This is a genomic window from Enterococcus sp. AZ078 (genome assembly GCF_051714985.1).
Taxonomy (GTDB): domain Bacteria; phylum Bacillota; class Bacilli; order Lactobacillales; family Enterococcaceae; genus Enterococcus_B; species Enterococcus_B hirae.
Genome location: NZ_JBIOSW010000001.1, coordinates 2,552,501 through 2,610,171 on the forward strand (window position 1 = coordinate 2,552,501; position 57,671 = coordinate 2,610,171).

47 protein-coding genes and 2 rRNA genes (2 of these 49 running past the window's edge) are annotated in these 57,671 nt (G+C 38.3%); 9 read left to right on the plus strand and 40 right to left on the minus strand.

All coding sequences use genetic code 11. From position 1 onward, the window contains the following. The 5 genes from IGJ18_RS11920 to IGJ18_RS11940 form a co-directional block, all read right to left on the minus strand. Positions 1-502, minus strand: a 23S ribosomal RNA gene (locus IGJ18_RS11920) (it extends 2,412 nt beyond the left edge of the window). Positions 503-734: 232 nt separating this feature from the next. Then, positions 735-2,294, minus strand: a 16S ribosomal RNA gene (locus IGJ18_RS11925). Together the 16S and 23S rRNA genes form the textbook arrangement of a ribosomal RNA operon. Positions 2,295-2,932: 638 nt before the next feature. Next, positions 2,933-3,145 carry a hypothetical protein gene (locus tag IGJ18_RS11930; protein ID WP_010720912.1) on the minus strand — a complete coding sequence of 71 codons (213 nt, stop codon included), beginning with the start codon at positions 3,143-3,145 and terminating at the stop codon, positions 2,933-2,935. 246 nt (positions 3,146-3,391) lie between these two features. Next, complete coding sequence (locus tag IGJ18_RS11935; protein ID WP_010720913.1) at positions 3,392-3,733, minus strand: YlbF family regulator; 342 nt, start codon at positions 3,731-3,733, stop codon at positions 3,392-3,394. Between the two features lie 65 nt (positions 3,734-3,798). Further along, positions 3,799-5,970: a PBP1A family penicillin-binding protein gene (locus tag IGJ18_RS11940; RefSeq protein ID WP_034867921.1), complete on the minus strand. Its 2,172-nt coding sequence runs from the start codon at positions 5,968-5,970 to the stop codon at positions 3,799-3,801. Positions 5,971-6,177: 207 nt separating this feature from the next. Here IGJ18_RS11940 and IGJ18_RS11945 point away from each other — a divergent pair, with 207 nt between their 5' ends. Next, positions 6,178-7,032, plus strand: coding sequence for an RluA family pseudouridine synthase (locus tag IGJ18_RS11945; RefSeq protein ID WP_053766248.1), 855 nt, complete (start codon positions 6,178-6,180; stop codon positions 7,030-7,032). A 102-nt stretch (positions 7,033-7,134) separates the two neighbouring features. On the opposite strand, the gene IGJ18_RS11950 is transcribed toward IGJ18_RS11945, so the two are convergent. The 3 genes from IGJ18_RS11950 to IGJ18_RS11960 are packed head-to-tail and all read right to left on the minus strand — an operon-like array spanning position 7,135 to position 11,992. Continuing rightward, positions 7,135-7,995 carry an ROK family protein gene (locus IGJ18_RS11950; protein WP_034700407.1) on the minus strand — a complete coding sequence of 287 codons (861 nt, stop codon included), beginning with the start codon at positions 7,993-7,995 and terminating at the stop codon, positions 7,135-7,137. Positions 7,996-7,998: 3 nt separating this feature from the next. Next, entirely contained in the window at positions 7,999-10,680 is a 2,682-nt protein-coding gene (locus IGJ18_RS11955; RefSeq protein WP_438843361.1) for an alpha-mannosidase, read from the minus strand. 10 nt (positions 10,681-10,690) lie between these two features. Then, entirely contained in the window at positions 10,691-11,992 is a 1,302-nt protein-coding gene (locus IGJ18_RS11960; RefSeq protein ID WP_438843362.1) for a glycoside hydrolase family 125 protein, read from the minus strand. A gap of 154 nt (positions 11,993-12,146) precedes the next feature. Between IGJ18_RS11960 and IGJ18_RS11965 the strand changes: the two genes are divergently transcribed. Together IGJ18_RS11965 and IGJ18_RS11970 are read left to right on the plus strand one after the other, a co-directional pair. After that, positions 12,147-13,193 (plus strand): GntR family transcriptional regulator, encoded by a 1,047-nt coding sequence (locus IGJ18_RS11965; protein WP_010720919.1) that lies wholly within the window; start codon positions 12,147-12,149, stop codon positions 13,191-13,193. Beyond that, on the plus strand, positions 13,141-15,345 hold the full coding sequence (locus IGJ18_RS11970) for a GH92 family glycosyl hydrolase (protein ID WP_438843463.1): 2,205 nt from the start codon (positions 13,141-13,143) through the stop codon (positions 15,343-15,345). Before IGJ18_RS11965 ends, IGJ18_RS11970 begins: the two co-directional genes overlap by 53 nt. Before the next feature lie 105 nt (positions 15,346-15,450). Here IGJ18_RS11970 and IGJ18_RS11975 read toward each other — a convergent pair whose 3' ends face one another. The 17 genes from IGJ18_RS11975 to rlmH all read right to left on the minus strand — a co-directional run bounded on the left by IGJ18_RS11975 (position 15,451) and on the right by rlmH (position 35,016). Next, a complete protein-coding gene (locus IGJ18_RS11975) occupies positions 15,451-15,774 on the minus strand; it encodes a hypothetical protein (RefSeq protein ID WP_010737055.1) in 324 nt (107 codons plus the stop codon). A gap of 13 nt (positions 15,775-15,787) precedes the next feature. Continuing rightward, positions 15,788-16,705: a hypothetical protein gene (locus IGJ18_RS11980; protein ID WP_438843363.1), complete on the minus strand. Its 918-nt coding sequence runs from the start codon at positions 16,703-16,705 to the stop codon at positions 15,788-15,790. A 261-nt stretch (positions 16,706-16,966) separates the two neighbouring features. Beyond that, on the minus strand, positions 16,967-18,019 hold the full coding sequence (locus IGJ18_RS11985; RefSeq protein WP_010720927.1) for a PTS sugar transporter subunit IIC: 1,053 nt from the start codon (positions 18,017-18,019) through the stop codon (positions 16,967-16,969). Between the two features lie 13 nt (positions 18,020-18,032). Beyond that, positions 18,033-18,971, minus strand: coding sequence for a 2-dehydropantoate 2-reductase (locus IGJ18_RS11990; RefSeq protein WP_034700421.1), 939 nt, complete (start codon positions 18,969-18,971; stop codon positions 18,033-18,035). Between the two features lie 333 nt (positions 18,972-19,304). Next, complete coding sequence (locus tag IGJ18_RS11995; RefSeq protein WP_178306369.1) at positions 19,305-21,203, minus strand: BglG family transcription antiterminator; 1,899 nt, start codon at positions 21,201-21,203, stop codon at positions 19,305-19,307. 114 nt (positions 21,204-21,317) lie between these two features. Beyond that, positions 21,318-22,763 carry a glycoside hydrolase family 1 protein gene (locus tag IGJ18_RS12000; protein ID WP_034700425.1) on the minus strand — a complete coding sequence of 482 codons (1,446 nt, stop codon included), beginning with the start codon at positions 22,761-22,763 and terminating at the stop codon, positions 21,318-21,320. 10 nt (positions 22,764-22,773) lie between these two features. Next, positions 22,774-23,121: a PTS lactose/cellobiose transporter subunit IIA gene (locus IGJ18_RS12005; RefSeq protein WP_010720932.1), complete on the minus strand. Its 348-nt coding sequence runs from the start codon at positions 23,119-23,121 to the stop codon at positions 22,774-22,776. 14 nt (positions 23,122-23,135) lie between these two features. Continuing rightward, on the minus strand, positions 23,136-24,419 hold the full coding sequence (locus tag IGJ18_RS12010) for a PTS sugar transporter subunit IIC (protein ID WP_218619969.1): 1,284 nt from the start codon (positions 24,417-24,419) through the stop codon (positions 23,136-23,138). A gap of 6 nt (positions 24,420-24,425) precedes the next feature. Next, a complete protein-coding gene (locus IGJ18_RS12015) occupies positions 24,426-24,743 on the minus strand; it encodes a PTS sugar transporter subunit IIB (protein ID WP_196763502.1) in 318 nt (105 codons plus the stop codon). Between the two features lie 359 nt (positions 24,744-25,102). Further along, entirely contained in the window at positions 25,103-25,846 is a 744-nt protein-coding gene (locus IGJ18_RS12020) for a hypothetical protein (protein ID WP_178306368.1), read from the minus strand. 729 nt (positions 25,847-26,575) lie between these two features. Beyond that, on the minus strand, positions 26,576-27,394 hold the full coding sequence (locus IGJ18_RS12025; RefSeq protein WP_010720936.1) for a toll/interleukin-1 receptor domain-containing protein: 819 nt from the start codon (positions 27,392-27,394) through the stop codon (positions 26,576-26,578). Positions 27,395-27,782: 388 nt separating this feature from the next. Continuing rightward, positions 27,783-29,423 carry a hypothetical protein gene (locus IGJ18_RS12030; protein ID WP_438843364.1) on the minus strand — a complete coding sequence of 547 codons (1,641 nt, stop codon included), beginning with the start codon at positions 29,421-29,423 and terminating at the stop codon, positions 27,783-27,785. Between the two features lie 155 nt (positions 29,424-29,578). Beyond that, positions 29,579-29,707, minus strand: coding sequence for a hypothetical protein (locus tag IGJ18_RS12035; protein WP_438843365.1), 129 nt, complete (start codon positions 29,705-29,707; stop codon positions 29,579-29,581). 143 nt (positions 29,708-29,850) lie between these two features. After that, positions 29,851-30,546 carry a DUF4767 domain-containing protein gene (locus tag IGJ18_RS12040; protein ID WP_438843366.1) on the minus strand — a complete coding sequence of 232 codons (696 nt, stop codon included), beginning with the start codon at positions 30,544-30,546 and terminating at the stop codon, positions 29,851-29,853. Between the two features lie 564 nt (positions 30,547-31,110). After that, on the minus strand, positions 31,111-32,760 hold the full coding sequence (locus IGJ18_RS12045) for a hypothetical protein (RefSeq protein ID WP_438843464.1): 1,650 nt from the start codon (positions 32,758-32,760) through the stop codon (positions 31,111-31,113). Positions 32,761-33,638: 878 nt separating this feature from the next. Next, positions 33,639-34,487 (minus strand): LEM-3-like GIY-YIG domain-containing protein, encoded by an 849-nt coding sequence (locus tag IGJ18_RS12050; RefSeq protein ID WP_438843367.1) that lies wholly within the window; start codon positions 34,485-34,487, stop codon positions 33,639-33,641. Between the two features lie 49 nt (positions 34,488-34,536). Next, positions 34,537-35,016, minus strand: coding sequence for a 23S rRNA (pseudouridine(1915)-N(3))-methyltransferase RlmH (rlmH, locus tag IGJ18_RS12055; protein ID WP_438843368.1), 480 nt, complete (start codon positions 35,014-35,016; stop codon positions 34,537-34,539). 452 nt (positions 35,017-35,468) lie between these two features. Here rlmH and IGJ18_RS12060 point away from each other — a divergent pair, with 452 nt between their 5' ends. Further along, entirely contained in the window at positions 35,469-36,755 is a 1,287-nt protein-coding gene (locus tag IGJ18_RS12060; RefSeq protein ID WP_010737045.1) for a S1C family serine protease, read from the plus strand. Between the two features lie 57 nt (positions 36,756-36,812). Here IGJ18_RS12060 and ytpR read toward each other — a convergent pair whose 3' ends face one another. The 4 genes from ytpR to pepA form a co-directional block, all read right to left on the minus strand. After that, a complete protein-coding gene (ytpR, locus tag IGJ18_RS12065; RefSeq protein ID WP_010737044.1) occupies positions 36,813-37,418 on the minus strand; it encodes a YtpR family tRNA-binding protein in 606 nt (201 codons plus the stop codon). A gap of 309 nt (positions 37,419-37,727) precedes the next feature. Beyond that, positions 37,728-38,195: a universal stress protein gene (locus IGJ18_RS12070; RefSeq protein WP_002317107.1), complete on the minus strand. Its 468-nt coding sequence runs from the start codon at positions 38,193-38,195 to the stop codon at positions 37,728-37,730. A 29-nt stretch (positions 38,196-38,224) separates the two neighbouring features. Then, positions 38,225-38,545, minus strand: coding sequence for a thioredoxin family protein (locus IGJ18_RS12075; protein ID WP_002317106.1), 321 nt, complete (start codon positions 38,543-38,545; stop codon positions 38,225-38,227). Positions 38,546-38,836: 291 nt separating this feature from the next. Next, positions 38,837-39,916 carry a glutamyl aminopeptidase gene (pepA, locus tag IGJ18_RS12080; RefSeq protein ID WP_010720947.1) on the minus strand — a complete coding sequence of 360 codons (1,080 nt, stop codon included), beginning with the start codon at positions 39,914-39,916 and terminating at the stop codon, positions 38,837-38,839. 198 nt (positions 39,917-40,114) lie between these two features. Between pepA and IGJ18_RS12085 the strand changes: the two genes are divergently transcribed. Together IGJ18_RS12085 and IGJ18_RS12090 are read left to right on the plus strand one after the other, a co-directional pair. Beyond that, positions 40,115-40,468 (plus strand): PepSY domain-containing protein, encoded by a 354-nt coding sequence (locus IGJ18_RS12085; protein WP_002317104.1) that lies wholly within the window; start codon positions 40,115-40,117, stop codon positions 40,466-40,468. A 171-nt stretch (positions 40,469-40,639) separates the two neighbouring features. After that, positions 40,640-41,596: a glycosyltransferase family 2 protein gene (locus IGJ18_RS12090; RefSeq protein WP_002317103.1), complete on the plus strand. Its 957-nt coding sequence runs from the start codon at positions 40,640-40,642 to the stop codon at positions 41,594-41,596. Between the two features lie 75 nt (positions 41,597-41,671). Here the strand turns inward: IGJ18_RS12090 and IGJ18_RS12095 are convergent, their stop codons facing one another. Beyond that, a complete protein-coding gene (locus IGJ18_RS12095; RefSeq protein ID WP_438843369.1) occupies positions 41,672-43,129 on the minus strand; it encodes an NAD-dependent succinate-semialdehyde dehydrogenase in 1,458 nt (485 codons plus the stop codon). A gap of 294 nt (positions 43,130-43,423) precedes the next feature. Here IGJ18_RS12095 and IGJ18_RS12100 point away from each other — a divergent pair, with 294 nt between their 5' ends. After that, positions 43,424-44,302 (plus strand): cation diffusion facilitator family transporter, encoded by an 879-nt coding sequence (locus IGJ18_RS12100; RefSeq protein ID WP_438843370.1) that lies wholly within the window; start codon positions 43,424-43,426, stop codon positions 44,300-44,302. Positions 44,303-44,536: 234 nt separating this feature from the next. On the opposite strand, the gene IGJ18_RS12105 is transcribed toward IGJ18_RS12100, so the two are convergent. The 6 genes from IGJ18_RS12105 to IGJ18_RS12130 all read right to left on the minus strand — a co-directional run bounded on the left by IGJ18_RS12105 (position 44,537) and on the right by IGJ18_RS12130 (position 52,887). Further along, complete coding sequence (locus tag IGJ18_RS12105) at positions 44,537-46,408, minus strand: glycosyltransferase (protein WP_034700444.1); 1,872 nt, start codon at positions 46,406-46,408, stop codon at positions 44,537-44,539. A gap of 193 nt (positions 46,409-46,601) precedes the next feature. After that, the gene (locus tag IGJ18_RS12110) at positions 46,602-47,906 is read right to left on the minus strand and encodes a glycosyltransferase family 2 protein (RefSeq protein ID WP_438843371.1); all 1,305 of its coding nucleotides are present in this window, start codon (positions 47,904-47,906) and stop codon (positions 46,602-46,604) included. Further along, the gene (locus IGJ18_RS12115) at positions 47,906-48,415 is read right to left on the minus strand and encodes a hypothetical protein (protein WP_053766223.1); all 510 of its coding nucleotides are present in this window, start codon (positions 48,413-48,415) and stop codon (positions 47,906-47,908) included. The genes IGJ18_RS12110 and IGJ18_RS12115 overlap by 1 nt, the downstream gene beginning before the upstream one ends. A gap of 293 nt (positions 48,416-48,708) precedes the next feature. Beyond that, positions 48,709-50,844 carry a HelD family protein gene (locus IGJ18_RS12120; protein WP_438843372.1) on the minus strand — a complete coding sequence of 712 codons (2,136 nt, stop codon included), beginning with the start codon at positions 50,842-50,844 and terminating at the stop codon, positions 48,709-48,711. A 75-nt stretch (positions 50,845-50,919) separates the two neighbouring features. Further along, positions 50,920-52,575 (minus strand): FAD-dependent oxidoreductase, encoded by a 1,656-nt coding sequence (locus tag IGJ18_RS12125; RefSeq protein WP_438843373.1) that lies wholly within the window; start codon positions 52,573-52,575, stop codon positions 50,920-50,922. Then, on the minus strand, positions 52,576-52,887 hold the full coding sequence (locus IGJ18_RS12130) for a rhodanese-like domain-containing protein (protein ID WP_010720955.1): 312 nt from the start codon (positions 52,885-52,887) through the stop codon (positions 52,576-52,578). Positions 52,888-53,057: 170 nt separating this feature from the next. Between IGJ18_RS12130 and IGJ18_RS12135 the strand changes: the two genes are divergently transcribed. Beyond that, positions 53,058-53,318: a metal-sensitive transcriptional regulator gene (locus IGJ18_RS12135; RefSeq protein WP_010737033.1), complete on the plus strand. Its 261-nt coding sequence runs from the start codon at positions 53,058-53,060 to the stop codon at positions 53,316-53,318. 12 nt (positions 53,319-53,330) lie between these two features. Continuing rightward, on the plus strand, positions 53,331-53,642 hold the full coding sequence (locus tag IGJ18_RS12140; protein ID WP_010720957.1) for a DsrE family protein: 312 nt from the start codon (positions 53,331-53,333) through the stop codon (positions 53,640-53,642). A gap of 141 nt (positions 53,643-53,783) precedes the next feature. Here IGJ18_RS12140 and IGJ18_RS12145 read toward each other — a convergent pair whose 3' ends face one another. The 4 genes from IGJ18_RS12145 to glpO all read right to left on the minus strand — a co-directional run. Further along, a complete protein-coding gene (locus IGJ18_RS12145) occupies positions 53,784-54,332 on the minus strand; it encodes a CDP-alcohol phosphatidyltransferase family protein (protein WP_096709889.1) in 549 nt (182 codons plus the stop codon). A gap of 203 nt (positions 54,333-54,535) precedes the next feature. Beyond that, positions 54,536-56,434, minus strand: a complete 1,899-nt coding sequence (locus IGJ18_RS12150) for an endonuclease MutS2 (protein WP_438843374.1) — start codon at positions 56,432-56,434, stop codon at positions 54,536-54,538. A 510-nt stretch (positions 56,435-56,944) separates the two neighbouring features. Then, positions 56,945-57,661: an MIP/aquaporin family protein gene (locus IGJ18_RS12155; RefSeq protein ID WP_438843375.1), complete on the minus strand. Its 717-nt coding sequence runs from the start codon at positions 57,659-57,661 to the stop codon at positions 56,945-56,947. After that, on the minus strand, positions 57,662-57,671 hold the 3' portion of the coding sequence (gene glpO, locus IGJ18_RS12160) for a type 1 glycerol-3-phosphate oxidase (RefSeq protein ID WP_438843376.1). 1,814 nt of this gene lie beyond the right edge of the window; the window shows 10 of its 1,824 coding nt (coding positions 1,815-1,824); its start codon lies off the right edge, out of view; its stop codon occupies positions 57,662-57,664.

Consider the following 57,671-nt stretch of genomic DNA (forward strand, 5'->3'; position numbering starts at 1 on the left):
CGGTACTGGTTCACTATCGGTCACTAGGGAGTATTTAGCCTTGGGAGATGGTCCTCCCGGATTCCGACGGAATTCCTCGTGTTCCGCCGTACTCAGGATCCTCCTAGGTGCCTTCCAAATTTCATCTACGGGGTTTTTACCCTCTTTGACTGACTTTTCCAAGTCATTCGACTATCTGAAAGAACTACCATATTGGAGTCCTACAACCCCAATGAGCAAGCTCATTGGTTTGGGCTTTTCCCGTTTCGCTCGCCGCTACTCAGGGAATCGAATTTTCTTTCTCTTCCTGCAGGTACTTAGATGTTTCAGTTCTCTGCGTCTACCTCGAATGCGCTATGTATTCACGCAAACGTAACATCCTATAAAAGATGCTGGGTTCCCCCATTCGGAAATCTCTGGATCATAGCTTACGTACAGCTCCCCAAAGCATATCGGTGTTAGTCCCGTCCTTCATCGGCTCCTAGTGCCAAGGCATCCACCGTGCGCCCTTATTCACTTAACCTTATCAACCTTGCGGTTGGGTTTTGATCTTTCTTCTAGCGATAGAAGTCCGATCAAGAAAATAAGCAATTGAACTTATTAAAAAACTCATTCAACACGGTGTTCTCGGTTTGTATTACTAATTTACTTCAAATATCCAGTTTTCAATGAACAAAAATATCTCTTTGAGAGTAAACCTCTCAAAACTGAACAAAGTGAAAAACAAACAGTGTAGTCTCCGTAATATTCCTTAGAAAGGAGGTGATCCAGCCGCACCTTCCGATACGGCTACCTTGTTACGACTTCACCCCAATCATCTATCCCACCTTAGGCGGCTGGCTCCAAAAGGTTACCTCACCGACTTCGGGTGTTACAAACTCTCGTGGTGTGACGGGCGGTGTGTACAAGGCCCGGGAACGTATTCACCGCGGCGTGCTGATCCGCGATTACTAGCGATTCCGGCTTCATGTAGGCGAGTTGCAGCCTACAATCCGAACTGAGAGAAGCTTTAAGAGATTAGCTTAGCCTCGCGACTTTGCGACTCGTTGTACTTCCCATTGTAGCACGTGTGTAGCCCAGGTCATAAGGGGCATGATGATTTGACGTCATCCCCACCTTCCTCCGGTTTGTCACCGGCAGTCTTGCTAGAGTGCCCAACTAAATGATGGCAACTAACAATAAGGGTTGCGCTCGTTGCGGGACTTAACCCAACATCTCACGACACGAGCTGACGACAACCATGCACCACCTGTCACTTTGCCCCCGAAGGGGAAGCTCTATCTCTAGAGTGGTCAAAGGATGTCAAGACCTGGTAAGGTTCTTCGCGTTGCTTCGAATTAAACCACATGCTCCACCGCTTGTGCGGGCCCCCGTCAATTCCTTTGAGTTTCAACCTTGCGGTCGTACTCCCCAGGCGGAGTGCTTAATGCGTTAGCTGCAGCACTGAAGGGCGGAAACCCTCCAACACTTAGCACTCATCGTTTACGGCGTGGACTACCAGGGTATCTAATCCTGTTTGCTCCCCACGCTTTCGAGCCTCAGCGTCAGTTACAGACCAGAGAGCCGCCTTCGCCACTGGTGTTCCTCCATATATCTACGCATTTCACCGCTACACATGGAATTCCACTCTCCTCTTCTGCACTCAAGTCTCCCAGTTTCCAATGACCCTCCCCGGTTGAGCCGGGGGCTTTCACATCAGACTTAAGAAACCGCCTGCGCTCGCTTTACGCCCAATAAATCCGGACAACGCTTGCCACCTACGTATTACCGCGGCTGCTGGCACGTAGTTAGCCGTGGCTTTCTGGTTAGATACCGTCAAGGGATGAACAGTTACTCTCATCCTTGTTCTTCTCTAACAACAGAGTTTTACGATCCGAAAACCTTCTTCACTCACGCGGCGTTGCTCGGTCAGACTTTCGTCCATTGCCGAAGATTCCCTACTGCTGCCTCCCGTAGGAGTTTGGGCCGTGTCTCAGTCCCAATGTGGCCGATCACCCTCTCAGGTCGGCTATGCATCGTCGCCTTGGTGAGCCGTTACCTCACCAACTAGCTAATGCACCGCGGGTCCATCCATCAGCGACACCCGAAAGCGCCTTTCAAATCAAAACCATGCGGTTTCGATTGTTATACGGTATTAGCACCTGTTTCCAAGTGTTATCCCCTTCTGATGGGCAGGTTACCCACGTGTTACTCACCCGTTCGCCACTCCTCTTTTTCCGGTGGAGCAAGCTCCGGTGGAAAAAGAAGCGTTCGACTTGCATGTATTAGGCACGCCGCCAGCGTTCGTCCTGAGCCAGGATCAAACTCTCATAAAAAGTTCGAACAATCTTGCGATTGTTAAGCTCAATTGTTTGCTAGCATATTGCTTGCTTGTTAAAAATGTTTGTTGTCTTGAATCAATCAAGACGCCCTACACATTTGGTTTGTCTTTGCTTTGTTCAGTTTTCAAAGGTCTACTTGATTAAAAGCTAATCAGTTGAGATTGCCGTAGCAACTTTTATATCATATCAGAGCGACGTTTGTTTGTCAACTCTTTTTTTAAAAGTTTTTTTAACTTCGTTTTTCAGAAGTGTTTCAGCAACTCATTTATCATAACTCGTCGTTTGTTATTTGTCAACAACTTTTTTAAAGTTTTTTTCGATGAAATCAAGCTTCGCAAGCTATTGATTTTTTACGACTTAGTTATCTTATCACCTTAAAAAGTAAATGTCAATGAATTTTTCTAAATAAATTTCACGATCTTTTTCTCTTTTTCAGCAACGTCAATTACTTTACCATTAAAAAAAAGAATGGTCAAGCTAAAAATTAATTTTAGCAGTACCTTACTTTATTTCTCTCTATTGGTCTAACCTACTTTAGTTGCCTATCTTCTTATTTAGACTCATCGGTACTTCAGACGATTACTGCAATGACTAACTATTTTCATGCTCAAACATCAAATATCTCTCATATCTTACTTTCGATACCGCACACCTTTATAAATAGCTAATGGCAAGATCACAAAAAGAAACAAGAGAAGAATATCGATCAGATATTGGTCGCTAAAAACATTTGTTAATGGCTGATTTGTAGTTAAAGAATAAAATGCGGGTAGCAAAATAATCGTGAAAAGATACGAGCCACTGATTTCCCAAAAATCTTTCCAAGAAAATTTTTTGTGTTTCATCGCTCCACCTCCTTGCTTTATATGAGAGAAATTCACTACTTGAATAGACATTTCTACGCTTCTATAATAGACAAAATCAGCTATTATAGCTAGGTTAACAATAATTATTTATTAAACAATGAAAAATAAGCTAATTTTCTATGAGTTATCCCCGTCTGATTTCTTCATACTAAAAAAGCAACGCAAAACAATTTTGTTTTACGTTGCTTTTGCTTGTTCTGGCTAAATTATTTTCTACAACGTTAATTATTCGCTGTATAAATCTCTAACTGGTGTCATGATGATGCGATTCAAGTCATTGATGATCGTGCTGAATTGTTGTTCTTTTTGCATCAAATCATTGATCACTTCTTCTGATTGAATTTTCATTGCCATTTCTTGCGCTTTCATTGCATCTTCATCGCTAAATTCTTGCCCGCTCATTTGTTTTTCCTGCAATTCGATTTGCATCGCTTGGAAATCTTTGAATAGACGATGTGCTTCTTCATTTGCTTTAACTTTTGCATAGGCTTCTTCTAAAGCTTTGAATTCTTGCAATTCGCGAATCTCGCGTTCGATTTGATTTGCGCTATCATAAATATTTGACATAGTTAGCCTCTTTTCTATAGATCGTTTAGTTTTATTGTACCATTTGTTTATCGTTTTTCATAGGATTACTGTCCTTGATATTTCCGCCAGAGATCTTTCGCAGCTTCACCTAAACCTCTTACGCCTTCTTTTACCATATCACCGATATTTTTCAGCCCATCTTTAGCTTGTTCCCCGTATTTATTCAGATTTTCTTTCCATTGTTCTGAGTTCTCATTGGTTTGCGTATTATTATTGACTTGATCAGCAGGGACTACTTTTCCGCCAGTAGCATATGCATCTGCTACAGGGAAAGGCTCTTGCTCGGTATAAGGAAGAATGCCTTCTGCGGCCGATTTGAAGACTTTACCAACCACATTCCCACTTGTTCCTGCTAAATAATGCAATTCACTAGATTCTTCATATCCCATCCAAGTTGAAATCACGACATTAGGCGTATAGCCAACAATCCATTGGTCGTTAGCTTTGGTAGGATCAAAATTGGTTTCAGTCGTTCCTGTTTTCCCTGCGACTGTGTAACCAGCCGGTTTAGCTGCAACGGCTGTCCCATTAGAAAAAGTCCCAAGCAGCATTGAAGTCATTTGATTAGCCGTTTCTTCTGAAATGACTTGTTTAGGTTTTTCATTGGTCTTATCAACAATTACTGCACCCGTTGAATCCACGATTTTAGTAATCAGATGTGGTTTGTACATTTTACCAGCGTTAGCAAATGCACTGTAAGCTCCAGCCATCGTTAACGGCGAAACTCCCTTAGCTAAACCACCTAATGCTAAACCATAATACTTATCTGATTTCGATAGAGGCAATCCAAATTCTTCTGCTTTATCATAACCTTTTTGAAGACCGATTTCATGAAGCAACCATACAGCAGGAAGATTCAAACTTTCAGCAACCGCCTGATACATCGGTACTTCACCACGGTACGTCCCGTCGTAATTATGAGCTTTATAATAAGATAATGGTTCATCTTTCAAAATACTTGCTGGGGTGTATCCCGCTTCTAACGCTGGTGCATACACACTCAATGGTTTGATCGTTGAGCCAGGAGAACGTTTCATTTGTGTTGCAAAACTGAATCCTCGGAAAACATGTTCGCCACGTCGCCCTACCAGCGCCTCAACTCCACCAGTTTTAGGATCTAATGCGACTGATGCGGATTGAACCATTGCCCCATCCGCAGCATTTGCCGGAAACAGTGCATTGTTTTGATACGTTGTTTCTAATTGTTTTTGATAATTTTGATCAAGTGATGTATAGATTTTGTATCCTTTGTTCATCACATCTTCTTCATCTAAACCATAATCATTGACTGCTTCATCAATCACGGCATCAAAGTAATAAGGATAGCGATAGCCTGATTCCGAATTATCATACGTATCTTTCACGTATTGTTTGATATCCACTTTGCTTTCCGTTTGGTATTGTTGTTTCGTGATCTTGCCGTTTTCTTCCATGACACTCAATACGGTGTTTTTTCGATTGTTTGCATTTTCTGGGTGATCGATCGGATTATAGATACCCGGACCTTTAAGCATCCCAGCTAACGTTGCCGCTTCTGCTAAATTAACCTGATTAGCATCTACCCCAAAGTATTTCCTTGAAGCATCTTGTACGCCCCATACCCCATTTCCAAAATAAGCATTGTTGAGATACATGGTCAAAATCTCTTCTTTGCTGTATTTCTTTTCAATTTCAATGGCTAAAAATAATTCTTTTGCTTTACGGTCAAAAGTTTGATCAAGTGTCAAATAAGCATTTTTAGCTAATTGTTGGGTAATTGTACTCCCACCTCCACCAGAAGTGCCACCTGAAAGGACCATCCGAACTGCTGCCCGAGCGATCCCTTTGATATCAAATCCATGATGCTGATAAAAATTACGATCTTCGGTTGAGATAACCGCATTTTGGATATCTGGAGAGATTGCATTCAATTCCACATAAGTCCCTTTTTGAGCATACAGGGTGCCTGCTTCTTCATTCTTTTTATCATAGATAACGGTAGACTGACTTAGCCCCGATTTTAATGTGGAGACATTTGCCTGTTTTGCTAAAATAAAAAGATAGATACTGACGATCAATACACAGATCAAGCCAATCAATAGGATCAGTTTATTGATATGATACTTTTTCCATATACGTTTTCGCCATCGATGGAATCGCCCTAAATAAGGTTTAATCCAATGCCAAAAACTGATCAAAGCAGCTTTTATTTTACTTAAAATGCTTTGAAAATCCATTTATTCTTCTCCTGTCTATTTGATTGAATCGCCTTATTCTACCACAGGTACGTTCTTCATTCTTCCTGCTTGAGATGTAGGCAAACTGTTTTTTTAAGTTTTGACGATAGTTTAGCATAAGAAGTATCAGAAATTAGTCACTTTTTTCTTAAATAAGTTTTAAAAATGGTACAATAGAGCTGCATTTTTGCTAAAAGGAGTATTTTTATGGAAATCACGATTACGTTACCTGACACCCAGCCAACAACCACCATTCGAGAATTATTAGAACAAGAATGGCTCGTTCCAAGAAAAGTCCGCCACTTTTTACGTATAAGAAAAAATGTGTGGATCAATCAAGAACCTGCCTTATTTCATTTTGAAGTCCACGCTGGTGACCATATTACGTTACGTTTTGAAGAAACTGATTATCAATACCAAGAAGTCCAATTGGGTAAAGCTTCCTTCGTCCAACCATTATATGAAGACGATCATTTACTCATTGTCAATAAACCCGCCGGCATGAAAACTCATCCGAATGAACCAACCGAAAATGATACTTTATTGAATCATTTAGCTGCGTATTTAAAGAAAAAAGAGCAACGCCCTTATGTCGTGCATCGATTGGACAAAGAAACAAGTGGTGCAATTTTATTTGCTAAAAATCCCTTTGTTTTACCTATCCTAGGCAGAATGTTGGAACAAAAGAAGATTTATCGACGATACCAAGCACTTGTCTGGGGAACAATCAAAGAGGATTTGATTTTAAAAGATAAAATCGGTCGTGATCGGCACGATCGCAGAAAACGGGTGGTAGATCCTCATAAAGGTCAAACGGCTCTCACACATGTTTCCGTTGATCAAGTAGTAAATGGTCAGACTCAGGTTTACTGTGTCTTGGAAACCGGACGTACTCATCAAATCAGGGTCCATCTCTCTCACATTGGTCATCCCATTGTCGGTGATCCACTTTACCAAACACGGCCTGCGAACCGTCTCATGCTCCATGCGTTAGAATTACACATGTCTCATCCTTTCACGCAAGAAACCATTGTCGCAAAAGCCCTCCCTGGTTTATGGTAAAGACACTATTGTAAGGAGCGATCCACTACTGATCACAATCAAAAAACGGCTAGGGATACACCTCTAGCCGTTTTTTATTACTATATATAGAATATATACACCTTATTGTTTACCATGTTCTTTTTCTGCTAAAAGCAAACTGCCAATAATTCCACTCTCATTCGGCAGCCCCCAGCGTACAATGTACTCATCTACTTGTGGCGTTTCCATGTACCCACCCATTAACTCAACGAATTGTTGTCGAATTTTATGCAACAAGTGGTCTTGATTCATCACTCCGCCACCTAAAATGATTTTTTCAGGAGCTAACGTCAACGTATAATTGATCAATGCTTGAGCAATATAATAGGCTTGGATGTCCCATATTGGATGATCTTGAGGAAGTTCTTGGCCTTTGATTCCAGTTCGTGCCTCAATTGAAGGTCCAGCCGCTAACCCCTCCAAACAATCTTTGTGGTAAGGACATGTTCCTTCATAGGTATCCTCTGGATGACGTTTTACCCATATATGCCCCATTTCTGGGTGGGCAAGTCCAGAAAAAATATCTCCTTCAAGGACCACACCGGCACCGATCCCTGTACCGACAGTCAAATAAATACAACTCTTTTTCCCTTGTGCGGCTCCTTTTAGCAATTCGCCGTAAGCTGCTGCATTCACATCTGTCGTCCAAGCCATCGGAATCCCGTAACGTTCTTGGATGCTGCCTAAAAAATTGTAGTTTCCCCATCCAGGTTTAGGTGTTGCCAAAACATACCCATAATTATCGGCATTTTTATCAATACCGATCGGACCAAACGAACCGATCCCTAACGCCTCTAGTTCATATTGATCAAAAAAATCAAATACTTGCTTTAGTGTTTCTTCAGGTGTAGTTGTAGGAATACTTACTCTTTCTACGATAACGCCTTCATTTGAAACGGCACAGATGAATTTTGTTCCCCCTGCTTCTATTCCACCATACATTGCTTATTCCTCCTCGAATCCGATTGTCCGAATTTCATAAGGTCTAACGGTCGGAGCAATCGTTTGCTCAACTGTTTCTTCTAGCAGATTCAATAATTCCCCTTGTTTCCCATTTTTAGTGATTTGTAATGGTGAATCAAGACCGGACAGATTAAACCCACGCACCACTACTTTATCACTAAATTTACTTCGTTTCAAAGCAGTAATTGCAAACGTTTCCCCTTCGCAAGTTAAATAGCTGTTTTCAGCTGGCAAGGTTCCTGTTTGAATCGCCATTTGCGTGGTAGAAAAAGGAATCTGTGCGCTATAAGCATGATGGTAACTAGCAAATTTTTCTTCTGGCTGATGCACTTCGATACTGTAGTTAAAGCAATGTACCCCATGACATTGGGCTTCTGGTGTTGGAAAATATCCCCAATCGCCTAATTCCCCTACACAACGTAGTAAAGTCACCGCAATCACACTGTCATCGATTACTTCATATTCATTTAATCCATAATTGCCAACTGTTACGCCATAATCGTTTCCTTCTAAATGAACGAACGCCTGTTGATGCTGTGGATTTGTTGGATTTTCCCAACTACTTGATACATCATTGGGACGGGTAACCACTTCAAAAATACTATCAGCTTGATGTTGTTTCACATGTAACTTTGTTGGGAACAACACACGTAAGCGATGATCATCCATTTGATTATTCACTTTTGTTTCAAAGTCGATTTTTTTGCTGTCTTTTCTTAAAGTGATAACAGTTGTTACTTCTAACACACGCTTTTCTTTTGAACGACCTGCTTTACGGTGACGAAACTCAATGACCATCTGTTGTTCTTTTGCTAAACGTTCATCAGCAGCTACTGGGATCAATAATTCCTGGGTAACTTTTACTTGTGCTAATTCACTCGTATCAGTTACGACTTCTACGGTACTTTGATCATTTTCCTTTGATAAAATAGGTTGGTCATTTTCAGGCTGTTTGAAGATATATTCATTTCCAATATCCCCAACATCTTCGAATGTCAATAATTCATCTAGTTGTTTGCCCGTTGATTTGTCTTTCAACGTCAAGGTGCCATTCGGTTTGATCTCTAGCCGAACTTGTTGATTTTCTAATACTCGTCCATCGTTTTGGATCATCGTCTCTTTTTCTTCTTTAGCTTTTCCTTCTATTAATACGTACGTGTTCCAAGAAAAAGCTGGCATTTCGCTCACTGGTAAAGTGACCGTGATTTTTCTCGCCATGTAAGGAATCCTAAACCGATCTTTGGGCAGATCATAATCAAACGTCACAAATGTTTCTGATAGTGATGCAGGGACTTCTTCACCATTGGATGTTTCTACATGATAGCTTTTTGGTGGTTGCTTTTCTAGTTCTTCATATAATTTTTCAGGTATTCCTTCTGCAAAACATTTTCTTTCTAACTCAATCGTTATTTCTGCTTCACCAGTCTTTGCTGATCCAGCCGTGTTCATAACTAAGAAAGGATAGCTTTTTGCTGGTAAGCTGCTAGTGTCGATCGCTTGGGCAAGTTGTTTGATCGCTTCTTCTGCTAAATACTTCCCTACTTCATCTGCTTTTTCAAAACGTGTCATCATTTCTCGATGGACAGAATCAACCGAACACCCGCAAATACTGTCATGTGGATGATTTTGCATCAACGTTTTCCACGCATAATCTAATTGATCATGGGGATATTTACCTGTGACTTCATAAGCCATCGTTGCTAATGGCTCAGCAATATTTTCAATTTGTCTTTGAACTTTGGTATTCCATTGTTTTAAATAGACACGTGCTGAAGCAGTATTCGCTAACGTATACCAGCCATCTGTTTCCTGACTGGTCAACTCTCCCTCAACGGAACCAAGTTCTTCTGGCAAGTCCTTTTGCACCGTTGCAAGATAATCGACAAAATTGGAATGGATAAATTCATACTCTGGATATAATTCATTCGCTAATTTGATTGCTGCTGTTACATCCTTTTGAACCGGTTGATGATCCACTCCATTCATCATCAACAGATGATCGGTTGATGCATATTGCTCTGCATCTGCCAGCTTTTGGTCCCAAAAGGCTCTTGCTTTCTCTTTTTCAGCCGGGATCTCATTTCCATTACTGTACCAATTGGCAAACAGTAACCCAAAGATTTCTGTGCTATCTGGTCCTTTCCACCACATTTCAGAATATTGAGAAGAATAATTTTCTGCTTCCAAGACTTGATTATCAAAGCCAATTGGTTTTACGCCTCGTCCAAAAGCAGCAGCTGAAAGTCCTGCTTGTTTCATCATTTGTGGTGTTTGCCCCATATTTCCAAAAGTATCCGGGAAATAACCGAGCATCACAGGCGTTCCCCACTTCTTACTTTCTTCCATTCCAATCAACATATTACGGACATTCGCTTCTGAACTGATCAAGAAATCATCTTGTAAAATATAAAAAGGACCGATCCTTAATTTACCCGCATCAATAGCTCGTTGCACCGCTTCTTTCTTTTCTGGACGTACTTGTAAATAATCATCTAAAATAATCGTTTGTCCATCTAAATGGAAACTATTGAAATCTGGATCGGTTTCAAATAATTCCAAAAGATCATCCATCAATTCGACTAAACGCATATGATGCTGTTCATAAGCCATGTACCATTCACGATCCCAATGACTGTGTGAAATGATATATACTTTCTTTTTCATTTTATTCCTCCTATTTCGCTACTCGAATATCAAAGTAATCCATCACTAATTCACAAAACATCATGTTCGCCCAAGAGAACCATTCTCTGGTGTAGTTGTTTGGATCATCGACATCAAACCCCTCGTGCATCAAATGTGTACCAGCATCTGTCGCAACTAATAAGTCTAAAATCCGCTTTTTCTCTTCTTTATCTTCAGTGGTCATCCCTTCCATCGCTAATGCAATCGGCCAGATGTAATTTTCTGGAGTGTGAGATGATCCGATCCCTTTTGCATATTTCCCTTCATAGAAGTAAGGGTTCTCTTTACTTAGTAACGTTTTTCTCGTTGCCAAATATTGTTCATCTGTGGTAGAACAGTAACCTAAATACGGAGCAGCAATCAAATTAGGTACATTACTGTCATCCATAATAGAAGCGTTTCCTAATCCATCAACTTCATAAGCATAGATAGTTTCTCCTTGTTGGTTTTTAGTCAGCGCATAGTCTTCGATTCCTTTTTGGATATCTTCTTTTAAACGTTTGGCTTCTTCAAGGATTGCTTTACTACTTGTTTCTTCCGTGAGAATGTTCGTAAAGATTTCTTCAATATAACCCAGCACTACTACAGCAAACATATTTGAAGGAACGAGGTAGCCATATTGACACGCATCATCGCTTGGACGAAAACCAGACCAAGTCATTCCAGTTGGTGCAACTGCACTTCCACGCCCGTCGTTGACTAAGGTATCTTCTTTCCTCGTCGTATCTCTTTCGAAAGTATAAGGAGATTGATTGTGATCTTGTTCGGTTTTGAAGACATGTAAGGCTTTTTTGATTCCTTCAACAAACGAATCATTCAATTGGTCCGTTCGACCAGTGTTCTTATATAATAAGTAAGCTAATTGGATAGGATAACATAAGGAATCGATTTCATATTTACGCTCCCAGATCCAATCATTCATTTCAGTATGGTCACTTTGATGCCCCGCTCCATTTGCTTCTTCATTGAATGCGTTTGCGTATGGATCGATGTTGATATATTCAAATTGTTTTTTGACAAGCCCACTAATCATCGAAGCTAAGTCTTCATCTTCTTTTGCAATGACTAAATATGGACGGACTTGAGCGGTGGAGTCACGCAACCACATCGCTGGAATATCACCAGTTAATAAGAAAGTCGTCCCGTCTTCATGTCTTTTGACTGTCGTTAACAATGTATTGGCAAAGGCAGCAGAGAAATTCGCTGCCCAGTCTGCATGCTCTTCCCCACATTTTGCAGTAATTTCATCCATAAACTGTCGAACTGACTTTGGTATATCTTTATATGCCATTTATTTTCCTCTTTTCTTTATTGATATATCATAAGAGGATTATACCTCGTCACTTTACAATTGTCTACGCTTTCAAAATGAGATTTTTCTTATTTACTTTTAGTGGTTTTATGCTATGATCTTTATATGATATATCTTATAAGAAGGTGCTTTTATGAATCAACCACTATACCAACAAATCTTTCATGACTTACAACAAGCAATTGCTGATGGATCGTTACCTGTTGACAGCCAGGTACCTACCGAAAAGGAATTGTCCACCAAGTATCAAGTGAGTCGAATCACTTCTAAACGTGCATTAACTGAATTAGAACAATTAGGTCTGATTTATCGTGTCAGAGGAAAAGGCAGTTTTGTCAAAGCAACGACTAGTGATCTTAATAGAAACGATGTGATTAAAAATAGTCGCATCCTGTTCCTACTTCCCTTTTTATCTGACCTTTCTGTCGGAGATTTTACAAAAGGACTAAATCCAGTGATGCAAGAAAATCAGTTAGAGGTCATGATGACGACTGTTGATTTTCTGGCAAACAAAACGGCGAAGGAAATCATGCAAGAATTTGACGGAATGATTTATTATGCGTTTGCGACCGATCAACATCTGGATCTGCTCTTTGAATTATCATTGAAACAATTCCCAGTTGTTGTTTTAGATAAAAAAATCTATGAACTTCCTTTTCCAACTGTCCTTTCAGATAATTTCCAAGGTGGTTCTTTGGCTACGGCTCATTTGATTTCAAAAGGGCATAAAAAGATTGCCTATCTTTTTGGTGAACAGGCGCATCCACAATCTGTCCGACAACGATACTTGGGTTACCTGGAAGCTTTGGACAAAGCCAATTTGCCGTTTCATACAACTTTAGATGCAAAAGGCACTACGATTGAAACGTTACTGACCTACATCAATGAACATCAGGTCACTGCGTTTGTCTGCGAAAACGATCTGGTAGCTATTCAAACGATGAATCATTTAAAACAACAAGGCTATCGTATCCCAGATGATTTTTCGATCGTTGGATTCGATGATATCCAAGCAGCCGCTTTAGTTGATCCACCATTAACAACGATTGCTCAAGATTTCCACCAACTAGGAGAACTTGCAGGAAATGCTTTGATCACTTGGCTCAAAACAAATAACATTCCCGAAGATACGAGCCAACCAGTCTCATTTATTAAACGACACTCAACAAAGGAGATTTAACATGAACATTCAACATATTGATACTCGTCACGGTACAGCCAATCAAGCGAACTTCTCAAATGGGAACTGCCAGCCTTATACTGGTGTTCCTTTTGGGATGAATTACTTTGCCCCACAGACAACTGATCAAAAAGGTAGCTGGTGGTTCCATCCTGACGATCACACCTTCCAAGGCTACCGTTTGACTCATCAGCCAAGTCCATGGATGGGTGACTTCAGCTATTTTGTCTTCACTCCGATCAATGGGTTATTACCTGAGAATACCCTGTTCCATGCACAAAGTTCGTATCGTCCAGAAGAAAGCACATTCTGTCCAACTCATTTAACGATCAACCAATTACGTGATGGTATTCGCTCCACGTTGATCCCTAGCATGTACGGTGGTGTCCTAACCATTGATTACCACAAAAATGATAGCGGTTTACTTTTGTCATTTCCTGGTAAACATCAATTAGTTCTAAAAGATCCCTATACGATTGAAGGACAAGTCACTCATTTTGCAGGCGCCGAAGATCCTGATTTTACGTTCTATTTTGTCTTACATTTTGAACAGCCAATCCAATCAAAGGAATTGTCACAGTTAGCAGCCGATGACGCTGGGTCGATTCCGATTTATTTTGGCGACGTAAAAAAACAAGTCATTCGTTTCGGTACTTCCTTCATCAGTTCTGAACAAGCTTCATTTAATCTAGAACAAGAGTTACATCAAACGCCTGATGACTATTTGCTGAATAGTTCACAACAATGGCAAAACTATTTTGACCGAATCAAAGTCGAGCATCATGATCCGCAACAGTTACGGACGTTTTACCACAATCTCTACCGTGTATTTTTATTCCCACAAACGTTCTATGAAATCGACTCGACCGGACAAAAAATCCATTATGATACCACTAGTCGAAGTGTAAAACCAGGTGTACTTTATACCAATAATGGTTTTTGGGATACTTATAAAACAGTGTATCCACTTTACTCTTTGATTGCTGTCGAAAAATATGAAGAGATGCTTGAAGGCTTTTTGAACAGCTATCGTGAAACTGGCTTTTTACCAAAATGGCTTTCGCCAGATGAGCGTGGACTCATGCCAGGAACATTGATTGATGCAGTGATCGCTGATGCCTCGGTTAAGGGAATCCGTAAAGATTTAATGGCTGAATTTCTCGAAGCAATGAAAAAAGGCGCTACGGTCCAAAGTGAAAAACAAAATTACGGACGTCAAGGAACGAATGATTATCTAAAATATGGTTATGTACCAAATACTTACCACGAATCAATCAACCACACCCTTGATTACGCTTATAGTGACTTTTGTATCAGCCAAGTAGCCACCGGCTTGAATGAAGCAGCAACCGCACAACACTATCAAAAGCAATCTTTCAATTATCAAAATGTCTTTGATCCGGAAACCGGCTTCATGCGTTCCAAAGATCCCGAAGGAAGATTCCGTACTCCGTTTTCTTCCACACGTTGGGGTCAGGATTATGCAGAAGGTAGCGCTTGGCAAAGTAGCTTTGCTGTTTACCATGATTTTGCTGGTTTGATCAATGCTCACGGTGGACCAGATCAATTTGAAGAAAAACTGATTGAATTATGTAACCAAGCACCGACTTTTGAAGTTGGCGGTTATGGTTTTGAGATCCATGAAATGAGTGAAATGGCAGCGATCGAGTTTGGACAAGTTGCCATCTCCAATCAACCAAGCTTCCACTATCCTTATTTATTCAGTTATATTGGTAAACCCGAAATGGCACAACCATTGATCAAACAATTGCTGACACAAACATTCGATGATACCCCGACCGGTTATCCAGGAGATGAAGACAATGGGAGCATGGCAGGTTGGTATATCTTTAATAGTTTAGGCTTTTATCCTGTCACGCCAGGAACAGGTGAATATGTCATCGGGATGCCTTTAGTCGACAAAGCTGTGCTTACGTTGTCTAATGGTGAACATTTAACAATCGAAACAAGCCCTAATCACCCACAACAACAATTTATCCATGAGATCACAAGAAACGAAACTAGCTATCGCAAACTCTTCTTTACACATGAAGACTTGTTGACTGGTGGCACGATTGCTTATCAGTTGGGGATTGTTCCTAATCCTACAAAACACGACGCTGAAGACTTCCCTTTTTCTTTGACCAAATAAACAAGCTGACTTATTTGGTTATTCTATAAGACAAAACACCTTCTTTGAATTTCTTAGTCTCAAAGAAGGTGTTTTGATAGATTTAGAATGAATTTTTCGATAAGATTATTTTTTATTTTTTTTCTTTTGACTATTTCCTTTTTTTACTAGTTGTTCAGTAACTTTGGCTAGTGTATCCGTGACCTCTGTTTTGACTTTAGTACCTGTTTCTTTCATGCTTGTATTTATTTTTATTGATGACTTCAATTGTTTTATTTTCAAAGAAGAGAACTTGTTGCCGATTACTTCTGTCTTTTCATTCGTAAATTCTACTGTCTTTTTTAACGCTCGTTTACTCACGTTCGTTATCCTATTTTTTTCTTTTTTACAATATGCACATAGTTTTTTAGGTTCAGATATTTCTCGTCCACAATTTGTACATTTATACATTGCTTTCCCCCCATTAGTCCGTTACATATCCACTTAAAATATACTCAGGATCCGCTTCGATCATATCAGAGATAGTATGAATCAACGTATGAATATCATCAATTGCTTCTGTTATTGGATTGGTTGATTTTTGAAAATACTCATCTAATTTTAACGCCATTTCTCTAGTCAAAATGCTTTCCAAATCTTTTTTATGGAGATTTAAGCTATAGTTCAAAGCAACATATTCATCTAAATCTGAAAGGCAATTTACTTGGATATTAAAACTCTCATTTATAAATAAAATATTTTGCAATATATCATTTGCTGACTTTTCTTTATCACCAAATTTCATACGGTTTTTTCGGTAACTGATTACCTTTCCTTCTAACTGTTTTAACAATTGATATTTCACAGTAGTGATATCATTTAGCACATTAACTAATAACTGTTTTTTTATTTGAGGATCTTTTATTAACACTGATTGTTCATATTTCTCTTTAGCAGAAACTACACCTGCATAACGATCATTTTCAAAATTTTTGATTACTTCGTCTATTTTCAAATTAAGATCATCTAATTTGTCTTCGATTTTTTTAAGTTCTAACATGACTCCTACTACTATTGCCGCAGGACCTAAAGCTGAACAAACACTTGTTCCATTTTTTAATGTCAAATTTTTAACAAATTCGCCACTTTTTTTATCAGCAATCTGTGCATATACTCCATCTTTCCCAGAGACAAAACGATACGTTCCATTTTTTAGTCCCTTTAATATTTCCGGTGGAATATCTAATACGTATTCTCCTTTATTTATAATTTCCATGACGGTACCACTCGTCACTATTGCCCCATTTAAATGTTTAACAATTTTTTCTGAAAAATGTAATTCCTTCACTTTTTCTACCAATTGGTTTTTTGGAACTCTGATACTCGCTTGCATTATCTCCATATTACGCCCCTCCATTATATTCAAAAACATTATACCGCTTAATGAAAAATAAATACTATCAATATTACTAAATAATGCTACTAAGAAGCAAAAAAATACCTACACTGATCTATATCCACAAAAAATTTCGTTTTTTATATTAAAAAAGCCTGAACTTTTAATCTCCTTCGAAAAAAGGAATTAAAAATTCAAGCTTTTTTTATTGAGATGATTTGTCTCACTATCAAAGGAGCAGACTCAGCCAAAAAATCAGCCGTTTCACTAGCCTAAGAATTCAAACACATCTGCTCGATCATATAGTTTCAATACTTTCTCACATAAAAACTGAGTGAACAATGCTGCCGCAACTGGGACGACTAACCAGCTCAAAACAACAAGAGCCGGATTTAGACCTGCATCTAAAGAAGCTAAAGGACCAACTAAGCCAACGATCCCAAAACCAGCCGAGGCAGGGGTTCCTGAAATAGACAACAAAGCAACTGGAATAGCTGTAATCACTGCACTGATCAGACAAGGAACGAGAATAACCGGTCTGCGAAACAGATTAGGCATCATCATCTTCATCGCTCCTAACGTAATGGCGATCGTCACTCCTGATTTATTGACTTTCCACGAGTTCACGATCAAAACGAAAGTCGTTGCTGCGACACCCATTGCTGCCGCTCCTGCTGAAACACCATCTAGTTGGATCGCCACTCCGATTGCTACGGTGGAAATCGGTGAAATGATCAAGAAGGCAAAAGAACAGCCAATCAAGATCGACATCAGTAAAGGTTGTAGTGTCGTGAAGTTATTGATGACCGTCCCGATAGCTGAGGTAATATCTGCCACATAAGGATAGAGATAAAACCCGATCACTCCTGCGCCGACACCAACAACGATCGGAGTCAACACAATCGCTACCGAACCAAACCGTTCACCAATCAGATAAATCAACCCAACTGCGATAGAAGCAGTGATCATCGTATTGATGATATCGCCTGTACCAGCACCAACATACACACCTGTTTCACCAAGCTCAGGAGTAAACTTCACCACCCCTGACCCGACAAATGCGGCACCAGCCACCACCATCATCTTCATCGGTGCAAAACCAAATTGCAAAGCAATCAATCCACCGATAATCAACGGTGTCGCTAATTGGAAGATGACCGCCATTTGAGCAACAGCCATCGCAAAAGAAGAACCACTAAAGTATCTTAAAATCGCCCCTAATACTGCGTTAGGAATCAATCCGATGATAATCCCCGTTGCTGTACCAGCTAGTACTTTGTTCAGAAAAATCTTTGGTGACATGCTTTGTGTCTGTTCCATCAATTATCCCCCTTTATTTTACCTGCAAGCTATCTTCTTTCGCATGGATCAATTCTGTTAAGAAGTCACAATAAGGTGTTGCAATACCATATTTCTTCCCTTTTCTTGAAACCGCACCGTTGATGTAGTCGATTTCCGTCAAGCGGTGATTCTTGATCAAATCTTGATACATGGATGGATAATGTAATCCGATCGTTTCTGGATCGAAACAAGATTCACAATGAGCGATCACTTCTGGGATATCTAAGTGGATATTTTCAGCTTCTGCCACTGCCGCAAATTCACGAACAATCGTTTCCACCATCTTATGCGCAGTCGAAGTTTGACCTAACCCTGCCATGTTCACATCCAAAATCGTGCATAACCCATTCATCGTGCCATTCACACAAGCTTTACGGTAAATGGAATAATGGATGTTATCAGAGAATTTCGCATGTAAGCCTGATTCTGATAATTTTTCAGCTAGTGCTTTCGCTTGTTCTTCTTTGCCTTCTCCAAGATTTTGCAGCTCAATTGAACCACTTCCAAACAGTTTGACTTTTCCAGGTCCTTCTAAGCCCGCCGTCCACATGGTGTTACCAATATAAATGTTTGCCATTGGAACAAATTTTTCAATGATATCTTCATGTCCGATACCATTCAATAAGCATAATACTTCCGTTTCTTCTTTGATCAATGGACGGATATCTGTTAGCATTTTTTCTAATTGCATCGCTTTAGTAAATAAGATGATCAAATCTACCTGATCTTCTTCGCCTACTTCTGATTGAAGAACGACTGGTAACTTCTCAACTACTTCTTTGCCATTGAAATCTGCTTTTAACCCATGCTCTTTGATTTGTTGGACATGATCTGCCCAGCCGTCGATCAATAGTACTTCGTTTCCACCTTGATGTAACATCAGACCGAAACGACTTCCCATCGCTCCAGCTCCTGCAATTGCAATTTTCATGTTTTATTCCTCCCTTTTGCCTTACATTATACCTATCTAAGATTTATTACACAATTTTATTCTATAGCTTAGCCTTCTTTTTACACTACTTTACGTGAAATCAGCTTGCCTAAGAGAAAAATGGGCAATCCTAAACTTCTCCGTTCAATTGGAAGTTAGCAGAAAGATGTTTCAAATTACTTCCTTCCATCACTGCAAGCACAAAAAAAGTAACCGAACATCAATAGAAAGCTTTCGGCTACTTTGGCAATGATCGATTAGCAGTGATCCCTAAGACAAAAGCGAGCTTTCCTATCATGCAAGAATAAAACCAACGCCCTCAACATTCACGGATTATTCTTCCGTTTCGACCAACATTTTCATTTTTAAGATGAATTCTGTAAAATTTTCTGCACCCGCTAACAATCGCACATTGATCGGATCAGAAACGATTTCGATAAACATTTCAAAAAAATCATTAAATTCTTTGGCTTCATCTTGTGAAATCGCAACTAAAGCTACGATTTGAACAGGATATTCGTCCCATTTGAGGGTTTCTTGCAAGGTCATAATCGAAAGGGCACTTTTTTTCGCCTGTTGTTCCAGCGAGTGGGGTACTGCGATACCTGATGGGAAACTGGTCGATGACATCGCTTCTCGTTTTTCCATCCTCTGGGAAAATTCTTCCTCCACATACCCTGTCACTAACAATCGATCAAACAATTTTTCCCGAATCATTTTAGGTGTCTGATCGGTCGGATCAAATTGATTAAAATAGAGATCTTCAATAATAAACCGATCAATCAAATGAAACATCTGTTTTCGCCAATTACTTTTTCGCTTGGCAGTCACCCGTTTTTGGATCTTTGCAAAATCTTTACGTGTCAAAATAGGATGGACATATACTGCGCCATTGATTTCAGTCACTCTGTCACGATCAGAAGAGACATACACGTCATTTTCTTGTATGCTTACCTCGTGATGATCAACCGCCACGATCTCCACATCTTCCCCTAGCATACTACGAATATTTTGAACGTTTGTTTCTTCAAAATCATGGTAATTGTTGTGATCAACTAGCACTCGCAACTTTGGTCTTTTTTCTTTTTTGCTTTCTAAGTAAGCCCCGATGTGTAAAGCGATAAAAGAAATCTCATCCTCATTAAACCAAATCGCTAATTTTTCCTGTACCAACATCGACAAGTAAACCGCAATGTCATACGTTAACGGATAGGCTGTTTTAATATCTAAAAGGCTGCTATTCCGGGTGAACCGTTCATATTGAGAGCGATCATAAAGATTTTGCAGATGGATAGCTAATTTATTGAAAAAAGCTTCATCTTGTAAATCAATCAAATAGGTTTCTTTGACTTTCTCTAAAACTTCATTTAGTGTTTCGATCACTCGAGCTTCAACAATTTTGGACAAGGATAGCTCTTTGCGATTCGTAAGATATTCATTTTGTAATCCAATAAAAAGTAAGGATAACTGCTTGACTTCAGCATCAGAAAAATGAATGTGATAAGTGTTCGAAAGAAGTTCAGTAATCTCCACACACAATTGAAATTCCGTTGCATCATTTCTTAATGGAAAGTCCTTCACACTTTTCAAATCATTTCCTTGGCGGATCCGTTCAATACTAATCGCAAAATGAAGCACAATATTGTTCATCGAATAGCGATTGATTTTGATTTTGTGTGAAGCTAAGACATCATGGATGGTTTGCTCTAGATCAATAAGCGAAAGCGTACCAATCATATCTTGGACATGATACTTTAGTTTTTCCTGGTAATCGCCTTCCTCATACAATAGCGAAATCATGTAACGCCTTTTATCACTTTCTGATCCTTCTAAATAAATTTGATTGGCTTTGATCGTTAATTTCAATTGTTTGTTTTGAATCTCGTTACGTAAAAGCTGGATGTCATTTTTTAACGTTGACTCAGAGAGAAACATCGTGTCTGCCAAATCATAGAGATCAATGCCATGATTGCTTTTTAACAACGTCAAAAACAACTGTGATTGCCGGTCATTCGTTGTTTGGATCACTTGCTTATCCTGGGTAGGTTGTTTGATCCGATACCCTTGATTACTAGAAATAATTTGTTGCTCTGTCTCATTGATCTTTGTGATTTGATTACGAATGGTTCGAGTCGTACAGTTACAAAATGTTGCTAGTTCCGTCGCAGTGACCCAATGCTGCTGTCGTTTTGCAAGATACGCGATAATCTCTCTTTGCCTTTTCGTTGCCACTTTCTATCTCCCCCACACATGTGTTGCTATCCATTGATTTGCCACACTATCTCAAAAAAAGGTGGATACGAAGATCCATGTCTCGCATCACACCTATTCTTTAAACTGGCGACTTTACAAATTTTCTCCATTCGATTCAATCACATTTTTGTACCAGTAAAAACTATCTTTTTTGATCCGATCACCACTACCTTTTCCTTCATTATCCAGATCCACATAGATAAATCCATAACGTTTTTCCATTTGAGCAGATGAACAGCTGATAATGTCAATCGGCCCCCAGGCACAATAAGCAATCACATTGACTCCATCATACATCGCACGTTTCATTTCTTCAATGTGACTAGCCAGATAATCGATCCGATAATCATCATGAATCTTGCCGTTTTCCAACTGGTCATACATTCCAAAGCCATTTTCTGCAATAATAATCGCTTTACCATAACGATCCCAATATTGCGAAAGTGAATGATACAACCCTTTAGGATCCACTGCCCACCCCCATGGATTAGCTTTCAAGTTCGGGTTAGGTGTCACCGATGCAGGGTTCAAATCGTTTTTCTTGGAGTCGACCATTTGCGAATAATAATAAGAAATAGCCAGATAATCCATCGTATTCGCTTGTAAAATGGCTTTATCTTCTTCAGTGATCTCGAGATGGATATTATTTTCAGCAAAATAATTCAACGCATACTGAGGATATTCTCCTCGAAATTGCACATCTGTATAGAAATACTCCATCCGATTACGACGTAAAGCCAAAATGATATCATCTGGATCGCAAGAAAATGGATAGGCGGTGCAATCTGCAACCATCGTTCCGATTTGCATTTCAGGGTTGAGCTTTTTCCCATATTCATAGATTTTAGCACTGGCAACGAACTGATTATGGATCGCTTGATAACTAGCTTCTTCGTAATGATCCACCGTATCATAAGGTATAGCCGTTGAATTGAATGGTTCAAATTGGATCAAGTTGATCTGATTGATGACGATCCAGTACTTCACTTTATCTTTGTAACGATCTAAAATTGTTTTTCCATATTTCACAAATAGATCGATCACTTTCCGATTATGCCAACCACCGTAGTTTAAAGTAATGTCTACTGGTGTTTCATAATGAAGCATCGTAATAATCGGCTCCATCCCTAACTCATGGATTTTATCAATCAATGCATCATAATAAGCCAAACCCGCTTCATTCGGTTCCGTTTCATCGCCCGTAGGAAAAATCCTCGACCAATCAATCGACGTCCGAAACGTTTTAAAGCCCATCTCTGCTAATAGCGCTAAATCTTCAGGATAGGTATGATAAAAATCGATCCCATGGCGTTTAGGATAATAGCCTTGTTCATCTGTCATATTCGCCTTCAACTGAGCCAAAGACATTCCTTTATGTTGCTCTTCCGCAATTTCTGCATTTGTTTTATCCGCATGGAAAACATGTAAATCAGCGAGGCTGATGCCCTTACCATCAACTTGATACGCCCCTTCTGCTTGGTTGGCAGCAATCGCCCCTCCCCAAAGAAAATCTTTTGGCATTTTGTATTCTTTAAACATGAAATACCTCCTATTTAGTTAATTTTTTTGAAAAGTTTCGAAACAACCGCACCATATGTTCACCAATCAATATCTCACTTTGCGCTGTCATCAGCGTATCTTGCGCATGACAGAACAACGTAGAATAGCGGATCTGCTCTCCTGAAGCTTCCATTTGTAACGTATCTGTTTGCAAGCCGTGAGCAATCACCACTTCTTTATGTGCCGATTGAATCAATTCTTCTGCTTCATCGAACGCCATTTCCTCCAGTGCATTCAGACCTTTTACCAGTAATTCACGAGCATTACCTGCATGGATCAAAATATTCATCGATAATTCGTTTAGGCTATCTGTTTCTTCCACAAACTGTTGTGACATACTACTACCTCCAATTATTGAGCCGTTGAAGCTTGCATTGCTTTTGCTTGCGCCGCTTCTTGTTCTTCAGCAATTTTTTCTTGTTTTAATAATGAACTATCATATGCTTTAAAAAATGGTAAGAAGATAAACCATGTAATAACAAAGATCAACAGACAGACGATGACCGCACGGAAATCTTGAGTGGCTAAATAAGATGTAAATGGATATGGCATGTACCACAACAAGAATGATTGACTAGGAATATTCACGAAGCCCATATTCATCACAACATAAGAAATCGTTGGTACGATCAGTGCATTGATCCACATAGGAATCATCAAATAAGGATTAAAAGCAATCGGTGCCCCAAAAACCAACGGTTCATTAATATTAAAGATCGAAGGGATAAAGACCGCTTTACCAATCGCTTTTAATTGTGCTGATTTACTTAACAGCAACATCATCACAGACAAGGCCAAGGTAGTCCCCACACCACCCATTGATGAAAAAGCATAACAAGTTTCTTGAGTAGCAATGTTCATTGCTTGTCCACCATTTGCAACAGCCTCAGCATTAGCAGCTAATCCAGCCATATATACAGGATAGATGGCCGGCATCATCACCCAACCTGAAATACCGAACGTATATAAAAAGACTGGGATAAAAACGGATAAGACAAAACCTGGATAAGATTGCACGATTTTTGCCAATGGACTGAATGCCCAAACGACCACTTCAAAGAAGTCAACATTCATTTGTACCGTGATAAACCAACCAACGATCAAGATAAACGTAATCGGCAATAAACTATTAAACCACCCCACCACGAAATCAGGGATCGGTGTATCTTCATCGAAAAATGATCTTTTAGCAGCAAAATTCATCACACAGGCAACAAAAAGACCAGAAATAATCGCAAGAAACATGCCTGTAGCGCCAAACCGAGAAAGAATAAACGTAGCATTTCCTTCAGCAGATACTGTTGGAAATAGTAACATCATGAATAACACTAATCCGGTAGCACCTGAAATCAGCTTTTGACCGCTGTTTCCCTTTTTTTCCATGAGATAATAAGGAATCAAAAAAGAAACAATCAAACCAAACATCCCAAAAGAAAAATTACTAATCATTGAAAAATCAGGTAAACCTGCAAAAAGATTTTTTAGCAGAGAAACCACTGTAACTAAAGAACCAACAAAAACTAACGGCAAAGCCGCCATGATCGAATCTTGGATCGCCGAGACCCAAGGATTCTTAACAATTTTATTTACTTTTGGCGCAAATTTGTTCGTCATGAAGTCCATAATTTTATTCATCATTCGTTAGCCCTCCATACTTAAAATCAGATCTAGTGCCTTATCTCCATTTAAAGTGCCATAGGTTGCTTGTGGAATGACTGCTACTTTCACGTTCTTTCCTTCAATTTGTGCTTTGAGATCTGCCAACATATAAGACAAATGCGGACCAATCAACAGATAATTGATCTCATTGATCCGTTCATCCAATTGCGACTCACTAGCCGCTTTTACAGTTACTTCTTCCCCTCTTTTTTTCGCTGCTTTTCGAATAGCAGCCGCCATAAATCCACTAGAAGCACCAGAACCACAAATCAACAAAATATTTTTTGCCATCTTTACCATCTCCCCTTTTTTTCTTACACGTTTAGTTTAGCTACCGAGGTATGCGCTTTCAAACTTACTTTTTTCCTAGGTAGCGGAAATTAATTAACGTGAGGTTCTCTTTTAGCTATTATAGGGTATACTCCTCTTAGTTACTCCACCAGTTCTGTTGAAAAACGAATCCTGATAGTTAGGCTCATATCATCAGCTGGCTAACATTTCTGTGAATATCCCCGTACTTCACTAAAAAAGAAAAACATTCCCACAAAAAAAGAGAGCCGATCAGATTCATTCTGATCACGGCTCCCCCTCTATGCCATTTTTTGATTTATGCTTGTTATCAATAAACTCAGCATCCACTAATCATTCCTACCGTTACCTTAACCCAATGAAATCGGTTGGATATAATCTACCTGCCATTTTTGTTCTTTGTCTGAATAATTGAAATACCAGATCTGAGAAAAATATTGTCGCTGATGCTTGTACCCTGATAAGAGCAGGTTATTTTTTCGATCAATCGTATAATCATAGCAACTAAAATCAATTCGGATCGAGAAACTGTCTTCCTCTATTTGACGATAGTTCCCCAACTGTTGCAGTACGATTTTTTTAGTATGATTTTTAATACCTTCTGCTTGATTCTTTTGTAAGACTTGTTGATGCTCCAAAAATAATTTTTTCGTATAATAGCGCGAGGCTTTTTCCATTTTTTCATGTTCCCAAGCGTTTTGAATCGCAAAGAAGCTGGTTTCGATCTCTGAAAGCAATCTTTTCTTCGCTTTCTTTTTCCCCGGCATACGAGAAAATAGCTCTCTGGTCACACTGTGCTGTTCTTTCTTCCTTTTAAATAAAGCAAACGCCGCAAAACCACCAACAGACGCCCCCATTAATACATAGTCCTCTACGTCACCGTATGAACTCGATCGATAATACCCTCGTGATCGTCCGATAATTGGCCGATCGTCATAAAAATGATGTCCGACCGAACTACCACCAAAACTTCCACCAGATCCACCGCTTCTCGTTGAGCCACCTCCATGTCCACCCGCTACTGCAAAGCCCTGTACTGGCAAAGCCAATAAAAAGAACAGACACAACAAACAAGCCAAATAATGTTTCTTCATGTTCCCCCACCCCATTCATCTTCTGTTAGCAACAATCTAACGCTGAAATCCCTCATTACTACACTAGCTCGGCAATTTCAGAAGCTATGTTATCAGTCCATTTATTTCATACGTTACTTTACAATAAATTGACTAGCAATAACTTAGTTATGAAAAAAAATTAATAAACGAACAAATGAATGTTGAATCTGGATTTCTGCTTGTTAAGTGTTAATCAATGCGTTAAAAGCAAGACTGCTAGAAGATGATCTATTCAAATCCTGTATTAACTATTGACTGGGTGAAAAAGAATGCTTATAAGCGTAGGATCTCTGTCGAATCTGAAAGATTGCCTTATCCAATAATCATTGATGAAACAAATTAAAAAAAACTGGATTTCTCTCTAAAAATATCAAACCGTTTTTTCATTAAAGAATATTCAATTTTATGAATATGATTAACGACTTATATGTCATTTATGAGACTGATAGGCACTGGCAACTGTGAAGAAATAACTGACAGTTAAATGGACGTCTCACCTGTTATCACTTGATAGCTTTTTAAAATTTATAAAAAATGAACAGAAAGCGACTCCTTTTCTGTTCACTAATATGCGTTATTCTTATTTAATACGGTTGGATAGCCAAACCAATTTATTCATTAATATTCTAATAAATAAAAGTCATTCTTGTATTTTCTATTACACATATATTCTACAAAATAGCATAAAATTTCCTAATATAGCTTATACTAATCAATAATCTCAAGTGTTTCTCTATAAGCATATATATTTCTATAATTTTTTAACTCTTGAAAACTTTTGCACTCTGTAAAATCCTTCACTTTAAATGCTATCCTATCTCCCACTTTCATTGATTCTGCTTCAGGAAAATAGTTCGTGTTTAATTGTAACCAGTGATTTTCACCTTCTTTAAAAACTTCTCCTGTAGGAATTAAATTTTCAATTTTAGCGAAAACATATCCTTTGTTCTCCGTTATTTCACTAATTCTTGATTTCCATACTTTATCTCTGGGGATTAAATCTCTTAAATTCTTACAACATATCTCCGCATTATAAGCCAGTTCTGTCTCATTAAATGATAAAAAGCTATCCCTTAGAATATTTCTTACAAAATCTGTTAAACCCTTTTGACAACGGTCATCTCCAGTTAAAAATATCCCTTTGTCTTTACTATTTATACAACAGCTTAAATAGCTATGATGCTTTAAATCAAAATCAGGTAAAAATAATTGTGTGTACTGATTTTGATTGAGCCAAATAGCTCCCATTTCATTTAAACAAGCAGTACTTTCGAAATAGTCATCAGAAAGTAAAAAAACTGCATGTTTTTTTACTTTTATAGTTTTTTCGAGATAGTCAAAAATGTTATTGCCAACTGGTATTTCATTCATTTTATGAGAAGAATACAATAACATATCATTAGGAACTCCACAGCTTACCAATAGGTCTCGGATGAGATCACCATAATTTTTATTTTTAGAACTATGACTTAATAAGACAGTCGGATTACTTAGAGAAATAGTTTTCCCTTTAAATATTTCAAACATCATATTTTCTCCTTCTTTATATACTTAAACAATAAACATCATTCGCTAAAATCGGATTTCCAACAGCTAAATTGTTTATTTTTATCAATAAACAAAAAGCTACGTATATACTTTTTCCACATATTTATATAATGCAACCCACTATAAAAATACTAGAAAAATACTATTAAATAACTTTAAAATCATAAAAAGTTCTTTTGCCATCATAATCGTTCAACTTTTTTCTAAAAATCAATCACTCGATGTTGTCTATTTTTTCTACTGTCATTCACCATGAACTAAATAAGAATAAAAAAACACCTAGTGATCTCACTAGATGTTTCGGTGTCCCGTCTTTTACAAATAAAAACGAATCTTTCAGTTTTTTGTCCTAGTACGAATATTTATGTTACGCAATTTTTTTCGAAACGAAACATTTGCCGATCAAGAAACGAATAAAAACAAAAAGATAGCTTCCTAGACTGACAATAAAAGCAAGAATCATTGTAAAGGGATACTTAGAAGAAACTTCAATTACCGTTGTTCCTGCTTTTCCTTCAAATGTTGCTAATCCTTCATTGTTTTCAATCTTGGTATTTTGCCCATTCACTTTTGCTGTAGTTCCCCAGTAATCAAACACGGGTAACGTGATTTTTTTATCTTTAGCACCTTTGACTGTATAGACTATTTTGGAATCAGAAGCTTTATATGCTGCTGTTTGCCATTCATTGTCCACCCTTATTTCATGCTTTTGCAAATGCTCCTTATATTTCATGGCTTCTAATGGTGCATAGTCAAGGACCCCTCCAACACCTACAGTGATGTAACTACCTAGAGTGTCTTTGTTCACCTCTAAATGGTCACCTAGTGTTGGCACTTTGTGATTATAATTGGCTTTAGTGGCTGCCGAAACAACAAACATAAAACAAACAATCGCTGCAATACTAAGTATTCTTTTTTTCTGACCAAATATCATCCTATTAAAAACAATGGATAAAATTAATGAGCCAAAAAGTACCTGAAACCCTAATATCCGCCAAGGAAATTGAAGCAATCGAACGGGTGTATTTTGCAATAGTGCCCATGGGACCAGCTTAGTTGATAATAACCAGGTAGCTACTGCAATCAGGTAAATCACTTTTTCCTTGCTCGTTAGCTTTTTAAAATACACAAGCGGAAGAATCAAAGAAACAATCCCGATAATCCCGATTGTAAAGGAGGCCAAATCATTATTCATGGCTCCAATCAAACTATCAGATACATTGATCGCTTGATTTTGCAGATCTGTTTTTCCTGGCTGATTGATGGATTGATACATGGTTTGCTTGAACATAGGATACCAAAAATAGGCTGTTAAAAGAATCGTCATTCCCACAGCTTTTGACATCTCCAACACCAAGCGAATGGTTTCTTCCTTATTTAGTTTATTCACAATCAGTTTGCCTATGATCATCATTCCAATGAAAAACGCACACATGAAAGTAGAGAGAACATGCGTATAAACAAGCAAACTCATACTGATTGCTAACGGGATCGCAGCCGTTGCTTTCTCATAGATCATTTTGTAAGCATAATACAATACTACAGGCATAATCGTCAGTGCAATCGCTTCTGCAATCGCTGAACGATGGTAAATATCAATCGTTCGATAGCTATAAAATGTATACAGACAGCTAAATAAAAAGGCAGCATCTACTCGCTTTAAAAATTTTTGACCATAATAAAACATCAATAGGATGGTACAAACATTCAACACCCATACGTATAAAATATAACTTACGATCAAATTATTGGTAATCCAATAAAAAATTACCGATGGAAAAAGGGTAAAGTAGGGGTAAAAATAGTTCACACCGCTGCCATAACTATTAAAAGTCGTAAAATTGATTGGTCCTGAGAATATAGAGGATAATCCTTTAATTCTGGAAAGATGAAATGCGATATCTCCTGTCGTAGAAATCGTTTGTGCATGCCTAAAATAATTCACAGAATAAAGACCCGCAATAAGTATTAATATAACAAATAAGAGCAATTTTTTCTTTATTTTCATTAGTGACTCCTTTCAAAAAATCATAATAAGTATAACGTAATTATTGGAATTTTTCATAAATTTTTCTGTTTTATTTAGCAAATTATCCTTTCAGAAACAAAAAAAAGACTGAGACATCCATCTCACTCTTTGCTCTGGAAACAGATAAATGGTGTTCAAGCATCCGCTCCTTGAAATAAGCCTGAATTTTTCAAAACATGAGGAGCTGTTTCTAAAAATTCTTTCTTATTGTCATCGGAGCTAACCGATGCTTTCACAACCTCTTTTCCATGGTGTTCAAGCATCAGCTCCTTGAAATAAGCCTGAATTTTTCAAAACACGAGGAGCTGTTTCTAAAAATTTTTTCTTATTATTATCGGAGCTAACCGATGCTTTCACAACCTCTGTTCCAAGGAATTTTCTTTCTAAGTTTGGAAGGACGTCTCCTCTAGCTATTCACAATCCGCTCGAAACCGTTCTTCAATTCATTATTCTCAGTTTCTTTGAAATACAAATAATTGTTTGGGTTTCCTTGGTTTTGCTGAGTCACCATTACCTTAGGTTGATTTTGTTGGAAACCAAAGAAATACAAATGAGCTCCAGACGGTTTTGGATGATCGATATCAGAATAGATCGCCACTAATTCAAATCCCGCTTGTCCTCTGCCATTTTCTGACCATTCTACGGTAACCGGTGTTTGATCAATCACCATAGACCATTGCCCATCAAAAATGTATTGTGGTACTTGCAATCCATAATAATTAGCATTCACATGATCATTGTAGCTTCTATACTGTTGTCCCATTTCCTGACCCCAAGTTGACATAAACGTAGCTAATTCAGTCGCTTTACTCGCATCCCAGCTATTTTTTTCAACTGGCTGACTACTTGATGTCGCAGACTCAGCCGTTGTAGTTTGAGTTGACTCTGATGTACTCGTCGTCGTGGACTCTGTTTTTACCTTTGTTTCTGATGAGTTGGATGATTCAGTCTTATCAGATTCTTTCGTCGTTGTTGAACCTGTCTTACTTGTTTTTGTAACAATAGTGTCTGTCGATTTACTTGAAATATCTTTTGCCTGATCCGTTCCACAACCAGCTAGTACAAACAACAACCCCACAGCCAACAATATCCCCTTTTTCATTAATAAAACTCCTCCTTGATTGTTTCACTCATTCTAACAAACCAAACTTGAGATTATGCCGAAAATTTGAAAAATTATTTCTAACCAATCCCTCATCTGCAAACTAGAAAATTGGTTTAACCGTCACGAAATCAGAATCAGATACTCAAAAAAAGGTTTATGTAGATTTCTAAGGAGTAGTTCGCCATAGAAAATACTAATCAACTATAAGAAGACACGGAAAAATGCGCCCCCTCATTTATCAATTATGACTAGTATTAAATACATCTAACTCTTTGTTCAAATATTCTCCGTAATTGCTGTGAATATACAGAACTTAAAACATTAGGCACAAGAGAAACAGCTAAAACAAATAGACTGATACAATTAACAAAAAATCCTCAACGTCCACCTTGTTTCTAGCGGTATCGTTGAGGAATACGATCATTGGTTGCTATTTCAAAAATGGCTGAAAATGGTGTCTCTAATAGACAATTTATTCACCCATAAAATAAAAGGCAACTCTATAAATTTTCTTTATTCATTTTCACGTTTGTTCTGCACTGCCATTCACCTTAGATCCCTTCATCGGAGGACCATTTTACTTTTTACTAAATTTTTTCTTCTCAGCAAATATCGAATAAAGATAAATAAAAAAGTTCCAACGCTTGTTAGTAATGCAAAAATCATCGTTGGCGGATAGGTAGAAGAAACCTCAATCGTAGTCGTTCCTTCTTTTCCTTTAACCGCTACTAACCCATCATCATTTTCTATGCTAGTCGTTTGACCATTTACTTTCGCAACGGTTCCCCAATAATCAAACACAGGTAACGTGATTTTTTGCCCTTGCGCATCTTCCACTGTATAAATGATTTTTGAATCATGCGCTTTATGAGAACTATTTTTCCATTCATCCCCAACTTTTACTTCATGTTTTTTCAACTGTTTTTTGTATTTCAGTGCATCAGACGGTGCATAATCATAAAGTCCCCCTGTCCCTGAAGTCGTGTAATGCTTAATCTCTTTTTTTGTCATAATCAGACGACCGTTATAGGATTGGATTTTTTGCGTATAATTTATTTTCGTTACTACTGTTAGTGTCAAAAGCAGGAGGACGATTCCGCCAATCCACCATATACTTTTTTTCTGATCTGGTCTGCATTTCAAAAAGACCATCACCAAGATCAATGATCCGAAAAGCACTTGAAACCCTAAGATTCTCCAAGGAAATTGAATCAATTGGATAGGTGTATTTTGGAAAAGAAACCATGGAAAAACATTCGTCGATAAAAACCACGTAGCTACTGCACAAAAATAAATGACTCTTTCTCTTCGTTCAAATCTTTTCAAAAAGAAAAGCGGGAGGACTAATGACACGACACCAATCGTTCCCATTGTAAATGTCGTTAAATCATTAGTCATCGCACCAAACAAACTTTCAAAAATGTTCACTCCCCGCTCCTGAAGGTTTGTGCGGAAAGGACGATTGATGCTTTGATGCAGGACTTGTTGCAGCATTGGGTACCAAACATACGCTGTTAAGAGAATCGTCCAGCCGACAGCTTTTGCCATTCCAACAAACAAGTCCAAAACATTTTCTTTCTTTTTTCGTTTAGCCAAAAGTGAACCGATAAACAAAAGCCCAATAACTATTACGCTCATAAACGTAAAAAGAGCATGCGTATAAATAAGCAAACTCATACTAACAGCTAAAGGAATCACACAATTCTTCTTTTCAAAAAGAAGTCTATACGTGTAGTAGAGGACCACCGGCATAATCGTCAGAGCAATTGATTCTGAAATCGCTGAACGTTGGTAAATATCGATCATTCGATACCCGTAAAAAGTATAGAAACAACTAAATAAAAATGCTGCATCTACACGTTTAAAAAATTTCCGTCCGTAATAGAAGGTGATGAGTATTGTACACACATTCAGTACCCAAACATATAACATATAACTTAAGATCAAATTATGGGTAATCCAGTAAAAGATCACAGCTGGAAATAGGGTTAGATAAGGATAAAAAAAGTTGACCCCACCGCCATAACTATTGAATGTAGTAAAATTGATCGGACCCGAAAATACAGAAGCCAATCCTTTGATCCTGGAAAAATGAAAAGCGATATCTCCTGTCGTTGCGATCTTTTCTGTATTATTAAAAAAGATAAAGGAATAAGTGCTTGCAATAGCTATTAGCAGAACAAACAAAATGATTTTCCGATTGAATCTCATAACAATTTTTATTTCTCCTTTCATACGTCGCTCTATTTGAAATGACTCAGTGATTATTCATTGGGTGAATACCTCTCATTTTTATCATTTCATATTAAAAGAGCTTGCTAGTTATGTTTATGACATACTTATTTTTCTTAACTAACATGAAATACACTATACCTAATCAGCAAGAAAATATTTTTTCTATTCTCTCACTCATTCATTATTTTTTTCATCTTTTGAATAATGAAAAGGTGTGATTATTTTCAACATATGAGTTAGTTACCTCAAAATCCATTATTAAATCCTAAGCTATCCATTGACGAATAGATGGTTTCATTGATCCCTTCTCCCTTCTAAACGACTGACAGATTTCAATTTATAACGTATGTGATTTTATCAAAAAACAACTAGTTTTGTCATTTAATAACCTATAACATAGACATGAAAAGGCTCCATCGAGTTGATGATTCAAAATATCGTTATTTTTATTTAAAGATTTATTTGGAACCTCAATCTTATCATTCACTCTAAAGCGCTGTTTAAGCAGTAGCCCCTTGAAATAAGCCGAAACCAACAAAAAATAGATCCCTATCTCTAGACATCCATTGATAGACTTTATCGTGCCAAATTTCATTAAGTAACGTACTTTCTTTCAAAAAAACGTAAAAAACATTTATTAAGATATTGGAATATGAGTAAAAAACGGATTTATAATCATACAAATTTTTTTGATTTTTGTGTACCTTAAAATCAAAAAATGGGACAATAATCAGATTTTTTCTGACTATTGTCCCACTCTCTTCATGGATATAATATATATTTAAATTTATATTTATTTCAGGTAACTACTACTACCAAAAATACCATTGGAAATGATTATAATAATCATTGTTCTAATTGTTAATATATGCAATTGCACTCCCACTACCAAATTTGATATCTGGTAAAGATCGTTTATATAAATTAAGTTCTCGCAAAGTATCTTCTCTATTCGATAATGCCTGAAACGCATAGCGTGTTCGACCATTTTCAAATTTCTTCGATTCAGAATATTGAGAAGAAACTTTATATGTTGCAACAACCGCATTGTCTGCTCCGGTATTAACAGCTATAACATAGCGAATACGATGAATTTTGTCACGACCAATTGCCCAGTTACCTAGCGTACGAGATTTTAAATTAGTATCATCACGAAATCTGTCATCGATTGGATATTCTTTTGACTCATCTTTACAAAGATTAAAAGCATCTCTCACTTTTACCGCTAAAATCAACTCATCTGTCGCTATTTCATTTATAGACATCTCTTGGAATCCATATTGTTCTTCTATCTCTTCTACTAACATTGCCTTAGAACCATGCCCTTTTACTAAATTTGTCAACGAAAGTCCTTGAACCAGTTGGGCATAATTGATCAACGCATTCTCACTGGCATAAGCCTCGCTCTCAGTTAACCCATAGCTGAGTATATAGCTTAATATTTGTAGGTTCATTCTGTTTATTTCTTGGATGATTCTTATTTTCAAGGTTCTAGCTGTTTCATTTTCTTCAAGTAAATCATCTTCTCTCAGCGTACCCAGTGCCGCTTGACGATGGGCAAAAATACGATTTTCTTTTCCTTTCCCGATATAAAAAGTCTGGTTGTTTCTAGGATCAACCAAACAGTAAACATAGTAAGGATGTTTTTCATCTTTTTGCAACTCAGCTAAAGTAGATGTAGAAAATTTTTTAAGTTCACTCATTTATACTCCTCTGTTTCACTATTTTTTCCCTGTCTCAGAAAAAATATCATTATTTATGGTACGGCGCACCCGCATTGATTCGAAAAGCGCGGTAGATTTGTTCGACGAGGATCAAGCGCATGAGTTGGTGGGGGTAGGTCATTTTACCAAATGAGATTTGGGCGTTGCTGCGTTTCATGACGGCTTCGCTTAAGCCGAGTGAGCCACCGATGACAAAAGTGATCTGGCTTTTCCCTTGGATTCCTAGTTGGTCGATTTCTTTGGCGAAAGCTTCACTGGTTGGATTTTCCCCTTCGATTGCTAGTGCGTAGACGTATTCTTGTTCTTTGATTTTGCTCAAGATCCGCTCGCCTTCTTTTTCTTTGACTTGGCGCATTTGAGCTTCACTCAAGTTCTCAGGTGCTTTTTCATCGGGGACTTCGATTCGTTCGATTTTAGCGTATGCTTGCAGCCTTTTGACGTATTCATTGATTCCTTGGATCAAGTATTTCTCTTTTAGTTTACCGACTGAAATGATTTTGATATTCAATTGCTTTACTCCTTCATTTTTCCTCTTCATTGTTCGTTGTTCGTATTTCCTTCTTTTCTATTATAACGAAATGTTTGCTAAAAGAAAAAGCGAGTTATTTTTTATTTATTTTAAGATTCCCACATAGTTATGCACATCATCCACAGGTTTATCCACAGAAAAGACGATGATTTTGGCTTATTTTATAAGTATTTCTTAAGCAAACGTATGTTTTGCACCGATTTATCCACGTTTTCCACATCTTGTGGATAAAAAAGGGTATTGTTTTTCTGCGAGTTTTCCGCTGATTTCTACACAGGATTTGTGGAAAACTTTTTTCTTGTTTTTTCATCTGAACGCAATGATTTTTCCTAAAGTTTTTCATAAAAAGTTCATAGTCTCCAAGTAGACTAATCTTAACAAATAAGTCTATACTTAGAGATAGAAGAAAATGATAAATGGAGGCAGATCACATGGAGAGAAAAGATGTGACACCAAAAATGAAAAAGAATAATGGAATCTGGCGTAAGCTGGGTCTAGGCTTAGTCGGTGGAATTATTGGGGGCTTGGTAACGGCTGGTATTTTTTATGCTGTCATGGGTTCTGGAAACGCAGCGTCAAATTCGGGTGGTCATCAAAATTCAGCGGGCGAAACTGTCGTTGAAAATGTCAAAGTCAATGTCGATTCAGACATTACGAATGCGGTAGATAAAGTCCAAGATGCGGTGGTATCTGTTATCAATCTTCAAAGCCAAAATCAAGGGACCAACGGCTTTGGGCAACTGTTTGGTCAACAACAACAAGAAAGTTCTGATGATAGCAATCTAGAGGCTTCTAGTGAAGGTAGTGGTGTCATCTACAAAAAAAGTGGTAATTCCGCTTATATCGTAACGAATAATCACGTAGTGGAAGGACAACAAGGATTAGAAGTTTTATTAAAAGATGGAACAAAAGTCAAAGCTGAATTAGTCGGGACGGATGCTTATTCTGACTTAGCCGTTTTGAAAATCAGTGCAGATAAAGTGAACAAAGTTGCTTCATTTGGTGACTCTAATTCATTGAAAGTAGGTGAACCTGCGATCGCAATTGGTTCTCCTCTAGGTTCTGAATATGCCAACTCTGTGACTTCGGGGATCATCTCTTCATTGAATCGCCAAGTAACCAGCACGAACGAGTCAAATCAAACGGTCAATATCAATGCGATCCAAACAGATGCTGCGATCAACCCTGGTAATTCTGGTGGTCCATTAGTCAATATTGAAGGACAAGTGATCGGGATCAATTCAAGTAAAATTGCAAGTACTTCTGCTTCTTCATCAGGTGTAAGCGTGGAAGGAATGGGCTTTGCGATCCCAAGTAACGATGTAGTAAATATTATCAACCAACTTGAAAAAGATGGAAAAGTAACCCGTCCTGCTCTAGGGATCACAATGGTTGACCTTTCAGCCGTTTCAACACAACAACAAGAACAAATCTTGAAAATTCCTGAGTCTGTGACAAATGGTGTGATTGTTACCAGCGTTCAACCGGCGACACCTGCAGAAAAAGCTGGCTTGAAACAATATGATGTCATTACAAAAATCGATGATACTGATGTTTCTTCTGGTGTAGAATTACAATCTGTCTTGTATCAGAAAAAAGTCGGAGATTCAGTGAAGGTCACTTACTATCGCGGAAAAGAAAAGAAAACAACAACAATTCAATTAACAATTGATCAATCCGCATTAAAACAAAGTCAATCAGAGAACTCTGGTAACTAATAACTAATTTCCTATACAAAAACAGCACGGTTGCTCGGCAACTGTGCTGTTTTTTGCTTATTTTGGAAATGCTTCGCCAATCACTGCATCTTCTGGTAAAACAAGGATCCCTTTTTCTTTCGGTGCGTCTGGTAATTGTAATTCTTTCGCCGAACAAATCATTCCGTGACTTTCAACCCCACGTAATGTTCCTGGCCAAATCATCATTCCATCAGGCATCATAGCTCCTGGTTTGGCAACAACGACTTTTTGTCCTGCTTCGATGTTCGGAGCGCCACAAACGATTTGTAAGACTTCCTCTTTTCCTACTTGTGTTTCAGTGATCGATAAGTGATCAGAATCAGGATGTGGTACGCAAGTTTTGACGTAGCCAACAACGATTTTTGGTTCATTTTCTTCTGTTAACGTTTCTTCAAAACCAGCTTCTTTGATCAAGCGGTTCAACTGTGCAATTTGTTCTTCTGTTAGTTTGACCTGTCCGTTACCTTCGATCGTAAGATGGTCGGAGATATGGAAAAAATTCCAGCCAACGATTTGTCCTGTTTCATCTTTGATTTGAGCAACATTCCATTTACGGATGACCGTATTTTCGGTTCCATTGTCATTTGAGACGATGACCATCAAGGTATCTCCCACGTGCGCTTTATTATAAGCAAAAATCATGTTTTTTCCTCCATTATCCTTTGCTGACATTTATCTTAACAAAAAAAAAGTTTTTGTGCATGCTTTTTTTCATTCTTCAAAAAAAGTGCGAACAACTATTTTCTTAGTTATGGAATCGCAAGAATTTACAATAGCAACGAGCCTGTGAAAGATATCTTGCCCTTCACTCAAAAAAACGAGTAAACAGCATGCAAAAAATCGCTCTATCAGAAAATTTGCCGGAGAATCCCAAAAATAGGAGGAACTATTTTCGGATTCTCCGGCTTATTTCTTAGAGCTAGGCCTATCACTATCTCTTAGTTAACGTATTTAATTGTCGGTGTTGTTCTCCACTTCATCAGAGACAATCAAGACATCACATGGTGCTCGGCGGATGACATAGCTGGAAACACTACCTGTCATAAATCGTTCAACCGCATTTAATCCTGATTGACCGACCATGATCAAATCGATCGCATATTTTTTTGGTAAGTTGACTGCCATTGATTCTCTAACAGAACCATAAGCGACGATTCCTTCGATTTTTTGATAGTCAACTGTTTTTCCATAAGCTTTGCAGTCTTCGATCATTTGTTTCGCTGCTTCTGTTTGTTGGTCAACTAGCGTTTGATCTATTGGGACATAGCCCATGAAATTATAAAATTGTTGGTCGATCACATTTGCTACATAGACGGTTCCGTCGTTTCTTCGAGCAACCTCAACTGCTTTTTTAAAGGCAGAAAGTGCTTGCTCACTTCCATCGATCCCGACCAAAATATTTTTATATTCTTGTTCCATCCTGATCCCTCCTAACAAATATCCAGATGTTAGCCGTTCGTCACACGATTTAAAAAATCCTCGATTTCTTGTTTTGTTTTCCGATCTTTATTCACTAGACGACCTAATTCTTTACCGTCTTTGATCACTACAAAACTTGGGATTCCAAAAATGTTCCACTCAGCGGCTACATCTATGTATTTGTCACGATCGACTTCAATAAAACGCCATGCGGCAAAATCATTTTCTATTTCTGGCATTTGAGGCTTGATAAAGCGACAATCGCCACACCAATCTGCGGTAAAGAAAAAGACACTGTTTCCTTTTTCAACGTAACCTGCTAATTCTTCTAAGTTTTCTGGAATAATCATTGCTGTCCCTCTTTTCTTCTTATATTTAAATTATACACCTTTCTTTAAAAGTCACCAACTCCTAACCAGTCCTCACTTTTGTATTCAAAAAATTCAGATGCTTCAACCAAAAAAAAACGATTCACCGATTTCCCCCGTATTTACTGACTGACGAAAAAACAAGAAGACCTAAAAAGGAAGCCCAATAATAGGACTTCCTCTATTTCTGAACTTCTTAACTATTTACACTATCCTTCAGTCTCTGTTCCACGATCCATGGTTCTCGTTTCACTTCGTTTAAAGGATATATTCTTATTTTCCGTAAACGATCGTATTGACAGTCGATTTGTCTAATCCTTTTAATGTTTGGATCAACATCTCTCTTGCTGCTTCAAAGTCACGAATGCTAAACATTGTTTGATGTGTATGAATGTAGCGTCCTACGACTCCGATCACCGTACTTGGGATTCCTTCGTTTTGTGTATGTGCCGCACCTGCATCTGTGCCGCCTTTTGAGACAAAGTATTGGTAAGGAATGTTGTTTGTTTCAGCCACGTCTAATAAGTATTCACGCAAGCGTGGTAACATGATCAATCCTGGGTCTTGGATACGCATCAACGTTCCTTCACCTAGATGTCCGAATGTCCCTTTTTTCGTTACCGTATCGTCTGCTGCTGAGCAATCGACTGCAAAGAATAGATCAGGTTTGAATTTATTGACAGAAGCTTTTGACCCACGTAAACCAACTTCTTCTTGCACGTTTGCTCCTGCGATCAATGTATGACCTAGTTTTTCATTTTGCAGCGCTTCTAACGCTTCTAACACCATTGTACAACCATAGCGGTTATCCCATGATTTACTGATGATATTTTTGCCATTAGCCGTTTTGATGGTTTCAGCAAATGGTACGATCGTATCGCCTGGCAATACGCCAAAGCTCATTGCTTCTTCACGTGATTCAAAACCAGCATCAAATAAGATATCTGTTACTTCCACTGATTTTTGACCGCTTGTTCCACGTAATAAATGTGGTGGAACAGAAGAAGAAATACATGGGTAATTTTTGCCAGAAGAAGTCTTCAATGTGTAGCGTTGAGCAGAAACCACATACGGATTCCAGCCACCTAAAGGTACAACTTTGAATAAACCGTTGTCTTGGATTTGGGTTAGCATAAATCCTACTTCATCCATATGAGCCGCAACCATCACACGTGGGGCATCTGCCTCTTCATGTTGGCGTAAGCCAAAGATTCCACCTAAACCATCTAGTTGTAATTCGTCCACTAAGGGTTCCATGTGCGCTTCCATATACGCACGAATGTCTTGTTCAAAACCACTTGTTCCTTGAAGTTCTGTTAACTCTTTGATTCGTTGAAATGTTTTTTCATCCATAATAAAGTTCGCCTAAGATTCAGACTATGCTCCTCTCAAATTTATAGTTGACTGACTAATTTGTATTGCTCTTAGTCAATCACTCACATTTATTATAGCTTATTTTAATTGATAGCGGTTATTTATTTCTAAGAAAAACACAGAGTATGGTAGAATAAATGAAGATAATCTTTTTGGACAAAGAAGGAGGTAAGACGTATGTATTCTGAAGAATGTGAGTCAAATAATTTTAAAAACGGTCTTGCTATAGGTATCGGACTTGGTTTAATCAGTGGCATCACTTCAATGGTTTTGTATCAACGTAAGAAAACGTTATCAGCCGATCAAGTCTTAGAACAAGTCAAAGAATCATTCTTAAAAGAAGGCTCCATCGAGGGGTCTTGGATCTCATTTGAAAAAGAACCGACTAGAAAATTTGCGATCCATTCCAAAGCTTATCGTGGAGGGATTTCCCGCCTAGAAGATGGCGAAATCATTTGCTACGAATTTTTAGCGGATGCGTATACCGGCACCGTGTTAGAGATTTCAAGAAAAAAGAATGAATTGATTTAATAAAGCGAAGCCTCAGCTATCACCATTAACATAAAAATAGTGGTTTTATACGGGGCTTTTTACAATAGAAACAAAAAGAAGTGAAAATTCTCTCTAGGTACTAGCATTTAAGAATTTGATACAGTATTCTTAATAGAGATTTTGTTTTCTATGATTTAAGGAGAGTGAAAAATGGAACAACAAGAGAAAATTGCTGTTCTGATTCCTTGTTATAATGAAGAAGCGACGATTTCAACAGTCATTGCAGACTTTAGACGAGAATTACCGGAAGCAGAGATTTACGTATATGACAACAATTCGACTGACACCACCTATGAACTTGCCGTGGCGTGTGGTGCAATCGTCAAAAAAGAACCAAGACAAGGGAAAGGAAATGTCATTCGGCAAATGTTTTTTGATATTGATGCAGATTACTATCTCATGGTGGATGGTGATGATACCTATCCTGCCGAAGCGGTGCATGGGTTACTGGATAAACTTCGCTCAGGTGAAGCGGATATGGTAATTGGTGACCGACTTTCAAATGGGACTTACTTTGACGAAAACAAACGTCCGTTTCATGATTTTGGGAATAATTTAGTGAAAAACACAATCACACGATTATATAAAACAAAAATACGAGACGTCATGACAGGCTATCGAGGATTTAATCGTATTTTTGTCAAAAGTTTCCCGATTATGAGTTCCGGATTCCAAATCGAAACTGAGCTGACGATCCATGCCTTAGACAAAAAATTCAAATTGGTCGAATTGCCGATCGATTACCGAGACCGTCCAGAAGGTAGTGAATCGAAACTGAATACATTTTCTGATGGATTTAAAGTGATCATGATGATCGTTAAAATGTGGAAAGACTACAAACCATTGATGTTTTTTGGCATCTGGACCTTTTTCTTTTTTGTATTCGGCTTATTTGCAGGTGTTCCAGTGATCCGAGAGTATATGCTGACTCACTTTATCACACGGGTACCTTCTGCTATTTTAAGTACCGGATTGATGATCCTTGCCTTACTTTCATTAGTTACTGGGTTGATTTTAGATACTGTTGTAACGAATGCCAAAAAAGAATATGAACTAAATCTCTATCATGTCTATCATGAATGTCGAAAGCAAGAACAACAGAAATAACGTAGAAATAACCAAAGAAACTAGCTGGGAAGAATCTAGCTTCTTTGGTTATTTTTTTGCTTTTTGATACGCTAGTTATTTAGCTGTCCGAATCGTCACAAACTTCGCTACTACATATTCTTCCACACCGTAAGTTCCATTTTCCCGACCAAAGCCTGAATGCTTGACCCCTCCAAATGGCGTAGCTGAATTTGAAATAGCTGTATCATTGACACCGACCATCCCATATTGGAGTTTCTGGCTAACATTCGCGATCGTGTGGATATTCGTTGCGAAGAAGTAAGAAGCTAACCCAAAGATGGTATCATTGGCCTCTTTGATCACTTCCTCTTCTTCCTTAAAAGCAATCAACGGAATCACTGGTCCAAAGGTTTCTTGATAAAAGATGTCCATTTCCTTCGTGACACCGTCCAAAACAGTGGGTTCAAAGAAATAGCCATGCGCATACTCGCCTTCTGTCAGTCGTTGCCCACCTGCTAAAATCTTGGCTCCTTTATCTACGGCATCTTTGATTTGTTCTTCTACCTTTTCTACACCTTCTTGATTAATCAAAGGTCCTGTCGTTGGATCATCTAAGCCATTACCAACGGATACTTGTTTGATTTTTTCGACGATCAATTTCGTAGCTTCTTCTTTGATTGCTTCATGAAGAAAAATTCGATTAGGCGACGTACATACTTGTCCGTTATTGATGAATTTTGTTTTGATCAATTGATCCGTTGCTAATTCTAAATCTGCATCTGGAAAAATAATCAACGGCGCATGTCCGCCTAGTTCCATGGAAACTTTTTTCAACGTTGATGCTGCTTGTTTATTTAAGATTTGACCTACTTCTGTCGAACCAGTGAAAGTGATTTTGTGCACGTCTTCTGATTCGGTTAGAATTTTACCGATCGTTGAGGAGTCTCCAGTCACGATATTGACGACTCCTGGAGGAAAGCCAGCTTGATCAAAAAGCTCCATTAACGCCAATGCAGAAAGCGGTGTCGCTTTTGCTGGTTTTAAGATAACCGTGCAGCCAGCCGCGATTGCTGGAGATATCTTACGGATAATCATATTGGATGGAAAGTTCCAAGGAGTGATTGCACCTACTACTCCAACTGGTTCTTTACGTACTTGCCATTCATTGGTTGCCGGAGAAGGAATGATCTCGCCTAAGATTCTTTGCCCTTCGGCAGCATTCCACCGCAAATTTTCAACATTCGTGTTGATTTCTGAAGCAGCTTGTTTGAGTGGCTTTCCTTGTTCCATCGTCATGATCGTAGCTAAACGTTCACTGTCTTCTTCCACTAGATCTGCCATCTTGTTCATTAATTTTGCCCGTTGAGCAGGAGAAGTTTTTGACCACTCTTCAAATGCTTTCTTAGCGGCTTTGATTGCTTCATGTGTTTCACTTTCTCCACCTTTTTGAACATTCGCTAAGGTTTCACCTGTTGCAGGGTTGATCACCTCGAAGGTACCTTCTGTTCCTGTCTGCCATTTGCCATTGATATAAAGACGAGTTTCGACTTTTGGTAAATCTCTTTTTGCCATGTGTCTCTTTCCTCCTTCTTATTCGGTACAAATCTACCCTAACACGGTTAAATTTAAAGCTCAAAGCATACGCATCAGATGACTTTCCTGCTTTCTGCTTTTAGCTCATCACTGAATCTACTGCAGGTGCCATCATAGCTGATCCCTTTTGATTCGCTGCTCCTATCGATTCAGTTAAGTTCGGGATAGTTCCAAATTTCGCCTATCCAAAACCATTATATTTTCCACACTTTTAATGATTTTATTCGAAAATATTATAAGATAATAAAATACTTTATGTTGGAGTGAAAATGTGTGAACAAAGACAGATATAAAGAATTGAAACAAGCAGAATTAGGTGCAATCATCAGTATTGTCGCTTATATCGTAGTCTCGATACTGAAGTTGACTATCGGGAATCTCGCAAATTCTGAAGCGTTAAGAGCCGATGGCTTAAACAATTTTACGGATATCCTAGCTTCAGTTGCTGTATTGATTGGTTTGAGAATCTCACGCAAACCTGCAGACACTGAACATCGCTATGGTCACTGGAAAGCCGAAAATATTGCGAGTTTAATCACTTCGTTTATTATGTTATTGGTTGGTCTGGAAGTCTTGTACTCTTCGATTCTCTCGATTACTGACAAAAAAATGGAATCACCCGATATGACCGCAGCCATTGTTGGGATTGTCTCAGCGCTGATCATGTACGGGGTTTATCTCTTTAATAAAAAACTAGCCACAAAAGTCAACAGTCCTGGTTTACTAGCTGCTGCGAAAGACAATCTTAGTGACGCGTGGACAAGTATCGGTACAGCCGTGGCAGTGTTTGCGGCCTCCTTCAATTTGGGTTGGTTGGATAGTGCCGCTGCAATCGTCGTGGGTTTATTGATTTTAAAAACAGCGGTTGATATCTTTAGAGAAAGCTCCTTTTCTTTATCTGATGGCTTTGACCAACAAAAATTAGAGCACTACAAACAAGCAGTCAATAACATCCCGGAAGTCCAAAGCGTGAAGAGTATCAAAGGGCGTACTTATGGTTCAAATACCTATGTAGATATCACTGTTACCATGGACCCTAATTTGACTGTCAAAGAAAGTCATGATATTTCTGATTTGATCGAACACACTTTATTTGAACAATTCCAAGTCCACGAAACAGATGTACATGTCGAGCCTGTGGAGAAGTCTTGAATAGCTGATAAAAAATGAAAAAAGAGGTTGAGACAAAAGTGTTCAGCATCAAGAAATAAGAAGGAATTTCCGAAAATTGCTTCTCAAATTTTTGGTAAATTTCGGCTTATTTCCGAAGATGCTACTTTTGTCTCACCGTTTATTCGTTTTTAGAGATACTAGAAGAGACTGGCTCTATAATTTATGGGACTGATGAATCAAAAATTGATTCTTCAGTCCCATTTTCTTCTTTTTTTAGCTTTCTACTAAATCATCTTCCATATCAAATTCTAGTTGTTTGGCAGCATTCAGCTGGTCACTATAATAACTTGCTAGTTCTTCCGCTGATTGTGGGGTCAAATCTTCAAATGAGAAAGTGGTGTAAGCTTCCTGTGTTTCTCGACACACTGAAGTAATCTGCAACCCTTGTTGTTGATCAACAAACATATAGTTTTCTCCCGGAATGAATGATTCCCCACCCGTTCTGATCCGAAAGCCATTAAAACTCATTTGATACATCTCAAAAATTTTCGAATCATAGGATAACTGACGATTGACTGTAATACTTAATGCTTCACTGTCACTTTCGATATCTCGGTTTTTACCGATCGTGATGGCATAAAACAAGCCATAAAGATTATAGACTGACCATACTAACGTAACAATATAACCAAATTCATAGCCTTCCCCACGAATCAATCGGTAAAGAGCAATGATACAAGCAAAAAGAATCCAGCAAAAAAGAACGATATGCGGGAACACCGTACGCCAATCAAATGCGTTACTCCCGACAATTTCTTTTTTCGTTACGTTGAATTTCTTTTGTGGTTTGAAAAATTCTTTTAATAATGCTCCTGTGTGGATCGGTGCCACAAAGCAATCATAAATGTGAGAACTCGTTAGATTTCTTATTTTAGGCACGTATAACCTAAAGGATAAGGTGATCATAACAAACGGCGGTAAAAAGAATAGTAACAATTGATGGTTGTTACTTCTTACAATAAAAATATCAAAAACCATAAACAGCGTAGGAGCTAATAAAAAAATAATTTTTTGGAAAGAAGTAAACCAATACAAATAAGAGTTGTAATAACATAATTTTTGCATCAATGACAACCCTTTTAACTTTCGTGGCTTGAAGTGGTCAAAAATCTGCTTCGTACCTTGTGCCCAACGCGAGCGTTGGGAAGCTAGTTCTTTCGCTGTATAAGGGGTAATTCCCAATGCATAAGCCTTGTTGATAAAGAGGGTCTCGTAACCGGCATTTTGTAACAACATCCCTGTCGCCATGTCTTCTGTAATACTATTCGTTGGAACCCCACCGATTTCTTCTAAAGCACTTCTTCTAATAATTGCATTTGTCCCGATATGGATCAGGGCATTTTCTCGAGAAAGAGCTGGTTCCAAAAAGCGCATAAATAATTCTTGCTCATTATAAAAGGAATTTCTTAAAAGCTGAAATGGATCTTTATTATAGAAGGTTTGAGGATATTGAACGAGTGCCATTTTAGGATTTTTGAAATAATTAACGGCTTCAAAAATGATATTTTTTTTGACAATAAAATCTGCATCCAATAGTAGTACGAGGTCACTAGTCGTTTGTGAGAGTGCATAGTTGATGTTGCCAGCTTTCGCATGCTCATTGCCCTCTCGTGATAAATAACCGATGGAAAAACGTTCCGCCATCTCTTTTAATTCCTCACGATGACCGTCATCGCAAATATATATTTTTTTATTGGGATATCGTAACGCTTTGACAGCCAAAGCCGTGGCGATCACTAATTTACTATTTTCGTTATACGTACAAATAAACGCCGCAACACTTGGTTGAAAACTCTCGTCATAGGCCTCATAGAGATGTTCATTTGACAATTTATTCGAAAATAGGTAAATAAAAAAACCGTAGACAAATAACCCGATAAATTCTGCAATGTAAAGAATAATCCCAAATATTAAAGAAACAGAACTATCTATTGGTATGGTATAAAACAAGCGCCATATCAAATAAACAACTAAAAAAGTAATCGTGATCTTTGAAAAAAGTTGTTTGACAAAATCATATTTTTTTGCCAACAAATACAACAATATAATTATTAAAAACAACCCCGTCAGATAGTACAATTCCACATTATCTCCTCCTTTATGTTTATATTAAACATTATAATGGTTATTATAAAAAACAGTTAGTAAACGGTTTCTCTGAATCATTTAGCTGTTTTTTTAAGATCATTTAGTTAGTTATGTAACCAAAAAGACTGTAGTAAAAGACGGCTTTCGTCTTCTGCTACAGTCACTTGTTTGCTAGTCCTTTTCAGTTGCATCATTCACTTTTTCGTTCTGGACTTTTCCATGTGCCGCTTCCGTATCCTAAAATCGTTTTGATTGCTGGGATAAAGGTTGTCATGATGGTGATCGCATTGACCATCCAGAATAACAACATATACAATGGGGCAAATAACATATATTTCAATTTTCTTCCTTGATCGTCTACCACCAAAGATGCAATCAGTTGAATGATGCCTGAGATCATTTCGAAGCAAACAAACAGAAAACTAATCGTCAATGTCCGATAGATTTGTTCAAAATTTCCTTGATAAAGATAAACGCCCATTAAAATAATAAAAACGAAAAATGAAATACAAAAGAACAACGACCAAATAATACTAAAAGTTTGATCAATAAACATGAACGTCCTGCCGATATTTTCAAAAGGATGGAAGAGGACTTTTTTAAAATTCGTCAACCAGACTTCCGTCCCCCCTTTTGCCCAACGTTTTCTCTGACGATAAAGCATGGGCAAACTTACTGGGACTTCCATAAAAAATATGATGGTTGGCGCAAACACTGAGATCCAGCCATTCAACTGATGATCCCACGCAATACTGATATCTTCTGTCGCCCGATCTTGACGAAAGCCGCCGACATCGATCAATGCGTCTTTTCGATACATGGTATTTGCCCCACTGTACGCATAAAGACCGCCAAGTACACCTGCTTGTGTTCGTTTGATGATCCCTACGATGCTCGAAAATTCAACAGTCTGGGATTTTCCAAGTAAAGACGTACGATTTTTCACGTCCATATTGGCAGTAACAGCAGAGATATTTCTACCACCAGGGCGAATAAAGTAATTCACATAATTTGACAAAGCATCTGGTTCAGGTACCGTATCCGCATCATTGCTTAAGATCAACCGACCTTTGGCAAAAGCCATCCCAATATCAAATGCGTGAGCTTTCCCCTTATTTTTATCAATGCGGATCACTCGTAATTTGGGGTATTTTTTTTGTAAACGAGCTAATATTGCCGGGGTTTCGTCAGTTGAACCATCATCTGTCACTAACACTTCATAATTCCCATAATTGATTTTTGTCATTAAATAATCGATTGTGTCTTCAATCACCACTTCTTCATTGTGGGCCGGTACCATGATCGTGATAAACAGTTCAACCTCTGTCGGAATCTCCGCCCAATCAATGTGCTTATATTTAAATAAAAACGAATAGCATAATACCCCAATAAACCATGCAAAACTGCCAAGGATTGGGTAAGAAACAAGGATAAAATAAATGATCGTAACTACAAAATCCAGTAGTTCATTACCTGTATGAATGACTCTGACCATTAGAGTTCGACCCCCTCGTTTTTGTAGAGGTTTTCGATCAAATCTTTTTCAAGATTTTGCTCTTCTGATACTACGTAATAGCAAACCGCTTCACGCTCTTCCTTAGGTCCAAAGCGCATGCTGAATTCCGTTTCTAAAATATCTCGACGCTTTTCTAATTTTTCTTCATCATACATTTTTTCACTTCTTAGCATCGTTTGGTAACGACGATTATTCCAACGAGTCATGAATAAGAATAAAAGAACAAAGCCTAAAAAAGCAACCGCTAAAAATAGCAACAAAAAAGAAAACGTTTTTCGTTCTTCCGGAAACGAATGCCATTGTAATCCTCTCCCTTTCATTGAAGCCCGAAACGAAATAGTTACCCAAACAAATGGAAAAATCACGCCACACCATCCTAGAATCGCAACAATCCATTGCTTGATTTTTAACCGTCGATTTCCTTTGGCAAAAAACTTATCCTTAATCAAAAGAGTTGCTACTTCTTCACGTTTTATTCGAGTATTCATTTTTCTCCCACCTTTAAAAAATAAATTTAGTCCCCTTTTATAAAAACCTTTACATTTTTTGATGATGACAGCTAGACGAACAATTCATCAAAATGACCAACTAGACCTTACTTATACTTTACTTTTATTGTATTTATTTAAATTTGTTTATTTAATAGTAGCTTGTTTCTTGAAATATGTATGAGATTTGATCTTGACGTTAAGGTTTTCTTAATAAATTAAAATAACTAAAATAATAAAAATATAAAACAAGTTATCTTAGCGAGTCTCACTAAAGATAACTTGTTTTTTCTCTATTGATCTGTTACCAAAGAAATAACGACAGTTTTCATTGCTCGAGATATAGCCGTGTACATTTGCCTTCTTTCACGTGGGGTATTCGGTTCAGCTGTTAGATAAATCAGTACGTGATCAAATTCGAGTCCTTTAGAAAGACTCAATGGGCGTACTTGGATGTTCAGCTGGTTGTTCCGCTCTACTTTTTGTTGTATCATTGCGGCTTGCTGTTCTTCCAACGTAATGACTGTTAATTGTTCACCCGTGTGCTGTTGTCGTTCATTGACCTGACTGAGCCACTGATCGAAAGTCGCTGCAGTCATAAATTCCGGCTCTTCCCCATAAGGACGAACGGGAACAATAGCGATCTTTTCTTTTTCCCCTGAATATTGGGTAAAGAGAGTCGTGATTGCCCCGCTTGAACGATAACTATTCAATAAATCATATCTCGTCACAGATCGTCCAGCCGTTGAAAAATAGCTTTCAATTGCTTCAAAAGAAGTCGTGGAATTAAAAATCCCCTGATTTTCATCTCCTACGAGTGTAAAGCGAGCGTTGGGGAAGATGTTTAACAAGAGCAAAAGTTGCGCACTTGTATAGTCTTGCACCTCATCGATCAACACGAACTTTTTGACTTGGGTGATTTTTTCAATCAGCAGATGGCGCACATGCAAACGTGCGACGGCTTCATCTAATGTACAAGGAGTTGTTCGCTGATACTTATTCCCAGTGTAACTTTGATAAATCTCCTCAAATAAAAATTGTTCATCGACCCACGCCATCTGTTTGATTTGTTTCGTTAATGTTCGATATTTTCTTTGAAGCAATTGTTTACCATAACTGACTAATTTCTCTGGCGATTCATCGGTGATCAACTGTTGGAAATACTTTTGTTGCATCTCTTCTGGTAAGGATAATAATTGATCTTTAATGGCGTCACTACCTGCTTGTTTCAGCAATTGCTTTTCCCAGTAGCGCAACAATCGGTCTTTAGTCGCTTGAAGTTTTTCTCTTAGATTCGGGTAATCGGGCGTGCTATCATAGATTTTTTTGATCACTTCTTTTGAGATCACGATTTTTTCCTTCTTTTTGATAGCTAAAAAGAAATCAGCCTGTTCAGTAAACAAGGAAGTCGCTTGCTCGATCTGCTTCATAAATGCCTGACTTCTGAGAACTGCTGTCTGGTCATCCACATCCGTCTGCGTAATCCGTTGAAAATAAGCTTTTTCTGATTCAACATTCCCTAAAAAAAGTTGATCCACCAACTGAATCATCGTGACATTCAACGGATTTTTTTCACCTAACGAAGGTAATACCTTACCGATATAATCAATAAATTGATGGTTCGGTGACAAAATCAGCAAATCATCCGCAGAAAGTTGGTTTCGGTATTGATAAAGCAAATAAGCAATTCGCTGCATGATCGTTGAGGTTTTCCCACTGCCTGCCACGCCATTGACTAAGATATTTTGGCTTGTAGTGTCTCGGATGATCGTATTTTGTTCGGATTGGATCGTAGCCGTGATTGCCTTCATCTCTGACGTCTCACTTTGTTCTAAAGCATCAAGTAAGACATCGTCTTGGATTGCTACCGAGGTGTCAAAAAAGTGGAGCAATTGATCTTTTTTGATGATAAATTGACGTCGCTCATGGATCATTACCTCGATTTGGTTTTGATTCACTAAATAAGAAGACTGACCTAAATCGTTGTTATAGAAAAGAGAAGCAATCGGCGAACGCCAATCATAAACCAAGGTTTCATCTTCATCATTGGTAAAGTTAGCCGTCCCAATATAAAAAGCTTCGTGACTGTTTTTTCCTTGTGCTTCTTCCTCTAAAAAATCAATTTCGATCTTCCCAAAATAGGGACTCATCAATAGCCGTTCGATTTTTTTCAAAGTCTCATTAGCTGATTGGATCTTGAGATTCAATTGATCGATTTCGCGATTTTTCATCTCAATCAGTGAATACGTATCAAGATTGTCTAAATAACTGTCAAAATTGATCCGAATATCTTCAGACATCGTTTGTAGAGAGTCCCGACCGTACGCACTGGTTTCTTGTAATAGTTGCTGATACTCTTCCTGCTTTTCTAGTAATTGCCGATAAACTGACGCTAGATAGGCTTCTTCTAAATTTCGTGTGTTGACCATACACATTCTCCTTTGATTCGAAGTAGTAGAACTAACCAGTCTAGCGCCATTTTACTAAGAATGCAAGGCAAAGCTCTATTTTTCTGGATAAATCAAGTCTTCTGGACGAACAGCGTGATACAAAGCAAAGGCGCCATCGAGATTTTGGACATGAAAGCCTGCTTGTTTCAAGATACGTTCTGCTAAGTAACTACGCAGTCCACTATGACAGCTGACAATGTATTCTTTCTCATGGTCTAATTCCGCCAATCGACAGCGTAAATCATTTAAAGGAATATTCAGCGCATCTTTAAAAGCACCGTTTTGCAACTCGCCTTCATTACGAACATCGAGTAAGATTTTTCCTTGTGCAAGTGCTTCTGGCAATTCATGCCATTGGATCGTATCACTTAGCCCTTCTGCGACATTCATGGCCACATATCCCAACATGTTCACTGGATCTTTCGCAGAACCAAAAGGTGGCGCATAGGTAAATTCTAATTCCGGCAAATCAAAAATCGTTAGTTGTCCTTTGATGGCTGTGGCTAAACTATCGATTCGTTTATCAACACCTTTGGCACCCACTCCTTGTGCACCATAGATTTCACCTGTCTTAGGATGAAAGATCAGTTTTAATAAAATATCTGTAGCTTCAGGATAGTAACTAGCATGGTCTTTCCCAGAAACATGGACTACTGAGAAAGGTAAGTTGGCTTGTTGGGCCATTCTTTCTGTTAATCCAGTAGAAGCGGCAGCAAGGTCAAAGACCCGCACAATTGACGTACCAAGACTTCCTCGATTGTTACGAACGATTCCCGCTATATTATCTGCTGCTTGTCGCCCTTGACGGTTAGCAGGAGAAGCGAGAGAAATCAACGCATCGGCACCTGTAATTTGTTGTTTGACAACGATGGCATCTCCCACCGCATAGATGGAAGGGTCACTTGTTTGATAGTGTTCATTGACTACGATCCCCCCACGCAGCCCTGTTTCAAGTCCAGCCATTTTTGCCAATTTACTGTCTGGCTGAACGCCTACTGAGAGGATCGTTAAATCAGAATCGATCGTTGTGCCATCATCTAATCGTAACTGCTTGCCACCATGTTCAAAAGCAGTGACAGAACGTTTTGTTTGGACATGGACGCCTTGTTTAATGAGTTCATTTTGGATATGCACCGCCATTTCTTCATCTAAAGAAGGCAAAACATGTGGTGCCAGTTCTACAATTGAAACTGCCAGTCCACGTTTTTTTAAATTCTCTGCCATTTCCAATCCGATAAAGCCTGCCCCTACTACGACAGCTTTTTTGGGTTGTTCTTCAAGAGCATTCATTACCATATCAATATCCGGTACATTTCTAACGGTATAAACATTTTTGGCTTCTGCTAATCCTGAAATAGCTGGTCTGACTGGTTTTGCCCCTGGGGAAAGAAGCAACACATCATAACTTTCCTGCCATTTTTTCCCATCAGATAAAACTTCAACTTTCTTTTCATCTGGAAAAACGGCTGTGACTTCATGATTGGGACGCACATCTAATTGAAAACGAGCAGCCAATGATTCTGGTGTTTGTACCAAAAGATTCTCTCTCTCACTGATCTCACCAGAGAGATAATAAGGTAACCCGCAATTGGCAAATGAGACATACGGTCCTTTTTCAAACACGACGATTTCAGCATCTTCTTTTAAACGACGTAATCTAGTGGCAGCAGACATTCCCCCTGCTACCCCGCCGACAATAACAATTTTCATTTATTTTCCTCCTACTGTTGGTTCAAACCATTGATTCATTCCACCACGTACATTGATAACATCATACCCCATTTTCTTCAACTCTTTCGTAGCTTGTTTGCTCCGCATTCCCGATTGACAGATGACATAGACAGGCGCTTCTTGTTTTCCTTTAAAACTTAGAATACGTTGAAGTGGAATATTTTTCGCTTGTCTGATATGCCCCCCTTGGTATTCTGCTGGTGTTCTTACATCGATCAACTGAATAGAACCATTCAATTTTTCTTTTAATTCCGCTGTTGAGATTGATTTGACTGTTTGAAATAGTGACATCTTGATTTCCACCTTTTTTATTTTTGTAAATACCTTATGGGGTATATTCAACACAAAAAAGAGAGAATTGTCAACTATTCAAATTCTAGCTTTTTTAAATCGACATAATTATTTACAAAATATACCTACATAGGGTATCATCTCACTAGAAGCATAAAGGAGGTTTTCAAATGGAAATCAATGACAAGAACATCATCAATCGATTAAAACGAACAGAAGGACAAATTCGCGGCATCCAAAAGATGATTGAAGAAGAGAAAGACTGTATGGCAATTATCACACAATTAAGTGCCGTTCGTTCTAGCATTGATCGTGTCATGGGAATGATCGTGGCAGAAAACTTAAAAGACTGTTTGGAGCATCCAGAAAACAGCGCAGAAGAGCAAGCCAAAAAAATGGAACAAGCAATCAACTTGATCATCAAAAAATAAGGAGAGACTCAAATGAAAGTTGTTTTTCATATCGATGAAACGAGAAAGTGGCATGAAACGATGAATAACGTCAAGAACCTATTGAAAATCGCTCCTGAAACGACGATTGTGGTTAGTGTCAACGGTGAAGGCATCACCGGCTACCTTGATCCAGCAAATGAAGAATTTCTTGCTTTAGGGGTTACCTTCCACGCTTGTGCTAATGCACTACGTGGCAATCACATCAGTACAGAATCCTTGCCTGAAAAGGTCATCGTGGTACCAGCTGGTATTTTAGACCTCATTGAATTACAAGAAAAAGGCTATGCTTATATCAAACCTTAAGACTACTAGCTTCGAGAGTTAAGCAAGGTTCTCCTACAGAATTTAAAACAATGAGCGGAAATCCATCCCCTCATCAAGTAAAAGAACTCAAACCACTTCCTTGGTTTGAGTTCTTTTATTTGTATTTGAGACATTACTCTCTTATTTCAATAGTTTATGATATTCACGGATATACAAAACGAAGGATTGAAGCAAGCTATAAGTGATCAATCCAAATATCCAATTGACCCAGATCGCAGGAAGTTCGGGAAACAACAGTAAAAGCACCATGCCTGCGTAAATGACCGCAGTTGCTAATTTCCCATACCATTTTGCTCCATCTAATTTCACATTTTTTCTCAATCCAATGATACCAGCAAAAAACATGAACCCTTCTTTGATCAGAAATAAACCGAATATCCACCAAATCATCGGTCGATACCAAGCCATGGAAAGGATCAAGACCAGTTGCGTCAACTTGTCTGCCACTGGATCTAATAATTTCCCCAATTCCGTGATTTGGTTGAACTTACGAGCAATAAATCCATCTAAAAAGTCAGTGATTCCTGATAGAGCAATCAAGATACCGGCAAGCATAAACGATTGCTCTAAAACAAAGTAAAAATAAAACGGCAAAAGGATCACACGAAAAATTGATAAGAGATTAGGGATCGTTCCTATTTCTTTTCGCCAATTCGAAGTCAGTTTCATACATGACATCTCCCTAAATAAACTTTGTTCCATTTTAACCTAAATCGGTACAAGTGCCAATTTTTTCCTGTTATCTAAAGTCATGAGTAACTCTCCAATTTAGCTATTCACATACTTGGATCGTAAAAACTACTGGAACGACTGTCGAAAAAAGACGAGAGCTATTGGCTATTCCTCTTTAAAACAATGTCTTCATTTAACCCCTAGTCTCTTTTTTCTCGTCGTTCTTTAGCTTCTTTGGCTAATTTTTTATGCGCTTTTTTCGATCCTCGCGCTAGATCTTTTTGCCATTTTCTAGTTTGAAAGTCTGTAAACAAATGGTCTAATTCATAACCGACTGGATATAACTTTTCTGCTGACATCTTTAACGTGAGACGTTTTCGTGGGACCTTGATTAACTCTTTATCCAAGAAAATCGTAACCGTTTCTTCTGCTGTATCTTCATAAACTAAGGCTTCTTGTTGGTGGACCGCAGAATATACCCGATCCCCTTTCGAAAATTGCTGCACTTGTGTCTTCGTCCTAGGCTCGTTTACTTTCGTTGTCCGAAACACTTTTTTGGTTGTTCGATAAGCTTTATGCTGGATATAATATTGGGCTTGTTCGATCAAGGTTTGCGACATGTTCATTTTTTGAGCGATCCATAGCGCTTGGCTTTCTCCTGTTTCCCCCACTTGAAGAAGGTATTTAGGTTTCAATGCTTCTTTATCAAATGCCATTGCGGCTGGAATAAAATCTTCATGATCATTCGCAAATTTTTTGATTTCGCCATAATGAGTAGTTGCAACGATCAGTGCCCCTTGTTCATACATGGCTTCCATGATAGCAACTGCTAGCGCTGCTCCTTCATTAGGTTCTGTGCCACTGCCGATCTCATCAAGTAATACAAGGGTATTTCTACTCACCTTGCGTAACATCTCGGCAATATTTTGCATATGACCAGAAAACGTACTTAACGCATTCTCGATCGTTTGCTGATCGCCAATATCCACAAAAATCTCATCGAAAACAGCTAGCTCTGTTCCTTCGGCTGCCGGAACCTGTAAACCAAACATCGCCATCAACGTCAATAACCCCACTGTCTTTAATACGACAGTCTTACCACCTGCATTCGCTCCAGTGATCACTAATCCTCGATAGTCATTACCAAGTTCAAAGTCTAACGGAACAGCCTTCCCTTGGATCAGCGGATGCCTACCTTGTTTGATCTTGATGTATTCTGATTGATTGATCAGTGGTGTCACACCATGGATTTCTCGACTATACTTCCCTCTGGCGAAAATGATATCTAATCTAGTAATCGTTTCGATAATCAAATCGATTGCTTGTTCTTGTTCTGCTAAAGCACCAGTCAAATAAGCTAAAACTTGATATTCTTCTGCTATTTCTTCTGCTTTTAACAATTGATAATTCATACTCGCTTTTTCCACAGCCGTTGGTTCAATAAAGACTGTCGTCCCTTTATTTGACTGTTCAATAATCGTGCCTGGCACTTTATTTTTATAACTAGCTTTGATTGGGATCGTATAGTGATCGCCTTTTTGAACAATCATTGCTTCTTGGATCATTTCTTTGTTATGCGGATGTCTTAGAAACTTTAAAAGACGATCCTGGATTTCTTTTTCTGTTAGTTGTAATTGTTTTCGTACTTTTCGTAAATTTCGTGAGGCCTCATCACTTACTTTTTGGTTCTTGATTTGTTGATAAATCAATTCTTCGACCATCGACAAATCAGGCATATTCTTACTATACACATGCAACAAGGGTGTTTGATATTGATTTTTTTCAAAAAAACGACGGATCATTCGACTACTTCTTAAAAAGTCTGCATACTCGATCAATTCAGTTGGTGTCAGTAAAAAGCCTTTTTTCACTTGGGAAGTCAACGCATCAATCCGTGTCAATCCCATAAAGGGAACGTGTTGCTGACTTTCTAAGATTTGTCGCGCTTCTTTTGTTTCTTCTTGGCGATTTTTGACTGTCTGTAGATTAGTTTGCGGGGTCATTTCTTCGATACGCTTTTTGCTATATTGTCCAATAGCTCGTTTTTTCACTTCTTCTTTGATTTGATTAAATTGTAATTTATCGATTGTTTGTTTCATATTCTCTCCTTTTTTGAAGAGATACCTGTCTTAAAATAAATAAGACCTAGGAAAAATAAAAAGATGAGGAACATCTCAAATAAGACGCGCCCCATCCCTCATTAATAGAATTGTTGGTTATGAAATGACAGGTATCATCTATAAGCATGCCAAATAAGCTTACGGCTCTATTGGCTATTCAACTTACTACGTTAGATACCTGCTACACTCATCAAAATACCTCATTCATCTAGGTTTTATTTATTTTCAAGTTCACTATAGCAAGTTTAGCTGTCACTGTCAATCAATAACGAAAGCCCTTTATTTCACTCTGGTTAGTTCAATCAAGACCCATGAACAAATCTAAAAAAATTTTCTGGTTGTCAGCAAAGCGCCCGTTGATTTTGCGATCTTCAATAACCCATTTTTAAAACGCTGCTCTTTGTCAAGTGCTAAAAAACGGTAAAATAGAAGACCTATTTTACCGTTTTCTATATTATTTATTAAGGAATAACACACTTTACCGCCTTTTTATACCATCAACATGTACATGCCCACAGCCACGACAGCTCCGACCATTGGCGCTACTACTGGTATCCATGAATAGCCCCAGTCTGAGTTTCCTTTGTTTGCAATTGGTAGAATCGCATGGGTCAGACGTGGACCTAGGTCACGAGCTGGGTTGATCGCATAACCAGTTGGTCCACCTAGGGAAAGACCGATTGCTAAGATCAAACCTCCGACAGCAAAGACATTCGTACCATCGGCAAATGAGTTTTGTCCAAACGCTAATAATCCTAGTACTAAAACGAAAGTACCGATCAACTCGGTGATAAAGTTCGCTGGGTAATTTCGAATGGCAGGACCTGTCGCAAATGTACCTAAAATTGCGCCTTGGTCTTTTGTCACACTCCAATGTGGTAAATACGTCAACCAAACTAAAACAGCACCGACGATCGCACCTAACATTTGCGCAATAATAAACGGAATCACTAGGTTCCAGCCAATTACACCGGTCATCGCCATCGCTAAAGATACGGCTGGGTTCAAATGAGCAGGTCCCATAAATCCGGAAATATAGACAGCCATTGTAACGGCTAGTCCCCAACCAAAAGCAATCACGATCCAACCAGAAGCTTGGGCTTTACTCTTGTTCAAGTTAACCGCAGCACATACCCCATCACCAAGTAAAACTAAAATCATCGTACCAATAAATTCTCCCATGATCTGCGTCATTTCTGCACTCATCTAAATTTCC

Coding starts and splice junctions, on each gene's coding strand:
- IGJ18_RS11930 (WP_010720912.1), bottom strand. CDS start 3,145: ATGAAACACAAAAAATTTTCTTGGAAAGATTTTTGGGAAATCAGTGGC.
- IGJ18_RS11935 (WP_010720913.1), bottom strand. CDS start 3,733: ATGTCAAATATTTATGATAGCGCAAATCAAATCGAACGCGAGATTCGC.
- IGJ18_RS11940 (WP_034867921.1), bottom strand. CDS start 5,970: ATGGATTTTCAAAGCATTTTAAGTAAAATAAAAGCTGCTTTGATCAGT.
- IGJ18_RS11945 (WP_053766248.1), top strand. CDS start 6,178: ATGGAAATCACGATTACGTTACCTGACACCCAGCCAACAACCACCATT.
- IGJ18_RS11950 (WP_034700407.1), bottom strand. CDS start 7,995: ATGTATGGTGGAATAGAAGCAGGGGGAACAAAATTCATCTGTGCCGTT.
- IGJ18_RS11955 (WP_438843361.1), bottom strand. CDS start 10,680: ATGAAAAAGAAAGTATATATCATTTCACACAGTCATTGGGATCGTGAA.
- IGJ18_RS11960 (WP_438843362.1), bottom strand. CDS start 11,992: ATGGCATATAAAGATATACCAAAGTCAGTTCGACAGTTTATGGATGAA.
- IGJ18_RS11965 (WP_010720919.1), top strand. CDS start 12,147: ATGAATCAACCACTATACCAACAAATCTTTCATGACTTACAACAAGCA.
- IGJ18_RS11975 (WP_010737055.1), bottom strand. CDS start 15,774: ATGTATAAATGTACAAATTGTGGACGAGAAATATCTGAACCTAAAAAA.
- IGJ18_RS11980 (WP_438843363.1), bottom strand. CDS start 16,705: ATGGAGATAATGCAAGCGAGTATCAGAGTTCCAAAAAACCAATTGGTA.
- IGJ18_RS11985 (WP_010720927.1), bottom strand. CDS start 18,019: ATGGAACAGACACAAAGCATGTCACCAAAGATTTTTCTGAACAAAGTA.
- IGJ18_RS11990 (WP_034700421.1), bottom strand. CDS start 18,971: ATGAAAATTGCAATTGCAGGAGCTGGAGCGATGGGAAGTCGTTTCGGT.
- IGJ18_RS12000 (WP_034700425.1), bottom strand. CDS start 22,763: ATGTTTAAAGAATACAAAATGCCAAAAGATTTTCTTTGGGGAGGGGCG.
- IGJ18_RS12005 (WP_010720932.1), bottom strand. CDS start 23,121: ATGTCACAACAGTTTGTGGAAGAAACAGATAGCCTAAACGAATTATCG.
- IGJ18_RS12010 (WP_218619969.1), bottom strand. CDS start 24,419: ATGAATAAAATTATGGACTTCATGACGAACAAATTTGCGCCAAAAGTA.
- IGJ18_RS12015 (WP_196763502.1), bottom strand. CDS start 24,743: ATGGTAAAGATGGCAAAAAATATTTTGTTGATTTGTGGTTCTGGTGCT.
- IGJ18_RS12020 (WP_178306368.1), bottom strand. CDS start 25,846: ATGAAGAAACATTATTTGGCTTGTTTGTTGTGTCTGTTCTTTTTATTG.
- IGJ18_RS12025 (WP_010720936.1), bottom strand. CDS start 27,394: ATGTTTGAAATATTTAAAGGGAAAACTATTTCTCTAAGTAATCCGACT.
- IGJ18_RS12030 (WP_438843364.1), bottom strand. CDS start 29,423: ATGAAAATAAAGAAAAAATTGCTCTTATTTGTTATATTAATACTTATT.
- IGJ18_RS12035 (WP_438843365.1), bottom strand. CDS start 29,707: ATGCTTGAACACCATGGAAAAGAGGTTGTGAAAGCATCGGTTAGCTCC.
- IGJ18_RS12040 (WP_438843366.1), bottom strand. CDS start 30,546: ATGAAAAAGGGGATATTGTTGGCTGTGGGGTTGTTGTTTGTACTAGCT.
- IGJ18_RS12045 (WP_438843464.1), bottom strand. CDS start 32,760: ATGAGATTCAATCGGAAAATCATTTTGTTTGTTCTGCTAATAGCTATT.
- IGJ18_RS12050 (WP_438843367.1), bottom strand. CDS start 34,487: ATGAGTGAACTTAAAAAATTTTCTACATCTACTTTAGCTGAGTTGCAA.
- IGJ18_RS12060 (WP_010737045.1), top strand. CDS start 35,469: ATGGAGAGAAAAGATGTGACACCAAAAATGAAAAAGAATAATGGAATC.
- ytpR (WP_010737044.1), bottom strand. CDS start 37,418: ATGATTTTTGCTTATAATAAAGCGCACGTGGGAGATACCTTGATGGTC.
- IGJ18_RS12070 (WP_002317107.1), bottom strand. CDS start 38,195: ATGGAACAAGAATATAAAAATATTTTGGTCGGGATCGATGGAAGTGAG.
- IGJ18_RS12075 (WP_002317106.1), bottom strand. CDS start 38,545: ATGATTATTCCAGAAAACTTAGAAGAATTAGCAGGTTACGTTGAAAAA.
- pepA (WP_010720947.1), bottom strand. CDS start 39,916: ATGGATGAAAAAACATTTCAACGAATCAAAGAGTTAACAGAACTTCAA.
- IGJ18_RS12085 (WP_002317104.1), top strand. CDS start 40,115: ATGTATTCTGAAGAATGTGAGTCAAATAATTTTAAAAACGGTCTTGCT.
- IGJ18_RS12090 (WP_002317103.1), top strand. CDS start 40,640: ATGGAACAACAAGAGAAAATTGCTGTTCTGATTCCTTGTTATAATGAA.
- IGJ18_RS12095 (WP_438843369.1), bottom strand. CDS start 43,129: ATGGCAAAAAGAGATTTACCAAAAGTCGAAACTCGTCTTTATATCAAT.
- IGJ18_RS12110 (WP_438843371.1), bottom strand. CDS start 47,906: ATGGTCAGAGTCATTCATACAGGTAATGAACTACTGGATTTTGTAGTT.
- IGJ18_RS12115 (WP_053766223.1), bottom strand. CDS start 48,415: ATGAATACTCGAATAAAACGTGAAGAAGTAGCAACTCTTTTGATTAAG.
- IGJ18_RS12120 (WP_438843372.1), bottom strand. CDS start 50,844: ATGGTCAACACACGAAATTTAGAAGAAGCCTATCTAGCGTCAGTTTAT.
- IGJ18_RS12125 (WP_438843373.1), bottom strand. CDS start 52,575: ATGAAAATTGTTATTGTCGGCGGGGTAGCAGGGGGAATGTCTGCTGCC.
- IGJ18_RS12130 (WP_010720955.1), bottom strand. CDS start 52,887: ATGTCACTATTTCAAACAGTCAAATCAATCTCAACAGCGGAATTAAAA.
- IGJ18_RS12135 (WP_010737033.1), top strand. CDS start 53,058: ATGGAAATCAATGACAAGAACATCATCAATCGATTAAAACGAACAGAA.
- IGJ18_RS12140 (WP_010720957.1), top strand. CDS start 53,331: ATGAAAGTTGTTTTTCATATCGATGAAACGAGAAAGTGGCATGAAACG.
- IGJ18_RS12145 (WP_096709889.1), bottom strand. CDS start 54,332: ATGAAACTGACTTCGAATTGGCGAAAAGAAATAGGAACGATCCCTAAT.
- IGJ18_RS12150 (WP_438843374.1), bottom strand. CDS start 56,434: ATGAAACAAACAATCGATAAATTACAATTTAATCAAATCAAAGAAGAA.
- IGJ18_RS12155 (WP_438843375.1), bottom strand. CDS start 57,661: ATGAGTGCAGAAATGACGCAGATCATGGGAGAATTTATTGGTACGATG.